A 57,671-nucleotide genomic window follows, 5' to 3' on the forward strand; every position below is an offset into this window, starting at 1 on the left:
ATGGACGTTTTTACAGCGAAGATGGTCAGCATTATATGCATTATCCGATCGATGCCTCTTTAGCCACCGACTTGCTTGCCTATGTCAGTCAAATGAAAGAAGGGCAGAATCAATATGTCCCACTCGCATTGAAGGCATTTACACAAGTGGTCGATGCCGGGGTGACGCATTTGGTGCGAGAACCAAAAAAAATGCTGAAATTTAATATGGTGGTGGATAAAACTTTAACCGGTGTCATCAATCTCACCACGCAACTCGGTTATAAACGTTTTGATAAACTCGGCAAAATTTATGATGCACAATCGATGAGTCAGTACTTTGACCATTTTATGGTGTTTTTGAGCAATGAGCCTGTACTACATAAAGCATAAAATACATATAAATGAATAAATTAGTTATTTAAAAGGATGTCAAAATGGCAAAACGAGATGATTTGAATGGAAAAGTGGTGTGGATTACTGGGGCATCTTCAGGTTTGGGTGAAGCTTTAGCAAAAGAATGTGCTTTGCAAGGGGCGCAGGTCATTTTGACCGCACGTCGTTTTGAAGAGTTGGAAAAAGTCCGTGTTTCATTATTACATCCAGATCAGCATCTTTCAGTGTGTGCAGACATTACCAATGAAGAACAAGTTCGCCATGCTTATGAACAAGTCCTTGCGCATAAAGGTCGAATTGACTGGCTAATCAATAATGCGGGATTGAGTCAGCGTGCATTGATCACGGATACGACCATGCAGACTGAACGAGCCATCATGGAAGTAGATTATTTTTCTCAAGTATTTTTGACTAAAACCGTTCTACCGACTTTTTTAGCGCAAAAGTCTGGTCGAATTGCTTTTGTTTCAAGTGTTGCAGGCTTATTAGGGACACAATACCGCGCGACCTATTCTGCTGCAAAAGCTGCTATTCATATGTGGGCAAACAGTCTACGTGCGGAAGTTGCGGATCAAGGGGTGGGCGTATCAGTGATATTCCCCGGATTTGTCAAAACCAATGTTTCATTTAATGCACTCAATGGTGCAGGCAAGCCACAAGGGCATCAGGATGAAGCCATTGAAAATGGTCTAGAAGCCAATGAGTTTGCCGAAACGGTGGTGCAATCTTTGCAACGTGGGGAAGAATACATCGTGGTGGGTGGTTCTAAAGAAAAGCTCGGTGTTTGGGTATCTCGATTATCACCAACAACGTTGTATAAAATGATTCGTAAAACCAAAGTGAAGTAAATTTTATCAAGTTTAAATAGTTTAAAAGTCACTCTTAACAGTGACTTTTTTAATGAGTATCGAGATTATAAGAAATGAAAAAGAATAATTTTAACAAATGGGGAATAGCCATCATTTTGTGCGCAATCATTGGTGTAATTGGTACGGTGGCTTATTTTTATTTTAAACAGAAAACTCAAAAAATTGAGCAGAAGTCAACGCTCGAAAAGCCTGAAAAAGAAATAGGAACTGTATCAGAACCAGTTACTGAATCTGTTGAGATTGAACCTAATGTTGAAGCGGCGAGTGCAGAAGTTGTAATACGAGGACCAAATGAGGGGTGGTTACCGATCGAAGCACTATTTGATGAAAAAGGATTATTGAAGTCTGAGTATTACAGTCAAAATCCTCAAGATTCAGATGTTGATAAATTACCTTATAGCTCGAATAAAATTGGTGATTTTAAATGGCGAGCTGAATTTCATCCTGTTGATGATTTTAAAGGCGATCAGGCTAGATTCAAAGATCAATGTTTTGGATATTGTATTTTAGTGAAAGGTAAGTTGCTGACCAGTGTTGAATCGACTGTATTTACAGGAGCATTTATTGCGAAAGATCATTTGATCGAAGTGATTGCACATAAGGGGAGTGGTGCATATATGCCTGTCAACTATAACTTTATCAAAATCGACAAAGCTGGTAATGCAGAGTTAATCTCAGATGATCATAATTCTTACAAAGATCAATTGGCTCGTATCAATCATTCGGGACTCGAGATTGACTTAAAACCATTTAGAAAACTTCAATATTTTCTTCTAATGAATGAAAATGGTTTAAATGTGTCGATGCAAAAACCCAATAAGGTGGATGTCGAACCGACTCAGTGTAAAGAGTATTACGAAGGAACATTAGAGGCATGTCCAACTTTATATGGATGTAAAGCTGACATTGTGGTGCAAGATCTGGCACGTGCTTATGCTGGAGATGTTGCATTTAGTTATCATGATCCAAATATTGATGAAAAGAAATTTAATGAGGTTTGCTTTAAAATTTGTCGCAATGAAAATGTGAGTTATGAAGAGTTTGAAAACACATTGTGTAAAGTAAATTAAATAGTAAAAATGAATTGGGGAGAAGTAGAGAGATCAGATGTCTCTCTTTTGAATTGCTGTTCCATACGCAAAGACTTCGACCATGCCGCCTTGCATACCCAACTCAGTGGTGCTTAGACGCAGGCCCATAATTTGCGTTGCGCCCATCTTTTCAGCTTCTTGCTTTAAACGCACCACGGCTTCACGACGTGCCCTATCGACGATGCTTTCATAACTGGTCAAACGTCCGCCAAAGAAGTTCTGAATATTGGCAATCACATATTTAAAATAATCATGCGAAATTACCACATTACTTGAAATCAGTTGTCCAAAATGTTCAGTAGTTTTAAAGCGGTTGTTGTCTATTCGTATATGTGCCAAACGCTTTTCTTGAGCTTCGAGTTCTTTGAGATGCTTTTGTTCGATATGGCGACCGAAGCCCCAACCAATACAAAAGAGCACCACAAAGATCAGGACTTTAAAAATAAAGGCATCCATGACTTAGTCCTGAGTTGGAAATGGGTCTGGTAGTTTTGCTGAGTTGGCTTCTACGCGAACTGCCGTGCCATACACAAATAATTCAGAGGCGCCTTGAGCAATATTTGAGGTTGAAAAACGGATACCGACGACCGCATTCGCGCCTAAGGCACGTGCTTTGTCAATCATACGGCTCATAGCTTCTTGACGGGATTCTTCGAGTAGTTCTGTATAACCTTTGAGTTCACCACCCACGATATTTTTTAGGCCAGCCATAAAGTCACGACCAACATGTTTACTGCGGACAGTACTGCCATAAACGACATCAAGTTGTTGTGTAATGGTATGACCCGGAACAGATTCAAGATTACTTAAAAGCATTTTTAGTTATCAATATAAAAAGGTGAATTGAAGATAGGAAACTCTTCAGCAAAAAGCAATATGTTCATTTTTATTTTGTAGCTCCGATCTAAAGAAAAAGCCCACCGAAGTGAGCTTTTCAAATATTACGGGCTAGGCTAACTCAAATTATTGTTTTGATGCAGCTTTACGCTCAGCAGTAGAAGGTTGGTATTGCACAGCATCAGAAGTGTTGGCTTTGATACCACCACCAAGTGTTTTATACAATTCAACTTGGTTGTTGAGATTTGCTTGTTCAAGCAACAACAAACCTTGTTCAGCTGCATAAGAAGCACGCTGTGCATCCAGTACAGTTAAGTAGCTATCAATACCAGCACGGAAGCGGGCATTTGATAGTTTGTAAGTTGTATTGGTTGCATCAACTAAACGGCGCTGTGCCGCAATACGGTCACCAATGTTTTGGCGAACTGCAAGCGCATCATTCACTTCACGGAAAGCTGACTGAACTGATTTTTCATAATCAGACAATGCAATTTTCTGGTCAGTTTCAGAAACTTTAATATTGGCCTGACGTGTACCCCAGTCGAAGATTGGAATATCTAGGCTAGGACCAGCAGACCATACAAAGTTGCCTGATTTAAATAGATCACCTAAGTCCGTTGAAGCATAACCCGCAGAACCTGTTAGACTAATCGTAGGGAACAGACGTGCTTTAGCTGCACCAATGTTCGCACCAGCAGCAGACAGTTTGTATTCAGCTGCACGGACATCTGGACGGTTGTTTAACAAGTCACTTGGAATACCTGAACCAATGGTATTGGTCGAAGTAATTCGATTGACACGTTGGTTCGGCAGCAAGTTCGCAGGCACTTGTTGACCCACTAATAGGTTCAATAAGTTTTGTGCTTGAGCAATTTGAGTCTTGTAGTTCGCAACATCATTACGTGCAGTTTCTACAGAAATTTGAGCCTGACGAACAGGAACTTCACTGTCGATACCGACATCAAAACGCTTTTTGTTGAGATTATAAGATTCAAGCTGAGCCTTTAAGGTTTGATCCGCAAGCTTCAAGTTTGAGTTGGCATACGCATAGTTTAACCATGCTTGAGCCACTTGACCCACGAGCGCAATTTGCGTTGCATCACGGGCACTTGCAGTTGCAAGGTAACTATCTAAGGCGTTGTCTTTTAAACTACGTACACGACCCCAAAAATCAAGTTCATAGGCAGTGACACCTAAACCGACATTGTAAGAAGTTACAGGCTTTTGCGTATTCAACGTGTCTTGACGAAGTACGCTACCACTTGCACCAATGGTTGGTAATTGACCATTGGCAGTGATTTGATACTGTTGTTGTGCACGTTCAATATTTAAAGCAGCCGTACGTAGGTCACGGTTATTGGCTAAAGCTAAGTCAAGAACTTGTACCAGACGTTGGTCAGCAAAGAAATCTTTATATCCTTGCTCAGCCACAGAAGTGCCAGAAGCACTTGCTGTGTAGCTTTCGGGGATATTGGTCTGAACAACCGGCTCTGGACCACGCATGCTTTGGCAGGCAGCCAAAGCAAGCGCAAGTGAAGAAACCGCAATGCTACGACCTGCAATAGACCATACATTTTGCATCACGATAAATGCTCCTGATTATTTTGTTGTTTTGGTTTGTACTTAAAGATACTTCGGATCCATACGTAGAACACAGGAATAAAGAAGATACCAAGTAGGGTAGAACTGATTACGCCACCCAATACACCATAACCTACAGAGTGCTGACTACCTGCACCTGCACCCGAAGAAAGGGCAAGCGGAAGTACACCAAAACCAAAGGCTAAAGTGGTCATGATAATTGGACGTAGACGCATTTTAGCGGCATGCAAAGTTGCGTCAAACAGATCTTCACCTTTTTCTTGAAGTTCTTTGGCGAATTCTACGATCAAGATCGCATTCTTCGCGGACAAACCAATGACGGCAATAATAGCCACCTGGAAGTAAATGTTATTCGCCAAGTTTGGATTTTTGAAGAACACCATTCCAAGGAAAGTCAGTAATAACGCACCCAATACACCTAATGGTACAACCAGTAATACTGAGAACGGAATAGACCAGCTTTCATACAAGGCAGCAAGACATAGGAAGACGATTAACAATGAAAGTGCGTATAGGAATGGTGCTTGTGCGCCAGACTCACGTTCTTCTAGAGATAAACCAGTCCATTCATAGTCAAAGCCTTGAACGCCCATCGAAGGAAGTTTTTGTACAATTTCTTCCATCGCTTTCATCGCGTCGCCCGAACTTACACCCACACCCGGTGAACCTTGAATGTTCACAGATGCGATACCGTTATAACGTTCAAGACGTGGTGAGCCATAAGTCCATTCGCCAGTAGCGAAGGTCGAGAATGGAACCATTGTGCCTTGGTTGTTACGAACATACCACTGGCTCAGGTCTTCAGGCATCATACGTGCCGCAGCTTCACCCTGTACATAGACTTTCTTCACACGACCACGGTCAACGAAGTCGTTGATGTAAGAACCACCCCATGCCATACCCATTGTGGTATTGATTTCAGAGATGCTGACACCCATAGCACCGGCTTGAGCTTGGTCAATCGTGATTTTGTACTGTGGCGTATCTTCTTGACCGTTAGGACGAACACCCATGAGGCGTTTATCTTGAGCAGCCATACCGAGCACCATATTACGGGCATCGATAAGTTGTTGATGGGTTTGACCTGCAGAAGCTTTTAACTGCAAGTTGAAGCCAGCAGTTACACCCAATTCTGGCATTGCTGGTAATTGGATTGGCATGATGTATGAAGCATCCTTCACGATCATGTTCAATGCCATACCACGTTGAATAATCGCACCTACTTGAGATTCAGGTGATGTACGGTCTTCCCAATCTTTTAACTTGACGAAAGCAAGACCTGCGTTTTGACCCACACCTGTGAACGAGAAGCCGGCAACACTGAATACAGACTCGACATATTTTTCTTCGTTTTTCAGGAAGTAATCGGTCATTGCAGTGACAGTTTTATCCGTACGCTCAAGTGAGGCATTCGGTGGTAACTGTACCAGTGTCATTACAACACCTTGGTCTTCTTCAGGTAAGAATGATGATGGTAACTTTTGGAATAAAAGCACTAATAAGCCGATTACAACTGCATAAATCACACCAGAGAAAATCTTGTGGTGTGTCATGAAGTTCACGCCGCCTTGGTATTTATGCGCAACTTTATCAAAAGAGCTGTTAAACCAACGGAAGAAACGGGCAAAGATATTGTTGCTTTCAGGTTTGTTTGGATCATGTTGTTTCAACATGGTCGCACATAGGGCAGGGGTAAAGGTCAATGCCACAATCAATGACAGAATCATTGCTGTTACCAGCGTGATTGAGAACTGACGATAAATTACACCTGTCGTACCACCGAAGAATGCCATCGGCACGAATACAGCGGTTAACACAGAGGTAATACCGATGAGGGCACCCGAGATCTGTTTCATTGAGATTTCAGTTGCAGTCACTGGGTCAAGATGATCTTCAACCATGACACGTTCAACGTTCTCTACGACAACAATTGCATCATCCACGAGGAGACCAATCGCCAGTACCATCGCGAACATGGTGAGAGTGTTGATAGAGAAACCAAACATGTTAATGACAGCAAAAGTACCCAATACCACTACAGGTACAGCCAATGTCGGAATAATCGTTGCGCGCCAGTTCTGTAAGAACAAGAACATCACAAAGAATACGAGAATCACGGCTTCTACAAGGGTATGTACAACACTTTCAATCGATAACTTAATGAATGGAGTCGTATCAAATGCAAGCGTGTCTTCTAAACCTTCAGGGTAGTTTGGACGTAGTTCTTTTAAACGTGCTTCAACAGCTTCGGCTGTGTCTAATGCGTTTGCACCAGTTGCTAGTTTGATCGCTACACCACCAGCAGGTTTGTTGTTGAACTTAGAGTCAAACTGATAGTTGTCTGCACCTAATTCAACACGTGCAACATCACCTAAACGTACTTGAGCACCATTGATACTATTACGCAGGAAAATATTTTTGAATTGATCAGGCGTTTGCAACAAACTTTGTGCTGTAACTGTCGCGTTCAGCACTTGACCTTCAGTTGCAGGCGCACCACCTAACTGACCAACAGCAACCTGAGCATTCTGTGTACGGATAGCCGCAGCCACATCACTCGGTGTAACTTGTAGGTTTGCCATTTTGGCTGGATCTAGCCAAATACGCATCGCATAAGAGCCACCAAATACTTGGACTTCACCTACACCTGCCACACGGCTGAGAGGTTCAGAAATATTCGAGTTTACATAGTCCTTAATGTCGTCCGCAGTCAACTTACCCGATGGTGAGTGGAATGCTACAACTTGTAGGAAGCTTGCGCCAGATTTGGTGACTTTTACACCTTGACGCTGTACATCTTCAGGTAATAACGCTGTCGCAGACTGGAGTTTGTTTTGGACTTGAACTTGGGCGATATCTGGATCGATCCCTTGTTCAAAGTTCAATGTAATAGATGCCTGACCGTTACCCGCACTGTTTGACGAAATATAACGTAAGCCATCCAAACCATTCATTTGTTGTTCAATGATTTGGGTTACGGTGTTTTCAACTGTTTCTGCAGACGCACCTGGGTAAGTCGCAGAGATTGAAACCGTTGGCGGCGCAATGGTCGGATACTGTGCAATTGGCATATTAGATAGCGTGAGTACACCCGCTAGCATAATTACCAATGCAATCACCCACGCAAAAATGGGGCGATGAATAAAGAATTGAGCCATTCAGTCTACTCCTTATGCGTTTGAAGTAGCTTTTTGTTCAGTTTTAGGCGCTGCTTGTTCTGTTGCTTTACCTTGTTCTTTTGCTGCAGCAGGTTGTTGAGCACCTTGAGGTGCAGCAGCCTGAGGTTGATACGGTTTGGCTACAACTTGTTGCTCTGGCTTAACTTTCGCAATACCGTCAACAATCACTTTATCGCCAGTATTCAAGCCTTGAGTCACGATCCAATTCGAACCTTGTGTACCAACAGTGGTTACAGGGCGAGATTCAACAGCACCTTTTGCATTCACAATCATTGCCATTGCTTGACCTGTAGGGGTACGTGTAATAGCAGCTTGTGGAATGAGGTAAGCGTTTGGAATCACACCCTGAACGATGCGAGCATTGGCAAACATACCCGGAAGCAATAAATGGTTCGGGTTAGAGAACACAGCACGAAGGGTAACCGTACCTGTATCAGGGTTCACACTTGCATCAGAGAATGCAAGACGACCTTCAATTGGGTATTCGCTACCATCTTCAAGACGTAATTTCACTTTGGTGTTATTACTGCTGTCTAAGTTGCCTTTGCTTAACTGTTGGCGTAGACGAAGAAGTTCAGCACTTGATTGGTTAATGTCAACGTACATTGGATCAAGACGTTGAATTGTTACCAATGGATCAGCCTGAGATGCAGTAACTAAAGCACCCGCTGTCACTGTTGAACGGTTGGTTTGACCTGAAATTGGCGCACGTACAGTTGAGTAACCTAAGTTAATTTCTGCATTTTTAAGTTCTGCCTGAGATGCAGCAACATCTGCTTCAGCCAGTTTAACTTGAGCAACAATATCGTCGTATTCTTGTTTAGAAATCGCATTTGAGCCAACAAGCTGACGGTAACGACCTTCTTTAACACGTAACACGTTTAGGTTTGCTTGTTGACGTGTTAAAGCAGCACGAGCACTGTCAGCTGAAGCACGGTTTGTACGCGAGTCGATCTCGTACAAGGCTTGTCCTTCGCGAACATAACTGCCTTCTGCAAATAGACGTTTCAGTACTACACCACTGGTTTGTGGACGTACTTCTGAAATTTCATAGGCAGATGTACGGCCGGAAAGTTCAACAGATTGTTCAACGCTTTGCGGTTGGGCAACAATGACACCGACTTCAGTTGGTGGCATTTGCTGTGCAGCAGCAGCTTGCTGTGCATCTTTAGGATCTTTGCTACAACCAACAAGTGCAATACTTGTTGCCAATGCGCAAGCAGTCAGGGCGGGAGCCCAAAGCTTTGCAGACATCATTGTTCCACCTCAATTAGATATTTATCTAAATTATTCATTTGTTTACGCTTTACTGATTTTGATGTAACTCAAATAAAGTAGCGCGATCCAAATAAAACTTATGCTCCAACCGGATAAGACATCTGTCGGAAAATGAACCCCAACATATACTCGCGAAACACCCATACACAGCATCCATAACAATGCCAAAATGGTGATCAAGCGATGTTGAGCATGTTGTCGGTAAATCAAGATCATCAGACACGCAAGCGATGCAGCATAACAACTGTGTGCGCTTGGGAATGAACTCCCGTAAGACGCTACAAGATGGTACATTTCTGGGGGACGCGGTCTGGTAAACGTAAATTTAAGCAACCATGCAAGGCCGATACTTCCAAAGATCCCTATACTGATAAAAACAATTTCTGTATATTTTTTATACCACGCAAAGTGTAAACACCATAGCGTGGTGAAAAATAATACAAAAGGCATGCCGCCTAGCGCCGAAAGTCCGATGGTAATTTGATTAAAAACAGCAATACGGTGCTGACTCATCCATTCCACGATATTTAAATCTAATAGATTTAAATAGCTAGAATAAAGCGACAACACACTGATAATTAATGCAAAAAAACCAACAAACAGTAGCGTTCGTGGCATATTTTATTCCTTGTCATTTTAACCGGTTTGAGCTCGGTTAATTAATGGACTAAAGTGTACTCATCAGTACACTTTATTTCAAGTATGTGTAAATCATACTGATTTTATTTTTTGTGTTCATTTACATCTTACTAAAATAAAACACAAATCTGCTAATGATTGTTCTTACTGGCTTGTGTGCCATCTTCAACTTCAAGTGGGGTTTTCGGTGGCCAGAAAAAGTCACTTGGTCGCGTTAGAAAATGAGTCATCACCAATTTAGCCAGTGGTTTCCATTGTTCAAATCTTACGCGACGTGCCCGTAGTGCCACAATAATGGTTAACGTGAAACTGACGAATAAGTTAGTCAGACCGATCAGAATAACTCCTAAGAATGACACAATGATTAAGCCAATGTCTGGTGAACCATTAATATTGATGAGGCCTTGAATGAAGTTGGCCGAGGCGAAGGCGATATGGCGAATATCTAAAGGTAAACCAAAAATAAATCCAATCGTTCCCATACTGCCCAGCATGATCCCGAATAAGAAGTTACCTGCTAAAGCACCTAAGTTTCGCTCAATGTAAGCGGCAAGCTTATCCAGTCTCTCTTGACCCATGATGCGTTTTAACTTTGGATGTGCTTGAATCCGTGGTCCAACTTTGCGATAGATCGCCATGTTGTCAAAGTACCCAGCAAGCAAACCTGATAAAAACAAACATACTCCAGCTATCGCAGCATGTGGCACAGCCAGTGAGGTAAATGGATTGAGGTCGTGTAAGGTTTTAGCTGCTTTTGCATGATTCATTAATGGCTCATGTAAAGCCATGTCCCAACTTAATGCGATCAATGCTGCAACAGGAATCGCAATACTGATGTTGCCTAAGATTGCAATAAACTGGGTTCGAATGATGTTAATAATTAGCGCGGCAAGTTCGGCAATCTGCGCCATTTTCGAGCCTTTACGATGCTGAACCGTCGAGGCAAGGGCGGCAGCTGTCATCGCAGGCTGTTTAGTGGCAACAGTAAAATGTAAGACATGAATCAGCATAAAGCCGAAAGAGTAGTTCAGACTATATGAAATGGCTTGCATGAGCGGTGCCATGCTGACACGGGCCATCAGCACTTTTAAAGTTGCCATACATGCAATGATCACACCGGCACCTGCCGCAGATCGGTACATGCTCATAAAGCCTTGTTTGTCCGTACTTACATAGTGTTCGCCAGTTTTACTTGCGTTTTCGGTGACTTGTAGGGCAACCAATTCACTATTGGTGGCGAGCAAATCGCGCACACTGCGCTCGCTATAAATCGCTGACGTCACATCACTGAGTAAACTACCCATAGACACATAGCGGACATCATCTTCTTCAACAATCAGGTTGAGTAAGATTTCTAAGCGATCTAAACACTGTTCTAAAAGCGACAATAAGTAAGTCAGGCTGACACTTACGCCAATTCGTTTGGTCGCACGCCGAATCTTCAGCACCACATCACGACATTGTTCCAGCATTACCAACGCTTGAGAAGCATCTGGCGGTAGCACAGCACTCATTTCTTCAGCACTTTGATGGAGCTTTTTATACTGCTGAATAAAATCATTTATTTCACGGTTTTGCACCAAAAAAGGTGATTCATATTCGGTCAGTTCAGGCTGTGCATTAATAAATTCAGGATATAAGCCAATACCACTTACCCGATAGGACAAAACGGTAATGGCTTTAATTAACTCACGGCGAATTTTCTTTTTTTCTTCCTGATTGCTATGGCCTTGGTTAAACAATCGAAAGAGCTGCATCCATTGCTGATCATCAATATTGTCCAGCCAATATTTGTCGCTATGACGATAAAAAACTCGACGGACTAAATCTTGTAATTGAGTTTCGTCATTGATCAGAGGAAGAAAATGTGCGCCAAGCCGTTGGAACAGTTGTCCCCAAAAACCATCGAGAGACAAAATACCTGTGTCCGCATATAAACTGGTTTGTTTATATCGGCTAATGAGTTTCAGGACAAAACTTTGCAAGGTAGAGGCTGCATCTGGCGTGATGAGTAAAGCTTGGATGAAAGCCTGAAATTTTTTCTTAATTTCGTCAGTATTTTTTGTATCTTCTGGTCGAATTCGGTTGACCAATTCGATCAGCAAGTTTTCATCCAGCACAGCCCGAGGGGTATCGAGCTGTTGCTGCATGGTCAAAAAGATATCATTGAGTTTTATATGCATAGGCAAGGGGAATTACGATGAATATTGTTAATTATTGAATTCGGTGTAATGCCAAGTTTGCGAGGTTGATTAAAGCTTGACGATATTCAGTATCTGGTAGTGCTGCTAAAGCGGCAAGTGCTGCCTCAGTTTCTTCAGTCGCTCGTTGGCTACAATAATCAAGTGCCCCAGAGCTTTGTACAATCTGAATAACACGCTCTAAATCTGCCGTACCACCTGTGGCAATACTGCGGCGAATAATGTCATGTTCTTCGCCAGTTGTATTCTTTAAGGCAGAGATTAAAGGTAAAGTTGGTTTACCTTCCATCAAATCATCACCAATATTTTTACCTAATGTTTCAGCATCTGAGGTGTAATCTAAAATATCGTCAATAATTTGAAAGGCATTTCCAAAGTGTCCGGCAAATTTTCTAAGCGGTTCACGGTACTCTGGTGTACCAGTCAGAATCGCTGCACCTTCGGTAGCGAGCTCAAATAAACGTGATGTTTTGCCGTGAATAATATCTAAGTAGGTCTGTTCCGTGGTTTCTGGTTGATGCTGTGATTGAAGTTGTAAAACTTCACCTTCAGCAATTTCACAGGTACCCGTTGAAAAGTCTTTGAGTAATACTTTGCTGTCTAGATCCACCAATAAATCAAAAGCGCGAGAAATCAAAAAATCACCCACAAGTACGGCAGTTTGATTATTCCATGTCGCATTTGCTGTTGGGCGGCCACGGCGTAAACCCGATTCATCGACTACGTCGTCATGTACCAAGGTCGCGGTATGCAGCATTTCAATAATTGCTGCAAGTTTACGGTGTTTTTCTAAATCTTCTGCGCCACAAGCCTTTGCTGCAAGTAAGCACATAATGGGACGCATGCGTTTACCGCCTGCTTCAACCACATGTTTACTGACTGCCATGACCAAGGCAACTTTAGACGTGATCCCTTCATTAATAAATTTGTCCATCGCAGCAAAGTCAGTAGCAACAGGCGCGAGAATATCTTGCTTAAAGTCGATGGTCATATGAAGAGAAACCTCAATAATTTTTGAATTACAGACGTAGTGTAGCAATTTGTTATATGAATAACAGATAAGAACTTACTCAATTGACTTAATCTTAAGTGATTTTTTTCATCAAGCGGAAGTATTGTACTTATTTTTTAACAGACTTTTATCTTTAGCATGTTGTTTGAACAGCATGTTGTTGATGTCAGTCCAGTGTATATTAGCGAATTGTTGCTAAAAATCTATGTCAAACCTTGTCAAAAGCATGATAAGTGAAATAGAGCACTCATTTTAATACTTTTAATGACACTGTTTATATAATAAACGCATACTCATCTAATATTTTACGGAAATGACTTGTTGTTTTTCGGGTTATCCCTTAAAATCTTTGCCTTTGCGAAACCCCAGTGACGATCGTTTTAAGATCGGTATATCCCTTTACCGGCACGACAACACGGGCATGTTTGGAGTACTTAAATGTACGCAGTAATCCAAAGCGGTGGTAAACAACACCGTGTAGTTGAGGGTGAAACCCTTAAAGTAGAATTATTGAAAGCTGAAACTGGCTCAACTGTTACTTTTGATGACGTGTTGATGCTTGTTAACGGTGACAGCATTCAAATTGGTGCACCAGTAGTAGCTGGCGCTAAAGTAACTGCTGAAGTAGTTAGCCATGGTCGTCACGACAAAATCCGCATCATCAAAATGCGTCGTCGTAAACACTATCGTAAACAACAAGGTCACCGTCAATGGTTCACTGAGTTGAAAATTACAGCTATTTCAGGCTAATTACGAGGAGTAAGTAGACATGGCAACTAAAAAAGCCGGTGGTTCGACTAAAAACGGTCGTGACTCGAACCCAAAAATGTTGGGTGTTAAAATCTACGGCGGTCAATCTGTGACTGCTGGTAACATCATCGTTCGTCAACGTGGTACTGAATTCCACGCTGGTGTAAATGTAGGTATGGGCCGTGACCATACTTTATTTGCAACTGCTGACGGCGTTGTAAAATTCGAAGTGAAAGGCCAATTCGGTCGTCGCTACGTATCTGTTGAAGCGTAAGCTTGAATAGAAAAAAACCCGCATTTTTTGCGGGTTTTTTTTTCGTCTGAAGAAAATGTGATGTATTTTTTTAGATTGTTAAAAACGTTGTATATATCAATAAATCACCATAAATAGTGATTTAAATCACAAAAAATTAAAGAGCGTAATAGAGGAGTACAAATACAAAAAAAGGATAGTGACATGAATAAAATATTGAATACAGTTTTTATCAATGCTGACTATCAGAAAAGGAATTGTCCTGATAAAAGCCAACAAATTGCATTTGAAAAGACACTAGGACTTGGTGAAATAACTTCAATCGCTATTAAAGCTGTACCAAAATTACTAGCTGTGAGTATTTTATTTTCTTAGGTTCAATTGCATGGGCTGGTGGGAGTGGCTCGTCATATCCTGAGCATACTTGTAATCGTTGCAATAGTGGAATTCCTGGCCCAGAAGGGCCAATGGGACCTCAAGGTCCTGCTGGTGAAAAAGGCGATACAGGAGCAACAGGTGCAACCGGAGCTAAAGGTGACAAAGGCGATACAGGAGCAACAGGCGCTACTGGTAAAGATGGACTCAATGGCCGAGACGGCATCGATGGTAAGGATGGGTTGAACGGTCTGAATGGCAGCAATGGTCTAGATGGTGCAAGTGCTTATCAAGTTGCGGTGAGCAATGGTTATGAAGGCAATGAAGACCAATGGTTAGAAAGTCTACGTGGTGCAGTTGGCGCACAAGGACTAACTGGTGAAAATGGTTTCAGTGCGTATGAACTTGCGATAAAAAATGGATTTGTCGGTACTGAAGTTGAATGGTTGTTGAGCTTAAAAGAAACAGATCCGTACATTAAAATTCAATCAAACGTTGCCAATACAGCACCTAAACCAACTGCGAATGGACAAGATGCGATTGCAGTCGGTGCAGGTAATAAAGCTGATGGTAATCAGTCTATTGCCCTCGGTGTAAACAATACAGTCAGTGGTGATGGATCTGGTGCTGTAGGTTCAAACAGTCACAGGTAATAATACCTATGTGGTTGGTAACAATATCAACACCTCTGCAAATAATGCTGTTGTACTTGGCAATGGTTCAAGCTCTGACCGCAATAATACGGTTTCCGTTGGCTCGGCTGGTGCAGAGCGGCAAATTATCCATGTGGCAGCTGGTACGGCAGACACCGATGCGGTAAACGTGAAACAAATACGTCAAGCAGATCTAGTAGTGTTAAATAGTTCAAAAGCATATACAGATCAGCATGGGGCAAATGTACTTAATCAAGCCAATAGTTATACCAATCAACGTGTGAATGAATTGAACCATAATTTCAATAAATTTAAAGATAATGTTTACGGTGCTGTTGCTTCAAGTATTGCAATCGCCTCCTTACCTCAACCCACAGATGCTGGATATAACATGTTCAGTGTAGGTATGGGGACTTGGGAAGGTTCACAAGGCTATGCAGTAGGTTTTAGTGGAGTAACTGAGAGCAATAAATATGTGTATAAATTGGCTGCAACAGGGAACTCTGAAGGTGACTTTGGCGCTGGTGCATCGATCGGTTGGCAATGGAAGTAACTTAATATTGGATTATTAAAATTGCTAAATCGTTGTTTAACTATTTGAAAGGCATTTGAATCAAATCAAGTGCCTTTTTATTTTATATTTCTCCATCATGATGAATAAAAAACAGCAATTTGCATTAATAACCATACAAAACTTCTTATTTTCTCTAAATTTAGTCAATGAAAGTGGTTTAAGATGGAGCCATCTAACAAATTGCGTTGATGCAAATATAAAAGGTGAATCTATGAAAATGCTTCGTAAAACCATCTGTGCTATGGCATTAGGTGCAGCGACACTGGCACCGGTTATGAGTACGACAGTATTCGCGGCACCAGTTGCAGCGTCGGAGCAGCAGGCAACTGCAAATTTGGTGAAACAATTATCGGGTATTAAAAGTTTTACAGCTAACTTTCAGCAAACTACAAAAGTGACTAACCCCAAAGCAACTCAAAAGAAAGGTTTAAGTGCGCAGCATATGAACCAGACTTTTACTGGGGTCATGAAAGTTCAGCGCCCGGGTAAATTCTATTGGGAAACAACCAGCCCATCTAAGCAAACCATTGCGACTACAGGTAAAACAGTTTGGATCTATGATCCAGACCTACAACAAGCGGTACGCCAAAGCTTAGATGACCAAGTTGCGAATACGCCTGCATTATTATTGTCGGGTAATACGGCTCAAATTATGAAGTCTTATCGTATTACACAGCCGAATAAGACGAAAACTTATTACACTTTATATCCAAAAAGTGATGATGGTGTGTTTCAAAGCTTAACCATTAGTTTTGGTGCGAAAAATGCGCCGACTTTAATGATTCTCCAAGACTCATTAGGTCAAACAACCCATGTACGTTTCAATAATGTGAAGGTGAATGCGTCTATTCCAGCGTCAACCTTTAATTTTGTACCTCCAAAAGGTACGGACATTATTGATCAATAATTCTCATAATCGAAAAAAAGCAGACATCCGTCTGCTTTTTTTATGGAGAAATGTAAAGCCAGCAAGCTGAATATAAGAGAAATTTAGTAGTATGCTGATATTCACAGTTTGCTTAAATGAAGTGACTTGTGGTTTTGACTGTTGCTATAGGGAATTTTGGGATGAAAAAAAATCATATGAATAATATAGCTTGGGCTGTTTCAGCTGTGGTTTTAGTCGGGTCATTAACGGCCTGCCATCCTCGAAATGAACCTGTTGAAGGTGAAACAACGGAACAGAAGCCAGCGGTCGTCGCTGATGCGATTCCACTTATTCAATCTAAATCTGTTGAGATGCAATTACCAAAAGCTCAAGCTTGCGATGCGGAAGGTTGTACCCAATATAGGATTCAAACAGTTGAAACCAATGTTGATTGGATTAATCAATATTTTACTGATCGGATTAAAAAAGCAGACCCGATTGCATTTTCAACTGAGCCGAATCAAAAAATCGATTTATCAGACAAGACGGATGCAGGCCTAAGTCAAAGTACCACTTCTGTTCGATATATTAGTCAGTGGGGACATATCGCAACTTTTGCAATCGAAAGCTATACCTACGCAGCGCATGCGGCTCATGGCATGTCGCATGTTGAATATGTCAATTTTGATTTAAAAGCCAAAAAACGTTTGGCTTTACAAGATGTCTTGGTCAAAGGTGCAGACGCGAAAGTGATTAGCGCACTTTTTGATGCCAACTATATGTGGTTGGATAGTCACGATATTGAACGTTCAAAACTACAGTTAAGCGATAATTTTTATTATGGCGCGAACGGGATCGTATTTGCTTATCCATTGTATGAATTGGCGAGCTACGCAGAGGGCATGCCTGAGCTAAAACTTCCATATTTTATGGCTAAAGAGCTATTTAAACCTGAATATTTACCAAGTTTGCCAAATTACGAAACCAAATAAGACAATTTGAAGCAAGATTATTGGTCTAATAAGGGGCACCTGTAAGCTCGGTCACTGTATTTTTAAGTGTTAAGAGCTTACACTATAGCCAGTTTTTTTCTTTACTTAAGATTGGCTATGATCGACCCGAAATTACTCAGAAATAATATTGAGGCTGTAAACTTAGCCTTAGCAAAACGTGGTGTTCAACTTAACGTAGCAGAGTGGGCAGACCTTGAAGCTCGCCGTAAGGAAATTCAGTCTAAAACTGAGTCGTTACAAGCTGAACGTAATGCTGGTGCAAAACAAGTTGGTCAAATTAAAAAAGCTGGCGGTGATGCATCTGAAATCATGGCACGTATGTCTGCTATTGGTGATGAAATTAAAGCCGCAGAAGTTGCACTTTCTGAGCTTCAGGCTGAACTTGAAGCCAAATCTTTATCGATTCCAAATTTACCTCATGAGTCTGTGCCAGAAGGCAAAGACGAAAATGACAATGTTGAAGTTCTAAAGTGGGGTACACCACGTCAGTTTGATTTTGAGATCAAAGACCATACTGACTTGGGTGAAATGATGGGCGGTTTAGAATTTGAAACCGCAACCAAATTGACAGGTACTCGTTTTAGCGTACTCAAAGGCCCATTGGCGCGTTTACAGCGTGCAATTACCCAATTTATGTTAAATACACATACCTTGGAAAATGGCTATACAGAAGCGTATGTACCTTATTTAGTTAATGCAGATTCTTTACGTGGTACAGGCCAATTGCCTAAATTTGAAGAGGATTTATTCAAACTTCAAGGCGAAAAAGAATACTACCTGATCCCGACTGCAGAAGTGCCTGTAACCAACTTCGTGCGTGATGAAATCATTGACCCAGAACGTCTACCTTTAAAATATGCAGCACATACGCCATGTTTCCGTAGCGAAGCGGGTTCGTATGGCCGTGATACACGTGGTTTGATCCGTCAACACCAATTTGACAAAGTAGAAATGGTTCAGATTGTAAAACCTGAAACTTCGATGGATGCTTTGGAAGAATTAACGGGTCATGCCGAAGGTATTCTTCAAGCATTAGGCTTACCATACCGTAAAGTCGTTCTGTGTGGCGGAGACATGGGCTTTGGTGCAATCAAAACTTATGATTTAGAAGTTTGGGTGCCAAGTCAAAATACCTACCGTGAAATTTCATCTTGCTCATGCATGGGTGACTTCCAAGCACGCCGTATGAAAGCGCGTTACCGTGCTGACCAAAAGAAAACTGAGTTTGTACACACGCTGAATGGTTCAGGTTTGGCAGTTGGTCGTACTTTACTTGCCGTGATGGAAAACTATCAACGTGCAGACGGTTCAATTGAAATTCCAGCAGTACTTCGTCCATATATGGGCGGTGCTGAATTTATCGATTAATAGTCGATAAAGTGCATACATTTGTGCACAAAAATTGCTTAAGACAATCAGATTTAAACTATTGAGGTCGTGTGTGGATATCTTTCCAATCTCTTTGAAGTTGCAGCAGCAACCTTGTCTGATTGTTGGTGGTGGTCGAATTGCATATAGAAAGGCTGTGCTGCTTGCAAAAGCGGGCGCTCAGCTGACAGTTTGCTCACCCGAAATTGAAGATGATTTATTGACCTTGGTTAATAAAACCCAAGGTCAATATCTCAACTCGATTTATCACGAATCGGTTTATCAAGAAAATGCCATTGCGCTGCGTCAGTTTCGTTTAGTGATTGCAGCAACCAATGACAAAGCGGTCAATCAGGCGGTTTTTGAAGCCTGCGAAGCTGAAAATGTCTTGGTCAATAGTGTTGATGATCCGCCGCATTGCCGTTTTATGGTTCCTGCGATTATTAACCGTTCTCCGCTGGTCATCTCCGTAGCATCCAATGGCACATCGCCAGTACTCTCGCGTCAAATACGCACCCAGTTAGAAAGCTCAATACCGCATGGCATGGGCAAACTGGCTGAGTTCTCAGGTAAGTGGCGCGCAGCCGTTAAATCCAAAATCGTCAATCCAGATGAACGCCGTATTTTTTGGGAAGACTTGTATGCAAGTCCGCTCAAAGAGCAGGTATTTAATGACAATTTGACCGAAGCCAATCGTTTGATTGAACAGGCCATATTGGAATGGAAACAGCCGAAAGGCGAGGTGTATTTGGTGGGTGCAGGGCCGGGTGATCCTGAACTGCTGACCTTAAAAGCCCTGCGTTTAATGCAGCAAGCGGATGTGGTGATCTATGACCGTTTGGTTTCTCAGCCGATTATGGACCTCTGCCGCCGTGACGCTGAAAAAATTTACGTAGGTAAAGCACGATCTAATCATGCTGTTCCGCAAGAAGGCATCAATGCCTTACTGGTGAAATATGCAAGTGAAGGCAAACGTGTCTGCCGTTTAAAAGGCGGAGATCCATTCATCTTTGGCCGCGGCGGTGAAGAAATTCAGGAACTTTTTGCGGCAGGCGTTGCCTTCCAAGTCGTTCCAGGGATTACTGCTGCATCTGGTTGTTCGGCTTATGCAGGGATTCCTTTAACGCATCGTGATTATGCGCAAAGTGTACGCTTCCTGACAGGCCATCTGAAAGAAGGTTCGCCTGAGCTGCCTTGGAATGAGTTGGTTTATCAAAATCAAACGCTTGTGCTGTATATGGGCTTGGTCGGTCTAGAAAAAATTTGTGAGAAACTCATCGCGCATGGGCAGCGTTCAGACATGCCTGTCGCATTGGTTTCTAAAGGGACGACACCTGAACAAACAGTCGTGGTCGGGACATTGGCAGATATTGCATCTAAAGTCAGTGAATACCAAATTCAGGCGCCTACATTGACGATTATTGGTGATGTGGTGAGTCTGCGTGAACAGCTTCAATGGCTGGATTGATGGATGGCCTATTATTTTGCTGGCTATTATTTGTTGCGGCTTAAACAGCATGCATTATTGAACAGGGCTAATCAATTTATTCGTACTTGCAGTTCTTGCATTAATGATCATTTGATTAGCGATTGGTCTTATTCATGCGTTAAAAATGCACATTTTAAAATAGAAGATGTACAAAGCCAGTTTAATTTGTCTAATTTGCAATTGAGTAACTTGCGGAAGTGGGCTGATCAACATAGTTTGCAAGATCAGGTTGGTTGGATCAGCCTCTTTTACGATATTGAAACTGCTTTAGAATATAAGCATAAATTCTTTGAGCATTGTCAAAATGTTCACTTATTATCAATGTATATTGATGAAGAATATAGACAGGATATTCTTGAAATTTATAAACCTGCTTTTCCTAATATAGGAGAGGTCGGCCTTTATGCATGTTTGAAGAAGGTAATTGTTGAACCTGAAGATACAAATGAATTACTTTTAGGCTATGACTATATTGGCATAGAACCTTGTGGAGATTTTCACAGTTTTCATTGTCACCATCTTGCAGATAGGCTTTGTGAGAAATTCAATTTAGAACTTAATTACAATAATTTATTTGATGATTCTTCAAGACAGTCTGAAATTGAAGATTTTCTAAATGATGAATCGTCAGGACTTGAAGCAGTCCCATGGGGGATTGCAAAAGTGAAGTTGGTCAAATCTTGGTAAATATGTATTTATCAAACAATTTAATATAGAGAAAATACGTGATACATGTTGTTTTATACGAGCCAGAAATTCCTGCAAATACAGGGAATATCATTCGTTTATGTGCCAATACTGGAGCGCAGTTGCATTTGGTCAAGCCATTAGGCTTTGAGCTGGATGATAAAAAACTTCGCCGCGCCGGTTTGGATTATCATGAATGGGCGCACATGAAAGTGTGGGAAAACTTTGAAGAATGCCTTGCGGGCTTAAAAGCGCAAGGTATTGAGATGGATGCCATTTATCCATTAACCACCAAAGGATTTGAAACACCGCATACCTCTAATCTAAATCGCCCTGTAGCATTGTTGATGGGGCCAGAAACACGTGGTTTGCCAGAAGATGTCCGTATGATGTTCCCGAAAGAACATTGGATTCGCCTGCCGATGGCACCAAATTCACGCAGTTTAAACTTGTCCAATGCTACTGCTGTGATTTTATATGAAGCTTGGCGTCAGCAAGACTTTAAAGAATTGGTCTAAGTGTGATCTGTTCAAAAAGCCGCTCTATCGAGCGGTTTTTTATTGGGAGTGAACACAGTGAACCGTTTACAGCAATGAAGTTTTGTAAAATAAGGGCTTAAAAACTTCAGCATCAATATAAAAATGTGTATAAGAACACTGTGAAGAAATAAAACGGGTACTTAAAACTTGAAATCTATAAATTTAAAAGCTTTTGGTGTCGTGATTGCGACCGGATTCATTTCATCAATGAGTTGGGCTAATCCAACCGTATCGAACACAACAGAACAGACACCAGTGACCGTCACTGCAACTACAGAAAATGTTCCAGTTGTACCGAAGGTTGAGGTGATCAAGCCTTTTACTAAGGCTGAAATCCAGCAGGGCATGCTGGAAATGCAGCAAAGGCAAAATCAGCGTATTGAGGAATGGGGAAAAACACTAAAAGCCGACGATTTTGAGCGTTCTTGGTATGGTGGTCGCCAATTGAAAAAAGCAAAGCGTCAGGAAGTATGTGGGCTATATCAAGACTTAGTCAATGAAACATACAGCTTGGCTCAAAAAAATAAAGCGCGTCTTAGCCCTGCCGATCAGCAGTTAGTAGCAGATCGAAATCAATTTATTCAAAGTTTAGGTTATGAAAAAAATATAGTAGATACCAAGATGGGTTTTAACTGCCGCTTAAAATAATCGGTGTGTATTATTGCTTTGATCCATTTCAATAATTAATGTCCTTGATGTCGAAACAACAAGGACATAGAAAAGCTTAAGTACTTTTAAAAGCTCAAATTACCTCGTGAATTAATCAATTAGATTAAAGTCACTCAGCTCTGTTTGCAGATGTTTTGGATTATTTGCAAACAGCAGTTGACCGCTGGTGTATAACCAACCCAATTGACCTTGCTGCTGAAGACGTTTCAGTAAGACGTCGTTAAATGTCGACGTTGCAAAGACAGTTTCGCTAAAGACTTTAAACTCACCGACATTGGTGTTTTCACTGTCTTTCATAAACAGCATACCGTTTTTGGTGGTTGAACTCATATCTAAAGCACGGCTGACTAAGCGGTAACCGTCTTTAGCTTGCTCATCGATCATCTCCTGTAATTTTATGCTGCGTTCTACACTATTGCTGCCGGTTGGGTAAGTTTTATAGCGATAGCTGTAAGTGCCATGGTGTGCGCTGCTATTTATACAGGTTGCAACTTTAGGACTATTTTGTTTGCCGTTCAGAACTTCAGGTCGTAAACCTGTGAAATAGTTTTTGAACTGAATAATACGGCAGCCTTGGGCACCCAGTGTATTAAGTATGGTTTCCAGTTGCACTGGGTCGACGAGTGGGGAAACATAGCCGCTGTCATAGGTGTATGTTGCGGTATCATTTTCCTTCTTAATAAAATAATCTTTGAAATTCAGGGCATTGGTTGGTCTGACGCTATGCAGGTATTGATAGCCTGATTTGCCTTTTTCGTTTAACTGATTACGCCATGTAAAATAAATGTCAGCGGTAGAGGGTGCTGTACGATCTGCCACAATATGATTGAAACGCGTATTTTTATTGGCAAGTTTCATGTAGCTATTAACATTGCCATTGTCCAAAGTTTTAGAATCATAGCCAATTAACTTATAACCACTTTGTCCCATTGTATTGAGCTGAGCCAAGAAGTTCACAGTGTCGGTGGTATTAATAAAGCTCTCAGTCTTGAAGTCTGCAGTTGTGATTTTGGTTTTCGGTTTTAAATTGGTGAAGAATTCATTGGAATTTTTTGTATAGCAGCGGCTGTCCTTGAGTGGGTCAGTAATTAGACCACGTTGCATGATGATATAGCTTGGATTTGAAATCGTCGCATTAATTACGCAGAAAGAATGATTATTTAAAAAAGTTAAGACACGGTTGGTAGTCGCGCCACCCCTGACTGGTTGAAACTTAATCGCATGATATTCAAAGTTATTTAGTGTTGCAGCCGGCTGTATTTCACTTATAACCATGTCATGAAGTAATTGATAGCGTTTGGAAATAAATTCGCCGCTGCAGGTTTTGCTTGAACTATTGTGTACCGCATATTTAAGTTCTTCGTTCAGTGCACTGACTGAATTTTCACTGGTTTTATGAATTGAAATTTGTGGTAAATCGCAATTACTGTTACCGAGAGCAGAGTTCCCTTGAATCCATTCACCTGTGAATTTATCCGCTACAGTTGTTGGCGTTGGCGTTGGCGTAGGTGTAGGTGTAGGTGTAGGTGTAGGTGTAGGTGTAGGTGTAGGTGTAGGTGTAGGTGTAGGTGTCGCGCCACCATCATTGGAGCTTGATCCACCACAGCCCACCAATGTCGTAAATACAGCAGCGATAATGCTGATTTTGTGATTATTATTCATGACTAGTGCTCAATAGAGTAAAGTTGTTATGTACGGCTGATGCGGTTGTATAAACATTTAAAATCAAGATTTATTGAACAAGGTGTGATTCAATCCAGCCATTGCCATGTTCTGTAGTGACTTCTATCAAACCTGTTTTAGTCATGTTTCCCGCAAAAATAATATCTGCATTTTTTGACAGTTTATTAATGACTTGGCTCGATTTATCGGCAGTTTTATAAAGCGGTAGATTATTAATTTTAGGTCTAAGTTGCTGTCCCATACTGAAACCATTTGCAGCATAATTTGAATTAGTCGTGGCCTGACTGCCTGTCCATTCTTTTGCGGTATTCGATACTTCTTTGGATGTTTCATTAAATTGATTCAGCGTATTTCTTAAATCACGCATGGTATCGGCAAAACCTGCATATACCGGTATTGAAGCTAAAGACAGACTGCTAACGATGACTAAATGACGAATTTTCATGAACTTTCTCCTTTACTTTGTTATGTCATTCCGCGTGATATTTGACGGATTCATAACATTCGCGGTGTTTAAATAATTATAAAATGCGAAAATTTAGCATTTTAAAAATAGATCATTTATACTTCACTTGTAAAGAGGGTGGAGTGGTGAAAATGAATGTAGAAAGCCAGAGTGAACATCTAAAGCAAAGTAAAAATTGGTATCAGTCCTTACCGACGGAATGGCAAAATTGGTTGAATGAAAATATTGAAAATGGTTGCGATGTACAGAAAATAAGTCTAATTTTACAATCACATGGATTAAGCCCAAGGGTGGATCAATACTTATTTTCTGAAGATGAACAACTTTCAGAACAGCTGCAAAATGAACTTTTGGACTACAGTCTTGAGAGCTTAGAGACAGTTGAAATTTTAGAAAAAATTAAGCAAAAAAATATTTCAAATCATTTGATCATTCAGTTTTTAAAGCATGTAAACAATAACGTAATTTTAAAAAAACTGAAGCAACTACAGCAACAGCAGAATAAACAGCGCTGGTTATTACAGGTGATGGGTCAATTGAATCAATTGAACGACCACAGTCCATCCACAATCGATTGCATAGAAACACCTGATTTTGCAACATTTCTAGAGCAGTATTATAGCCAGATGCGGCCGGTCATTTTAAAAGGTGGGATACAACATTGGCCTGCATTGCATAAATGGAGTCCTAAATATTTTGCACAGCATTTTGAAAATGAGTTGGTTGAAGTCCAGATGCATCGTGAGCAGTATCAAGATTTTGAAAAAAAATCGGTACAGTTGAAACGCATTATTTTGATGCAAGATTTTGTCGCACAAATCAAAGCCACTAAGCGTAGCAATGACATTTATTTAACTGCGAATAACGCCGCTCAAAATAAGCAGTTCATGCAAAAGATAAGTGAGGATCTAGGTGACTTCGCCAAAGGTTATTGTCAAAACGAGATCAAAGATCGACATTTTTTATGGTTTGGCCCTGCAGGCACATTTACACCACTGCATTATGACTTAACCAATAATATGTTGGCACAAATCTATGGACGTAAAAAAGTGACTTTGATTCCTGCATGGCAAATGCCGTATATGTATAACGATCATTGGGTATTCAGTCAGGTTTCAGACGTCGCAAAGGCTGATCTAGTAGCCTATCCACTGTTAGAAAATGTGACACCGTTCGAGTGCATTTTGCAACCAGGGGAAACCTTATTTATCCCAATTGGTTGGTGGCATAGTGTTGAAAGTTTAGATATCTCGATCAGTGTTTCTTTTACGCATTTTAATGTAAATAATCATTTTTTTACTGAATATCCTCAAGATCTCATCAGATAAAAATTGTGAAGTAGATTAAACAATGCGAAAATTTCACTTATGCAGTCTAATTTTCATGGCAATTCAATGAGCAAACTTCTCACTAATGAGGCAGATCAAAATTTACAGCAAGTATTGGTGCTGATGAATGAGCTGAGCCAATGGCTGATTCGCTCAGGTGTGGGATATACCGAGTTTACTGCTGCATTGAAACCGGTTTTTTTCCAACAAGCTGTACAAGAGTTAGAGCGTATCGATCAAAAACCGACGATTTCCGCGATCAGTTTACTTTCTGGCCTGCACCGTAAAGACGTGACTGCTTATAAAGAAGTGATTTCTGAGGGTAAGGATCTGACTGAAGCAACTGTTTCGGAGCCAATTAGTGTGCCATCACGTGTGATTGGTTTGTGGCTTGCAGAAGGCTGGGGGGATTCATTGCCCTTTAGTAGTGAGTCGGAAAATAGTTTTGAAATGTTAGTGAAACGTATCTCCACCGAGCGCCATCCACGTTCGGTACTCAATGAGCTTGTTCGTTTGGAAATTGCCACTGAAAAAGATGGACAGGTGTATTTACAACAACGTCGTTTTATTCCAGATCCTTCGCAGTTAGAAGCACGTAAAATTTTAACACGAAATGTTCAAGCGCATTTAGAAGCGGGTTTGCATAATTTATTGAATCCTGATGAAATACCTTACTTAGAACAAGCCATTTGTGCTGACGAATTAACAGAAGAATCGATTAATAAATTACATGAAATGAGCTTAGAGCTTTGGCAGAAATACTCACTACAACTTTTAAAACTTGCCGCGGAGCGTTGCGCAATGGATGACGGGAATCCTGAAGCAAATCGTGCATTTCGCTTTGGAGTTTATCAACATGATGCGAAAATTAAATTTTAAGACTTTAACCCTTTGTGGCTTGATCAGCGTTTTAGCGGGTTGTGACATAGAGTTTTTTCGAAGTGGTGGGGTTACAATTGAAGGTACAGGTGATCCAATCATTGATATCGGTCATGCAGGGGATGGCCGCGGAACAATTATCTTGGGGACACGATATTTAGAGTTTTCAGCTTCCGTGCAGGATTCTTGTTATGGCGTGGAACGTAAATTAGCCTTCCTCAATCCATTTGATCGTCAGTCGATTGACACAAAAACGTATGTAGAAATACCTGCTGCCCAAGCGGATCTTAATTCGCAAAATGTTCAATTGATCTTAAAAAATACCAATAGCGTACCAGTCACCATTCATTTGCAATGTGATATGCCATTAACCATGCAATTATTCGAGCAGGTTAGACCATATTTTCCAAAACAAGTATGTGATACACCTATAGATATCAAACTCTATCCACAACAACAGCATATATTTGAAGCAGCTGTAAATTTAGAGACTGTTGAAGATGGTATATGGTCACACGGTGATGGAGCATCGGTTGAATTAAAAGGCAATACACCAGACAAGTGTGAAGAAATTTCAATTCAATTTCAGCAATCTAGAAAATTCATACAACCTTAATTGGTATATTTAAAACAAAAAAGGCGCTTTAAGCGCCTTTTTTGTTTAGAGATAAACTTGATTAGAATTTATCATCAAATTCGTTATGTTGTGGTGCTGGGTGTTTAAAACCTTTAGTTTTATAACCAAGGTATAAAATACCGAACATTGCCCACCATAAACCATATTTCAAAGCAGTTTCTTCAATTTCTAACCACATCGCAAAGATACTGATAAAGCCAAGCATTGGAATAACGACAAAGCTAAAAATATCTTTGGCTGTTTTTGTGCGGCCATCACGAAGTGCATAACGTGAAATCACAGATAAGTTCACGAAAGTAAAGGCTGTCAATGCACCAAAACTAATCATCGAAATGACAATATCAAGATCCATAAAGCCCGCAGTTAATGCAACCGCACCTACAATCATGATGTTGTACGATGGTGTGAAGTTTTTCGGACTAATATGACCAAAGATCTTCTTGTTAATGACGCCATCACGCCCCATTACGTACATCAGACGTGATACACCGGCATGTGCAGAAATACCTGATGCCATTACTGTCACAATCGCAAAAGTTAAAACATAGGATTGGAACAGTGAGCCGCCGACGAGCAAGAGTATCTCTGGCTGTGTTTCAGCAATATTCTTGAAATAGTTACCCGGCTCAGCAGGGAAGAACAGCTGCATGAAGTAGGTACTAATAATGAAGATAATCCCTGCGATTAAAGCAGTTAAGAAAATCGCTTTCGGCAGTGTTTTCTCAGTATCTTTTGTTTCTTCTGCCAATGAACTTAATGAGTCAAAACCAGTGAACGAGAAGCACAGTAATGTTGCACCTGTAATCAGCGCACCCACAGACGTCAGCTCATTCCAGAATGGCTCAAGGCTCCATAATTGGTAGCGTTCTGCCGCAGAAATCGGGCCATCAGCATTGAAGCCCATTTGAAGCTTGCTGTAGACCATCCACGTGAAAATACCAATTACTAATAACTGCACAAGTACAATCAGGCTGTTAAAGTTAGCAACAAAACGTGCGCCGCGTAAGTTAATTCCAGTCATGAATGCCGTTAGCACAATGACCCATACCCAGTGGTTTACTGTTGGAAATAGTGCTTCAAGGTAAATCACTGCAAGAATAATATTCACCATTGGAGACAGCAGGTAATCTAGCCATGATGACCAGCCCACCATGAAACCAACGTTCGGGTGAATGGATTTTTGAGCATAGGTATACGCCGAACCCGATGATGGATAGCGACGGATCATATGTCCATAACTGATAGAGGTAAACAAAATTGCAATCAGGGCAATAATGTAAGATGTCGGCACGTGTCGATGACTTTCTTCAGAAACTAGACCGAAGGTATCGAACAAGGTCATCGGCTGAATATAAGCCAAACCAATAATAATAATGTGCCAGAGTCCAAGCGTTTTTTGCAGTTTAGCTGCCGATTGAGTCCCAGAGATATTTGTCAACGGCGTTATCCTCTTATCGTTGATCAAGGATCAGTCATATTCTAAGGATCGTTTGAGACGAACGATCCCCCCTACGTTTTAAAACAAAAGTGCGCCAATCTACTCCAAATTGGTACATTTTGTCAGTAACTTTGAAATTATTTTTAGCAGAAATTATGCCAGTTTGATTAAAAAATAACTGATATTGTGTTCTGCAAGTGAAAAGCCCGATGTTTAAAAAAACATCAGGCTTAATTTTTCGCTATATTCGCTTATTTTTCAGCAATTACCAAGCTTTTTTTAGAATAGTTTTGAGGTCTTCTAAGCTGGCTTCTTTAGGATTATAAATAATCGATCCATCATTCAGTGCTTTCTCTGCCACTTCATCTAATTGAGCTTCTGTCACCTTGCCAGTTTCACTCAAAGTACGAGGTAATTTGGTCAAACTAAACAAGCGGTCACGCATGGCTAAAAGTGTTGAAATGGCTTTTTCAGCGCGGAGGTTGGCCGGCGTTTGTGCATAAATATCAGGGCCAGCCAGTGGTAATAGCAATTCAGCAATCTTATCGCCATTTACTTCTTTGTTGTATTCCAACACATACGGCAGGAATAAGTTCATGCATAAGCCGTGGGGCAGGTGAGCGACTGCACCCAGTGCATGACCTAATGAATGCACTAATCCAACCATCGAATTCGAAAATGCAATTCCTGCCATCGTAGAAGCTTGTGCAAGTTCTAAGCGACCATGTGCATCGCTGGTATTATCTAATACACCAAATAAGCTATTGCTAATTTTCTTGATTGCGGCAGTTGCATAGGCATCTGAAATCGGGTTCGCCGCCATGCACGTATAGGCTTCAATGGCATGCGTCATCGCATCCATCGCTGTCATCGCCGTAAGATGGGGTGGCAAAGTTTGCGTCATACGTGGGTCAAGAATTGCCGCATGTGGCATCAAATAATTCGATGCAAAGGCCATTTTTACATTCTTTTCAGGGTCAGAAACCACAGCGACCATAGTCACTTCTGAACCTGTACCCGAGGTTGTTGGAATCACAAAAAATGGTTTTAACGGTTTTGGTAAGTTGTGCGCACCTGAGTATTTCAGTAAGTCATCGCCACCTTCAGACACCAAGATATTGGTTGCCTTAGAGGTATCAATGACTGAACCGCCACCGACTGCAATAATGGCATCACATTGGTTGTCGCGGTAAAGTTGAGCCGCTTTACGTACGGTTTCTAAACTTGAGTCTGGCGGTACATCATCAAATATATAGCCAATTACCGTCTCGGTACTTTCAAATGCCGCTTCAATCGGTGCAAGTAATTGGTTACTGCGAACGCCTTTGTCGGTAATGATCATGGGGCGTTTAGCACCCAACGTAGACAGTTCAAATGGGATGTGTTCTAAAGCAGCATGGCCAGCAATCACTTTTACAGGACAGAAAAATTCGTAATATGGTTTAGCCATGTGTTATGCGCTCCGTTTTAAATAAGACTGGGCTACTTTTAAATAAATATTTGCAGCACCACTGAGTTTTTCTTTTAGGCTTAAATGTGTTGGATATTCTTTGACAGCCAATTCAGCCACCAATTTAGGTAAAATTAATGCTTCCATTTTGTTGAGACAACGCACCAGTCGGATCGCATAAGACAAATCACCATCGGCTATCATGCGGTCATTGGCAAAGGCTTGTGCGGTACTTTCTTGAAATGAGAAGACCAAAAAGGCATGACTCAAATGCTTAAACGTAATGGTTAAGTCCGGCTTTTGAGTGCCGGGTGTGAGGAGTTTGAGTTGGTGGTCTTCCGTGACTTGCGCGACAAATGCAGCACCATTAGGAAAAACGTTCATAGATAAAATAAAATTAACTGGAAATTTAGAAACTTCTTGTTTAATTTCTTCATCGACCTGGCTCGCCATGACCAGACCTCTACCAATCACATCCATCATGAGTTTGACATAGGCCTGCTGGAGCGCGGGTTTAACGGATTTAGTTGCAATCACGTGTACATCCCTTATCTATAATTATTAAATTTAGAGCTTTTACTCTAAATTATTTTATTTGAGAAAGCAAAGTCTTTTATAGTTGTTTGACTGTTACGTCTTTAAAGTAACCACTGTTTTTCAAAGTATCAATGATATCGACGCATAAGTTTTCAAATTTAGGGTAATCCTGTACTAAATCTTGTATGCGCACCATTTCCAATCCTGCATAGCCACATGGATTAATGGTATGGAAACCAAATAAATCGCAATCAATATTCAGTGCTAAACCATGATATGAGCGGCCTTTACGAATTTTAAAGCCCAATGAACCAATCTTTCGTTCATTGACATAAACACCCGGCGCATCAGGCTTGGCATAAGCTTGAATATCATATTTGTTCAGCAAATCGATCATGAGGGTTTCGGCATACGAAACCAGTGTACGAACATTCCAGCCCAAACGGTTTAGGTCAAACATGAAATAAGCCACCAATTGACCCGGCCCATGCCAAGTGACTTGTCCACCACGGTCTGTTTGTACCACAGGGATGTTACTTTGCACCAAAATATGTTCAGGCTTACCAGCTTGCCCCTGAGTTAATACGTCGGGATGCTGTAATATCCACAGTTCATCAGGGGTGTTTTCATCGCGCTGTTCAGTGAGTGTTTTCATCTCTAAAAAGCGGTCTGCATAAGGGGTCAGGTGGTTATATTGACGAATAATTAATTCGGGTTTTTGAACAGTTTCAGTCACGTATTTCGTGTCCTTTTCTATCAAAGTTATGTATGGATTATAATGAATTAAGCGTACAAAAGGGGGTTAAATACTGAATACTTGAAGGGATCACTATTGTATTTAGACATAAAAAAACACGCTCTAAAGCGTGCTTTTTTAATTGCATCAACAGAATTACAGCGCAGTACGAATGTGTTTACAAGCTGCTAAATCCGCATAGACCGCATGTACTTGTTCTAACTCTTCGAAACGTAATTGAGCAGTAATTGAATGATATTTACCTGTGCGAGATGGCGTCACCGTCATTTTGCTGCCATCAAAATCAGGAAAATGTTTAACAAAAATTTCATTCACTGCTAGGCGAAGTTCTTCACCTGCATTACCAATCAATTTAATTGGGTAGTCCATAGGGAAGACCCAAAGATGCTCTTGCAATTCACGTGAAGGAGCGCGATTAGTCATATCAGTCATGGGACACCTCATTATTTAAAAATACCTGCAATGAGCAGGTATTTGGAATCATTTGCTACATGCTCATAATATGGGGCAGAAAACCCCATATTCAAGCCTGCATTGTCCTAGTTATAGGTTAGTCATTCTCAAGGAATGAACGCAAATGCTCTGAACGTGATGGATGGCGAAGTTTACGTAAAGCTTTCGCTTCAATCTGACGAATACGTTCACGTGTTACGTCAAACTGCTTACCAACTTCTTCTAGAGTATGGTCTGTTGGCATATCGATACCAAAACGCATTTTCAAGACTTTTGCTTCACGTTCAGTCAAGTTTTCAAGAACTTCACGTGTTGCTTCTTTTAAGCCTTCAGACGTTGCAGCATCAATCGGAGAGGTGATGTTGCCGTCTTCAATGAAGTCACCAAGATGGGAATCTTCATCATCACCAATTGGTGTTTCCATTGAAATTGGTTCTTTCGCGATTTTAAGCACTTTACGAACTTTCACTTCGTCCATTTCTAGACGTTCACCTAATTCTTCAGGTGTCGGTTCACGACCCATTTCTTGAAGAAGTTGGCGAGATACACGGTTGATCTTGTTAATGGTTTCGATCATGTGTACTGGAATACGAATAGTACGTGCTTGGTCGGCAATCGAACGTGTAATCGCCTGACGAATCCACCAAGTTGCATAAGTAGAGAACTTATAACCACGACGATATTCGAATTTATCCACCGCTTTCATCAAGCCGATGTTACCTTCTTGGATCAAGTCGAGGAATTGCAAACCACGGTTGGTGTATTTTTTCGCAATCGAAATTACCAAACGTAAGTTGGCTTCAACCATTTCCTTTTTCGCACGGCGAGCTTTTGCTTCACCAATTGACATACGTTTAGAAATGTCTTTGATGCCTTTAACATCTAAGCCAAGTTCTTTTTCGATGTCAGCGATTTTTTGTTGGAATGCAAGAACGTCAGGGCGGACTTTTTCAAGATAGCCTTTCATTTCTGCAGGTGCTTTAGCAATTTGTTCATCTAACCAAGCAAAGTTAGATTCTTGACCTGGGAAAGACGTACGGAATTGAGTACGGTCCATACGACCACGACGTACTGCATAGCGCATAACTTCACGTTCAGAAGTACGGATTTGGTCATGGGTATTACGAATCAAATCAGAGATGATGTCGAATAAACGTGGCGTGAATTTGAACATCATGAACACAGTTGCAAGTGCTTCAAGTGCAGCAGCAGCTTCTTTACTGTTACGCCCATGTTTTTCAATTGCAGCTTTAGTGACTAACCATGCTTGTTCAAGCTCAGTGAAACGTGCTTTAGCAATTTCAGGATCTGGACCAGATTCGCCTTCAGAATCATCATCACCTTCAGACTCTTCTTCTTCATCGTCATCATCAAGTTTGACATCTTTAGTTGGCTTGTTGGTTGACGCTTCATCTTCATCGATCTCAGAATCATCTTCATCGATCACTTCTGGGATGGCTTCGTCAGATTCTGGATCTAAATAACCAGAAAGAATATCCGCTAGACGGCGTTCACCCGCTTCATAATCTTTGTATTCTTGCAGTACAACTTCGACTGCATTTGGCCAATAAGCAATAGAATGTAAAACGTCACGAATACCTTCTTCGATGCGTTTTGCAATGCTAATTTCGCCTTCACGTGTCAAAAGCTCAACTGTACCCATTTCGCGCATATACATACGCACAGGGTCAGTGGTACGACCGGGTTCATTTTCAACAGATGCAAGTACAGCAGCGGCTTCTTCTTCAGCAACTTCGTCAGTCGCTTCGCTGCCACCTTCAAACATTGTATCGTCAGTTTCTGGTGCACGATCATGTACCGGAATACCCACGTCATTCAACATCTGAATGATGTCTTCAATCTGTTCACTTTCAGTGATTGAGTCCGGGAGATGATCGTTAACCTCGGCGAAAGTTAGGTAACCTTGCTCTTTGCCTCGGCTAATCAGAGCCGCTACTTGAGAAGTAGGGGAAGTCATATCGCTCATCTTTGCTTACTCTTCGTTGAATCTGTGGCAGTAAAAAACCGTGCATTTTAGCACGATCGTCTCATTAAATCTTGTTAATAGCTGGCTTATCCCATTAGGACGGTACAGCATCAAGCTGTCCAATGAGATATTAAAAATTTAAATTCAGTAATTTAGGTGGGGCTGAAATTGTTGTTTTCAAGTTCATCCCATGCATCGATTATTTTACGAGTCATCTTTGACTGTCATAAAAATGAAGGACGCAGGGTGGATTATATCATGCCACAGGTTTTGGTAAGAAAAAAAGACCTATTTTTAAAGTTTAGTTGTTAAAAAAACAAATAAAACTTGACAATATTTTATATCCCATATAAATAGCGGCTAGACCCCTTCAATTTTTTTCATTATGAGGTAGTTTTGGTGTCTTCTACAGATTTTGAACTAGATGATAACTACGGTGATGATGATGTGAATTTCGATGAGGCCAGTGCAAAAACTAGCGCGAAAGAATCGTTAGAAAAGCGCCGACTTATTGATGACCTTCTGGCTCAGCGCCGTCTTGAACGTGAGCTTAAAGATTTTGATTACGACATCGACGATGACGATGATTTTGATGACGAAGAAGACTAAATAGCGATTTAGCATAGCGCTTGAAAATGCTATGCTTACGCATTAAGTTTCTAACTCTGGATTTGAAATGAGTGCTTTAGATTTAGACCTTTTGAGTGACTATCTAGACGGCGATGACAACGAGCATGGTCTAGATTTTGCAGCGACTCATGGTTTTTTATGTGCAATTGCAGTAGGCCCAGCTTTTGATAAATGGCTAGACGAACTTTTTGATAACAATCAGAAAAAAGTACCTGCTGAAATTATTGCACAAGTAAAAGCATGGCTCGAATCGATTCGTCAGAATCTTGCCAATGAAGATGGTATTGAATTTCCATTTGAAATTGAAGAAGCCGATGTTGAATCAAGTCTTGGTGACTGGAGTGTTGGCTTCGTTGATGCCATGTTCCTAAACGAAGATGCATGGTTCACCGACGAGTTTGAAGAACAATTGGTAGATTTAACTTTGCCAATCATGGTGTTCAGCGGCATTGATGAAGAAGATCCACAAATGGAATCTTTCCGTCGCAATGGTCAGTTGATGGATGAACTTGCAGAAGAAATCCCAACCAATTTGAACGAATTATATTTGATGTATCACACACCAAATTAATTTCGATGAAATTTAAAAAAAGCACCTTGGGGTGCTTTTTTTAGCGCTGAACTTTTTCAGTTCAAAATTAATCTTAATGCTTAACTACGTTTGGCTTTTAAAAAGCTTTTCGCCATCCATCCAAAAGATAAAGCCAACACGAGATAATGGATAAGTAGCGTAAAGCTGATAGCAAGCAGCCAGACCCAAGCGGGTAATTGCGTTAGCACCATTTGAATAAAGGCTTGGGTTTCTGGGAAGATCAAGAGACAAATGACTGTAGCAACGACACTGATGAGAACCGACGCTAAAATACAGCTCCAAATCAAAGTTCGCTTTTCTAACTTATCTGGCACTCGCTGATGGTCTTTAACAAAGCTGGATGCCGCAGCAAAACCGCCCACGATGAGACAGGTAATGGATGAACCACCGGGTAAATCAAAGAAAGACTCTATGGCTGCGACAGCGACCATGGCGAGGGCATAAGCAATGCTAAATGTGATGATGTATTTTTTCATTATTTAATGTTCATGTTTTCGTTTTATAAAGAGCGAGTATAGCTTGCCCGAAGTTTCTTCACTGAATTTTAAGTTTCAGTGAAGGGTATTGATTCAAATTCTAACGGAATAAATTAAAAAAATTTATAATTTTTTAGCGCAGTAGTCTGCATACCAACCGTAGGCAATATGAAATATCGTGCCATGAATGGCGACCATGCAGAGCATAACTACAGCAGTTAGCCCAATGCCTGCATTATCTACAGACTTCATAATGCTTTCGGCATTGGGATTCATTAGCACCAAGAACAGCACAAAAAAGCTACCAATGATGATTGCAACGGCACTGGAGCCCCAAACCAGTTGAATCTTTTCATGGTTGCTAGGCACGCGTTGTTCTTTCTTTACAAAATGCCCAACGCTGATTAATGCACATGCCACCAATGTAGGAATTAATGTAATAACACCTAGATTTAATCCAAAAATTAATACGGTAATCAAAAGCACCAAGGCGATGCTATAAACAGCAGCAAAGTGTAGGAGATAGTGTTTCATTTAAGCCCCAAAACAAAAAATTAACGAGGTCGACGTTTATGTCGACGGTACAAAATCCAACTAATAATGATGACTGTGATCAGAATAATCACATGGCCAACTTTACTAAATATTTGCTGCATTAACTGTTGATTTTCACCTAAATAAAAACCCATACAAGCTAAAAAAGTGGTCCAAATAATCGTGCCTAAACCACTATAAAACATGAACTTCCAAAATGGCATGCGGCTCATTCCCGCAGGAATACTAATGAGAGAACGCACAGCTGGAATCATCCGGCCAAAAAATACAATGCGGTGACCGTATTGCTCAAACCATGCTAGAGATTTTTTTACATCTGCCGATTTGATAAATAAATACTTTCCATAGCGATCGACGAAGTGAAAGATGGATTCATGCTTAAATTTATAACCAATCCAATATAGCAATGCAGCCGCCAGTAAAGAGCCGACACAACCTGAAATAATGACACCAATGAGCAGTAGTTGACCTTGGGAGGCAGAATAGCCAGCCGAGGGCATGATGATTTCAGAGGGGATTGGGGGGAAGACATTGTCAAGGAACATGAGTAGGGCAATACCGAGATAACCCAATTGTTCCATGATTGAAATGATCCATTCAGTTAAAGTCATGGTAGCTAAGGCAGAGAAAAGGTGTATTTATCCTATGTTGAAAAGCGCAGTGGGTAAAGTTCCGTTTTAAATATTCCTGAAACCACCTAAGTAAAACAACAAATATTGAGTTCATCTTGTATTAAGTAGCACGTAGGCTGAATTAGAAGGAAAAGTATGAATACGCGATGGCATTAAGCAATGCTGAATGATATAAGACTGAATAATTGAAAGGCTTAGATCATAGTTTTTAAAGTAAAGAGTGTACGCTGTTCAGTTTGGATTTTATTTTGATGTCGGAGCTTTAGCAGCTTTAAAAAATTGTTTTATATACTGAACAGCGTAGGACTAGGTTGCAATAAGTAGCGTTGCAAGGTGCATAAATTAATCATCATGTTCCATATTTAATAGTGTGTGAATATAGACTTGGCGTAAGCTCAGAGATAAAGCAAATGGAATCACACAAAGTCCAAGAATGTTGAGCATAGTGGGTTGTAAGTGCAATGTATAAGCAATAAATAAGGCAAAAATTGCACCAATGCATGTAGCAATACTGACTATCAAAATATGCGACTGTTGGTTAAGGAGGTGTTTTAATTCTCCTACACTTTCTTTTACACGGGGAGCGGGTAAAGCAAGGCGCCTTGAGGTTGCAATTGGAGAGTTGATTAATTTTGGCATAATGCTTTCCTTTTCAATTATCTATAATGATTTTCTCGGATCAATTGATCAGAATAAGCATAAATGCGCGAACTGATTCTCGTAAATAACCAGATATAGTTATTTTGTCAAAAAAATTAAGTCATTGTTTAGAATGCGTAAAAAAAGCCCTAAAAATAGGGCTTTTATTTATATATCGTTACAACAAATTTTCCTTAGAGGCGCTTACGTTTTGCTGCCACAATTTGTGATTGACGCATACGGAAGCCAGCTTTTTGTTGTTCCGTGGTTTTGTCGATACAGTATTTGCATGATACGCCATGTTCGTAGCTCGGAAGTTCAACTTCAGCAGGAGCCAGTGGCCAACCGCATGCGTGACATTTGATATTTTCGCCTTCTTCCATACCGTGAGTGACAGCAGTACGACCGTCAAATACGAAACATTCACCTTCCCACATGCTTTCTTCAACAGGGGTTTCTTCTAAATATTTTAAGATACCGCCTTTAAGGTGATAAACCTCATTAAAGCCTTCTTGAAGTAAAAGTGAGGTTGATTTTTCACAGCGAATACCGCCTGTACAGAACATGGCAATTTTCTTATCTTTATGCTGCTCAAGCTCTTTTTTCACGTATTCAGGGAATTCACGGAAAGTCTCAGTTTTCGGGTCAATCGCACCCTTAAATGTACCTGCTTTGTATTCATAGTCATTACGTGTATCAATTAGGATTACGTCATCACGTGCAATTAGTTCATTCCATTCTTTAGGATCAAGATAGTGACCGACTAAATCACGTGGTTTCACTTCCACACCTAAAGTCACGATTTCTTTTTTCAGTTTGATCTTCATTTTACGGAATGGTTTATCCGTACTATGCGATTCTTTGTATTCCATCGCATTGAAGCCTTCATTGAGAAGGAATTGATGGATGATATCTACAGATTTACGGTCACCGGCAACAGTACCGTTAATACCTTCACCTGCCACAATTAGAGTACCGCAAAGGTTGATGGTTTTTACCAAGTCTAAAAGACGTTGTTGAAGATCGGCAGGATCTTGAATTTCTTTGAATTGATAAAGTGCGGCAACAACCCAACCAGAGGTCGCTTGCTGTTCTACAGGTGCAAGCTGTTCTACAGTAGCGTTCATGGAGTACTCCAAATGAATAAACAGGATAAAAATTAAGGCGCACATTCTACCGTGATTTGGATGAATAAGCGAGTAAAGCGAGGGCTTTTAACCACACATTTGATCATAGCTTCATTTCAGTAGTTTTAGCGTGTATAGTCATGCCGAGTTGTTTTTATCCCATAAATATTGATTGAATGGAGCCGGTTTTGAGTACTGATCGTCGAATTGCCTCGTTAACCCCATGTGCAGGGCGTTGTTCTACGGTATTTGGTGATTCAGTCTGTCGTGGTTGCCGCCGCTTTAACCATGAAGTCATAAAATGGAATACCTATACAGCAGAGCAACACACGGCCATTTGGTGTCGTTTAGATGCACAATTAGATCAAATTTTAATACCGATGTTGCCGCAAGCAGATATCATCCATGTCGAAGGCTTTGTCTTGTCTAAGCGAGTTCGCTTACGTCCAGATGCAAGTAAAGGCCGTAAACTGTATCACGCACTCAAGCTCTGCGAAAAAAACCGTCATTTCACAGATGAAAGTGGACTCGGGATACATTACAAACAGGTGCGACCGTTGTGGGATGAATTTGAGCGTCGTGTTTTAGCACTCGCCACAGCCAGCTATGATTTGGCATTTTTAAGAGCAGATGCCATTCGCTTGCATTTATTGCAAAACATGGATGAAGAGGACTAAGTCCTCTTTTTTTATTTATGAAATTTATCGTGATGTAAAAAAATAAGTGAAGGAATCTCAGCGTGAATTATTCGGAGTACTTTTTATATTGTGTTGCAGTCATCGTGATGATTGCAACACCTGGACCTGTGATGCTGTTGGTCGCAAGTTCAGGTTTACAAGGCGGATATAAAAAGGCATTTCAAACCATTGTGGGGACGAATTTTGCGTCATTGATTTTGATCGTACTGTCTGTGTGTATTTTAAAAGGCATTTTAAATGTGAATGCGCACTGGCTCGATGGCATCAAAATATTGGGTTGTTTATATATTGCTTATATTGGGTTTGATATTTTAAAAGAAGTAACTATACAGCCCACTGCACAATCTCTGCAGTTAAAAGCAGCACAAGGGGGCTTTAAGAAAGGATTGATCGTGGGAATTTCAAATCCTAAGGATATTATTTTTTTCGCATCATTTTTTCCGCAGTTTGTAGGAATTACTCCTCATCTTAATCTGAGTTTAATTGTGTTGACCCTGAGTTGGATTGTTTTAGATTTCGCGACCTTGTCTTTGGTGTATTTGTCTTTTCATCGATTGTCGAAATCTCGCTGGTATAAAAAATTGTTGGCCCTGTGTGGGGTGATTTTAATGGTAGTTGCCATCTATGGCATCTATAGCATATTCACGGTTTAATTCTTAATTTGAAATATGCAGTAAAAAATAAAAAGGCTGATTCAGTCAGCCTTTTTATGAACGTGTAGAGCTTTAATTAATTCGCACTAGAGATTGTGCTGTAAACGATATTGCACAATTTCTTCAATGGTGAGTACAGTCAAATGATGGGTTTGTGCATACGCTAAAACTTGTACGCCATTCGCCATTGTGCCGTCTGGGTTGGTTAATTCACACAAAACACCTGCGGGTTTTAAACCGGCCAGACGTGCCAAATCAATAGTCCCTTCAGTATGTCCACGACGGGTCAATACGCCGCCTTCACGCGCACGTAAAGGAAAAACATGACCCGGACGGTTTAAGTCACTAGCCACAGCACCATCTTTAATTGCGGCTTTGACTGTAGTTGTTCGGTCTTTTGCTGAAACGCCAGTAGTAACACCTTCCGCAGCTTCAATGGTTACGGTAAAGGCAGTTTTAAAATGGCTAGAGTTATCAGATACCATGGGTGGAAGTTCTAAATGATTAGCCTGAGCATCGGTTAAACACAAACAAACAATCCCTGAACCGTCACGAATCATACGTGCCATGGTTTCTACAGTCAGTGTTTCTGCTGCAACAATCAGGTCGGCTTCATTTTCACGGTCAAAATCGTCCATGACTAAAACAGGCTTGCCTTGACGAATGTCTTCTAAGGCTTGCAGCATGCGCTGTTCTGCAGGTGGAAGGGCAGAAAAGAAAATTTCGGGTTGAATTAAACTAGACATTGAAACGCTCGCGTAAATTTTAGATACGGTTGAACATTTCAGGACATGTGAAATAGTGGCGTTACGATATATATTGAAAATGATCAATGATATAGAGATGTGACGTCGTCTTCTTTCATCCGGACTATACCGTCGGCTCAGGTATTGCACCTGATCTGCGAATCGCGTTTAAACGATTGGCTCGTGGGCTTTTTGCAGGGCTTTCAACCCAGCAAATTTACCACCGGTGGGGAATTTCACCCCGCCCTGAAGCGATGTGTCTTGAGTATAGACCTGTTTGAGTGCTGATGGGGGATTATTGCTTAGAATCCTTTGCAAAATTTTAGATAAGTAATGTTATAAGATTGGATTTGTAAGCATTTTTATAAAGTGTGCCAAAGCATGCTATCGTGCCGATAAATCAACCATGATTGCATAATGATAAAAAATGACGCTTCCTCAGCATTCTCAGCAGCAGAATATAAAGCTGCATCGTTCACAGTTAGATCAAGAGTTTTCAACAGATTTGTTCCAAGCTGTACAGGTTATTCGGTATCTGCAAGTAATCGGTGTTGCACTGATAGCTGCCAGTTTCGTGTATTTGATCGCGGCAAACTGGTTGATGTTGCCAAAATTCATTCAATTGGCAATTCCAATGTTGCTGTTGCTACTTAGTGCTGTGACGAGTGTATATGTTGCAAGTCGTGTTTGGATTCAGCAAAGTTTAGATACTTTAAGCGGTTTGTTGCTTGGATTGAGTTTGGCTGTGATTGGGCAGGTCTATCAAACAGGTGCAGACAGTTATCTGTTATTTTTGGTCTGGGCTTTGCTGCTTTTACCTTGGTTATCTCGACCGAATATTGGAGTCTTTGCGTTACTGTGTTTGATCAGTCAATTGGCATTATTTTTATATTTTAAACAAAGCTATTTAATCGTTGATCATTCATGGTGGTATTTACTCTGCATGAATGTATTGACGGCAATTTGTGTGACCTTGTGTTTGAAATATTATGCTGCACTGCGCTTTGTATTTGTTGCATTTATTACACTAATGTCGATGTATTGCATGTTTTTATACTGCGGAAATGGGGCAGAGCAGTATCAATGGCAATATTTAATTTTTGCCTTGTTGCTTCCAATTTATCTGATTATCTATTTTTATCGACAACATCGTGCATTAGAAACCAGTTTACAAGCTGCAGGTCTCGCCGCGAGTTTCAGTATTTTGATTTTCCAATGGGCAGAACATATTTTATCTGACTCGAGTGCAGGATTGTTGGTTTTTGCCTTGCTGATATTTGCTTGGTTTGCGGTGATCAGTTGGGCACTGATGAAATTTCTGCCACAGACTAAATTTGCGGTTATTCCTTTAGCGATTGGGGCATGGTTCGCAGGCATTATTTTATCGAGCTTATTGCTGACCTATTGGAAGGCGTTTTCAATCGTCATGGGCTTAGTTTTTGTGGCTGTGGCTTGGTGGTTGATTCGACGAGCTAAAAGTATCTTTAGTCGCCAATTTGCTTACTGCTTATGGGTATGTGGCCAATCTGCGGTCTTCATACATACAGAGAGCTTGACCGATAGCATTGGGTTTATTTTAGTATTACAAATTGGCGTTATCTTGCTCTGTTTGTTTAGTCGAATGCATTGGTTTATTGTTTTTATTCAACTCATTGCAGGATATGGCCTTGCAGTGGCCACACTATTTGATGCCGATCTTTTTATGAGCGATGAACATGTCATCTTAGCTGTGATTGGATTGAATTATATTCTACTGATTTTCTTGCTCGGGAGTGCAACAGCTTGGTTGCACTCGATGTATCGAAAAAGTGTTGTGTTGTGGATGTTATGCATCGTATTGGCGGGTGTGGTGTTGCAGACCTTGTCAAATAACGTTCTACATTTTGAACAGACCCAACATGGTGTTCTTGACCTGTTTATCGTTTATCTACTGCCTGTGGTTTGGCTTGGCCTTTACATCGCAAATCAGCAAAAACAGACGGGGCGCGAAAAATGGCTGTTACTGCTATTGGGTCTTGTGCTGATTGCGATGGGCTATTTTGAAATTTTCTTGTTATTGGTTTTATTGGCATGGGCGCAGGTCTATCAGCAATCTTTGGTTAAAGCCCTTTGCATCGTGTTGATCATTTTTAGCTTATGGATGCTGTATTACAATTTAGGGTTGAGCTTTTTACTGAAAAGTTTAACGATTTTGATCTCTGGTCTTTTGCTGCTTGGCATCACCAAAATGTTAACTGCGATACAGCATAAACAAGGGGAAGGAGCATGATGAACATACTCAATAAAAAAATGCTTCCTATTGGTTTGGCTGTACTCAGTATTCTTTTATTTGTACTGATGATTGCACGGCATGAATGGCATCTGGCAAACAGTCAGAGTATTTATGTAAAGCTGCAACCGGTCGATCCTCGCTCTTTGATTCAAGGAGATTATATGGCCTTGAATTATCAGCTCTATTTTGGTGGTCAGCCTTCTGAAGAGCAATCTGCTAATGGGCAGGCTGCCAAAGCGAACAAAGAAGAAAATGTACACCGTGACTATTTTGTAGATCAAAAAAGTATTGTGAGTTATGTGCAGCTTGATGCACAGCGTAGGGTGATTCGAACCAGTTTCAACCCAGAGTTGTTAGCGCAGTATCCAAGCTCATCCACAAAACTGGTGCTCAAAAATCCTGACAATAGATTTGAGGGTTTATATCCCGCTGCGAGCAGCTTTTTATTTGCTGAAGGCTTGGAGTCGTGCTATCGCGATGCGCAATATGCAGAGCTAAAGGTACAAGAAAATGGTCAGCCTTTGTTGGTGGGTTTGGTCGGAGAGCATTTACAGCCCTTTGATTGTAAACAAAACCAAGCATGGTGGAAGGGCCCGAGAGCAGGGGAGATAAGTTGAGCTGTTGAGTTGTATGTAGTGATATGCGTCTAATACTGAATTTTTGCAGTCAATAATGCATAGTTCAGCCATAAAAAAGCCCGCAAATTTTGCGGGCTTTTTAGAATCTTTAAATGCTTGAATTAAGCGACTTGAACCGGAATACAGTTCGCTGTGTGGTTCACCGTGTTGTTTGGGTTCGCATAGACTAAGCGTGGCTTATGTGCATTTGCTTCAGCTTCTGTGAAATCACCAAAAGTTGCGATAATCAACAAGTCGCCAATATCTGCTTGGTGAGCAGCACCGCCATTTACAGAGATAATGCCAGAACCTTCTTCACCACGAATGGCATAAGTGGTAAAACGCTTACCATTAGTCACGTTCCACATATGAATTTCTTCATATTCACGGATACCGGCTAAATCTAGAAGAATACCGTCAATTGCACAAGAACCTTCATAATGTAATTCTGCTTGTGTAACGACGCAACGGTGGATTTTAGCTTTTAATAAACGAGATAGCATGGCTAGCGTCTCCTTGGTAGACCTAAGATCGTATCTTATGGTGGAACAATCTCTTGAATGCTGGGTGAGCAGTCAAATGCAAGCGCATTTTGCTCTGAAATCATTCAGATGGCAATAAGTATTGTTCAACAATTTGTGGAATTGTCAGTTCTATTTGTAAGCGTTGATCTGGTTCATGGCTTGCTGAATCTCACCACTTACCAACAATTTAGTACGTGATAAGGCATGTGCAATAGCATCATCCATTAAGCCTTGTTCACTACTTGGTGCTTTACCTAAGACATGGCCTGAGACACGTTCTTTAGAACCAGGATGACCAATACCAATACGTAAACGATGGAAATTTGGACCAATATGCGGGACGATATCGCGTAAACCATTATGACCACCATGACCACCGCCCGTTTTCAGGCGAATGACACCCGGGTTCATATCGAGTTCATCGTGTGCGATAAGCATTGCTTCAGGAGCAATTTGATAGAATTTAGCGAAGGGAACAACACTTTGACCAGAGAGATTCATAAAGGTTGTAGGTAACAGCAGACGAACGTCTTGACCTTCGATATTACCACGACCACTGATGCCTTTATATTTAGGATCAGCTTTGAGTTGGATGCCATATTGTTCTGCAAGGCGTTCTACAAACCAGAAGCCTGCATTATGGCGGGTTTGGGCATACTCAGAACCTGGGTTACCCAAACCAACAATCAGTGAAAGTTTACTCACTCATTTACACCATTTAACACTTATGCGCGTTTGAAGTCAGCGTGCATAGGAGTGTTTTTAGCTGGGTGACGTTGTAAAGCTTGGATTTTAACGCTTTCAGTTTTACCGTCAATGTTGATTTCAACAACTTCTTCAAAGAATGCGTTGTTTTCTAAAGCTTTAACAAGTTCGCGAAGTTCCAAAGTAACTGCTACAGGTTCAGCTGCACCACCGTAGATGATTGCTGGTACTTTATTTTGAAGACGAAGGCGGCGGCTCGAACCTTTCCCTTGTACTGCTTCTTCACGTGCTACTGCATTTAATACGAAGTTTGCCATGATAGACATTCCTATTTAAGTTTAATTGACTAGACCTTCGACCAGTCTAGTGATAGAAAGCCCCACCAAAAGGCAGGGCTTTTAAATTTAGCGCTATATTATAGATAAGAATCGAACATTGCGCTAATAGATTCTTCGTTGTTAATACGACGAATTGTTTCAGCAACCATACTTGCAACTGAAACTTGGCGAATCTTACCAAGAGCTTGAGCTTCTTCTGAAAGCGGAATGGTGTCTGTTACAACCAATTCGTCAATCACAGAGTTTTTCAAGTTTTCTAAAGCTTTACCAGAAAGTACTGGGTGAGTTGCGTAAGCAACAACTTTTCGAGCACCAAAAGTTTTTAGTGCGTCAGCAGCTTTACACAATGTACCTGCTGTATCCACCATATCATCAACGATGACACAGTCACGGCCTTTAACGTCACCGATCAAGTGCATTACTTGAGATTCATTCGCTTTTTGACGGCGTTTGTCGATGATCGCAAGATCGATATCACCCATTTGCTTAGCTACAGCACGCGCACGTACTACACCACCAACGTCAGGAGAAACAACCATTAAGTTGTCGTGTGACTGTTGACGAAGATCTGCTAAAAGTGCAGGAGTACCGTAGATGTTGTCTACAGGAATATCGAAGAAACCTTGGATTTGGTCAGCATGAAGGTCGATCATGACAACGCGGTCAATACCAACAGTTGTGAGCATATCTGCAACAACTTTTGCTGTAATTGGCACACGGCTTGAACGTGGACGACGGTCTTGACGAGCATAACCAAAATAAGGAATGACAGCAGTGATACGACCAGCACTTGCTCGACGCAAAGCATCAGCCATAACTAAGATTTCCATAAGGTTATCGTTAGTTGGAGCACAAGTTGGTTGTACGATGAATACGTCTTTACCACGAACATTTTCAGTAATTTCGACAGCGATTTCACCGTCAGAAAATTGACCTACAGATGCAGCACCTAGAGGGATGTGAAGGTGGCTAACGACTTTTTGGGCGAATTGTGGATGTGCAGATCCACTAAAAACGACAAGATTGGGCATGAAGCACCCTTGGCGGTTGGCAAATTGGAGAATTAGATGGCAGGGGCGGCTGGATTCGAACCAACGGATGCCGAGATCAAAACCCGGTGCCTTACCACTTGGCGACGCCCCTAATGCGGCAGAACTTTAATATTTTTACAGTATTTTGTCAAGTTGAAACAACAAAGATACTGCAAATTATGCTCTGTCTTTTTTGAAGTAAATGGCAGGGGCGGCTGGATTCGAACCAACGGATGCCGAGATCAAAACCCGGTGCCTTACCACTTGGCGACGCCCCTAAATTGATGAAATAGCGAATAAAGTAAATGGCAGGGGCGGCTGGATTCGAACCAACGGATGCCGAGATCAAAACCCGGTGCCTTACCACTTGGCGACGCCCCTAATACTTTACAGCAATTACATCTACAGGTGAAAAATGATGGCAGGGGCGGCTGGATTCGAACCAACGGATGCCGAGATCAAAACCCGGTGCCTTACCACTTGGCGACGCCCCTATATCAAACTTCAAAATGACGTAATGGTGATTCTTGCAAACTGCGAACCAAGTAAGATTTACATGGTGCATTTTTCAATATGTCATCAATATTCATATTTTCAGTCACTTCAGTAAATACACAAGCACCTGTACCTGTAAGCTTTGCTGTACCGAACTGATCTAAGTACCGCATTGCTTCATCGACTTCGGGATATAAGCTTCGTGCCACAGGCTCAAAGTTATTTCCAAAATCAGATGGCGTTTCCTGATAGCCGCAAAATTTAGTGGGCTTTGAGTCTCTTGTCAACGTTTTTTGTGAAAAAAGCAGTTGAGTGCTGATAAAACAGTCAGGTTTTAATACAATGTACTGTTTTTGAGCTAAATCTATGAATGTTAAGTGTTCACCGATACCTTCTGCCCATGCATTTAGACCATGTACAAACACGGGAACATCTGCCCCAAGTTGTAAGCCGAGTTCTGCAAGTTGTTCGGTATTTAGACCACATTTCCACAGTTGATTGAGCACAATAAGGGTTGTTGCTGCATTGGATGAACCACCACCGAGCCCTGCACCCATCGGAATATTTTTTTCGATGTGGATTTTTTGTGCAGTCAGTGCTTTAGCAAACGGTTTGAGTATTTGAGCAGCACGATAAATTAAATTTTGCTCTAGATTGACGCTGTTTAAGCCCTCAATTTGAATAAAATTTTCATCAGCAGAATTTGCAAGTGGGTGAAATTCCATCCAATCAGATAAATCGATGAGCTGAAAAATCGTCTGCAATTCGTGATATCCATTAGGACGTCGGCCAGTAATGTGCAAAAACAAATTGAGTTTTGCAGGAGAAGGTACACGAATCATGGAAGTCATAGCTCAGCTTTTAGGCAAATTAACGATTTTGAATCACCATTGTAATACGGTTTTCCTGACCGGATTCAAGTGCTTGTTTTAAAATTAACTTGTTCGGTACCGTCGCAGTCTCGTTATAGCTTAGGTCAACCGTCCAACCATCTTCAATAATCTGTTGTGGGCGCTGTGCAGTATCGCGTTGAATTTTTGCTTGTGTGGTTGCAGGGCGCGCCTGTACCCAGTCGACGAGGTGGGTAATGGGAGCTTGCCAACCAGTAGCACGTTCCAGTAATTCTTCAGGTGTTTCTGCTTCAATTAAACCGGTTTTTGCACTGTTTAACTGAACTTGACCGGGTTTACCGCTGATTTGAGTTTTTCCAACACCTAATATGCCACTCAGTTCGATATCATATTCATTGCGGTCTTGAACCCAAGTAAAAAAAGCACTTCCTGACTGTTGTGGCGTGCGCACACCAATCTTACCTTGTAAGTTGAATTGATTTGCAGCGACTTCTTCAGGGCTGGGTTGATCGGGTGTTTTAATATATTGCTGACAACCGGTAAAAAATAAAGCGCAGCAGGTCAGGGCAGATACCCCAAATTTTGAAGATACTTGCATAAAGTCTTTTTAACTCTTTTTCATGGGTTGGGGTAACAATAACGAATGTAGTTGCTCTAATTGCGGATCATTCGGATGTTTTTGTTGGAGTTGTTGTAACAACGCGTCAAATTTATTCATATCACCTTGCATGAAGACTGATCGTGCGTAGCGAATGCCAATTTTTAAACTATTACTCAGTTCATACGCTTTGGCCAAAACAGATGCAGATGTACTAAAATCATTTTGCAAATAACAAATATAACCGAATGTATCTAAAATTGAGGCTTGCTCAGGAGCATATTCTAAGGCATGTTCGACGTATTTTCGGGCTTCATCTAAGCGTCTATTTTGTACCGCCAAGGTATAGGCATATGCATTTAAATAGGTCGGGCTATTGGGTTCAATTTCAAGTAATTGTTTTAGTAATTGGTCGAGTCTATCTTTATCTTGATGGGCGTCGAGCAGTAGAACTTCGGCATAAATGAGCTCAGGATCTTCGGGTAAGTTTTTTACCGCTTCATCAAGCAAACGGACTGCTGCTTTTTTATTGTTCATGCGTTTTAAAATATCTGCCTGAGCAAGATATAAGAAACTGGCATGTTGAGGATAATTAACCCGCTCTTGGGTTAAAAAGCGCAGTGCATCATGCAGCTTATTTTGCTGGCTAAAAATGCTGATCATATTGCGCCGTGAAACTGTATAAAGACTGCCATCAACAAGGCGATAATAGGCTTTTGCCGTTTCATAATGCTGTTTGCGTTCAGCATTTACTGCGAGATAGTAATACGCTTCATTTTGGTATTTGCTCGAATAACGTAACTCCACCAAATACTTTTCGGCTTTTTCATAAAGCTCTAAGTCAATACTGGTTAAACCTGCCATAAATAGCGGTTCTTCAGCAGATGGCCATTTCTTTAGTATATCTTCGAGTTTTTCTAGACCTAATTCTGACTGATTGATTTTAATTAAATATTTTGCTTCTGCTAAGCGAACTTCCATATTGTTGCGGTGTTTACGGCTGGATTTTTCGAACCATTTTAAGGTTTCGTCTTCATCACCTAACGACATAAGTAAATTGGCTTTCATTAAAATATAGCCAGTCACTTTCGGGCGTTTTTTCAGTGCTAAATTAATGGTGTCTAAGGCATCAGCAAAGGCACCATTTTGAGCTTGTAAACCTGCGACTAAGACCAAAATAGAAGGGTTGGTTTTTTCCTTGCTAGCGGTCAGTGCTTGAATCAGATAAGCGCGATCTTCCTCTGATTCAGGGGAAATACCCGCCAAAATTTGTTCTAAATCTGCATTTGGGTCAATGGTTAAAATTTTATCAAGTGTTTCGGCGGAAAGCTCATATTCATGGGCTTTCAAAGCAATATGTGATAAATAAAATAATGCTGGTACATCTTCAGGTTCTTGCACAACCCAATGTGTAGCAATATCTAAGGCTGCTTGTAAATCATTTTGCTCGATAGCAACGTTTAAAGCACGCTGTTTGACCATGGTGGATTTACTTTTGATTGCAAGCACGGTGTAATTATGAAGCGCGGTTGGAATGTCGTTATAAGCTAAGGCAAATTCTGCAATCATACTTTGTTTAATTGCATCATATCCTGAATTTGCATGGTAAACTTCTCCCACGGCCCGAATTGGGACAGTAGAAGCCATGCTACCAACAAGTAAGAATGTGGTAGAATACTGCTTTATTGTCTGGCCGTTCAGTCGGCTATTTGTTAGACGCAATTTTTCTTGATCCAAGTAATGCTTTTTATGACGCCGATAATGCACAATAGCATAAATTTAGCGAAATGATGATCTGATATGTCTTTCTTTGCATTGGGTGTCAACCATCAAACCGCTTCTGTAGAGCTGCGTGAACAGGTTGCATTTAACCCTGAAAAGTTAACTGCACTGCTTGAACAGCAAAGCCATACGCCTGAACTCAATGACATGGTGGTGGTGTCTACATGTAATCGTACCGAAGTCTATGCGATGTCTGAAAATGCAGACGTGGTATTGAATTGGCTCGCCCAATCAAATGGTATCGATGTAAAGCAATTGTCAAATCATGTGTATCGTTATGAAAATGCACAAGCGGTGACACACCTCATGCGTGTGGCTAGCGGCTTGGATTCGCTCATGCTTGGTGAGCCTCAAATTTTAGGTCAAGTCAAAACGGCTTTGTCCTTAGCCAAAGATGCCGAAACCGTTTCCCCAAATTTAAACCGTATTTTTGAATATGCCTTTTATGCGGCAAAACGTGTGCGTTCTGAAACAGCCGTTGGAAGTCATGCGGTGTCGATGGGCTATGCTGTTGCTCAGCTCGCTTTACAGGTCTTTAGTCAGCCTGAAAAATTGACGGTGATGATTGTTGCTGCTGGTGAAATGAATAGCTTGGTTGCAAAGCATTTGGCCGAAATGGGTGTGGGCAGAATTATTATCTGTAACCGTACACGTGCCCGTGCCGAAGCTTTATCGCAAGAGATTGCTCATCGTGTAGAAGTTGAAATTATTGATTTTGCAGATTTGGCAGACAATTTACATCGTGCAGATGTAATTTCAAGTTGTACCGGAAGCTTGCATCAAGTGATTTATTTTGCGGATGTCAAAGCAGCACTGAAAAAACGTCGTTATAAACAAATGCTATTGGTTGATTTGGCTGTACCACGAGATATTGAAGCCAAAGTTGAAAGTCTAGATGGCGTTTATTTATATGGTGTCGATGACCTGCAAACTGTCATTGAAGAAAATTTGGCTCAGCGTCGTCAGGCGGCAGTTGAAGCCGAAGTCATGGTCAATCAGCTTGCGACAGATTTAATCACGCAGCAAAAAGTGAATTTGGCTGGCTCGACGATTCATGCATACCGTGAACATGGTGAGTCATTGCGTCAAGAAGAACTGGCTTTGGCGCTGAATCGTCTACAAAAGGGCGAAGATGCTGCGAAGATTATGCAAGAAATGTCACATCGTTTAACCCAAAAGTTGCTGCATCCAACTTCTATCGTGCTGCGAAATGCAGCAATGGCGGAAGACCCTGCTTATTTTGAAATGTTAGAACAAAATTTAGTTAATGTGGCTGAAAATCGCCGTAAACCAAAAAAATAAATAAGCTGATTCATTGAATAGCATGTCGTTCACAGCTTGAACTTGAAGTTAAAACTTAATCTTCAAGGAGGGTGAGCGATCTTTTTTTATCAATATCATAAATACGTTGTTTTAAATTACGCATTTCAGCAAGGCTAGAAAACTTATTCGACTTGATCTTGAGTTGTAAGAATTGATATTGCAATTTTGTCGATAAATCTGCTGCAAGTTTATCTGCCTGTTCAGGTGATGACGTATAGTCACTGATATTGGCATGCTCTAAAATATGTTGTAATTCATGATGATGCGCTGCACATGCACCGAGTACATAATAGGTCGATAACTCTGGGTCATCAGGCAATTCATCAAAAATCACATTGAAAATATTTAAAACGTGATAAAGCAAGAGATCTTGTGAAACTAAGGCGCGTAAAGGCTCAAAATGAATGTAGAGATAAGGATGATTGATTAAAATCGCAATCACATATTCTTCGGCATCAATTTTTGTACTAAAGCTCAATGATGCATCATTATTGACTTGAGGCTGCCACTTTCGGCTGAACCCTAATTTTTCACGGAAATATTGTTGTAGCAAATAACGATATGAACCACCTTTCGGCAACAGTTCAGTGAGCTGTCTGAGTTCACCCATCACCTGACTTTTACCTTCAGGTGAACTGACATCATGATTTTGCGTTAAATGTGCAAAAACAAATTCAGAAAGAAGCGGTGAGGTGTGCAGTAACCGTCGAAAATTTTCAATACCTTCACGACGGATCAATGAATCTGGGTCATGGTCATTCGGCAAAACAAAGAATTTAAGTTCACGTCCATCATTCAGTAATGGAAGGGCAATTTCGAGCGTACGTCGAGCTGCTTTTTGACCTGCGGAATCTCCATCAAATGCAATGGTAATACGGCTATTTTGCTTAAATAAAATGTTTAAATGTTCAGTATTACTGGCAGTCCCTAAAGTCGCTACAGCGCCATGAATGCCATATTGCTGTAGGGCAATCACATCCATATAACCTTCGACCATTAACCAATCTTGGGCTTTTTGTTTACGGCCTTCATATAAACCATAAAGTAACTGGTTTTTATGGAAAACTTCAGAGTCTGGGGAATTGATGTACTTCGGTTTGATTTCATCATTTAGGGCACGACCACCAAAACCGACCACACGACCTTTCGCATCTCGAATCGGGAAAATCACCCGCTCACGCAGTAGGTCAAAGTCACGACCACTATCACTAGTTCGAATCAAACCGAGAAGTTTGAGTCCTTCGATATCCTGTGGAAAGGCTTTTTCCAGATGTTGCCAATCTTCAGGGGCATAGCCTAAGCGCCAATAGGCGATGGTGTCTGCACTGAGACCCCGTTGTTTAAAATAAGCTTGCCCAATTGGACTGAGCGGAAGTTGTTGCTCATAAAACTGTGCGACATTTTCCAGCAAGTCATATAAGTTTCCGTCTTGCGGCACATCTTCAAATCCATTGGTAACTTGGTCAAAGTGAGCAAACGGATCGTTCCCATAAAAGGCATCTTCGTTATTTTGAAACTCAGCAAATGGGTCGTGTTCGAAATTTACTGCAGCAGGATTTGTGTCGGTTTCGCCTGTTTTGGGTGGCAGAGCTTTTGCTTGGATTGGAGGTTTTTGTACAGGTTTGGGTTTAGATTCGCGTTTATATTTGAGTTTATTGGAATCGTTATTGTCTTTCGGTAGTTCAATACCCGTTTGGCTAGATAAATCCTTCATTACTTCGATGAAGTTACGGCTACCAATATCCATTAAAAAACGGATGGCATTACCATTGGCCTGACAACCAAAGCAGTGAAAATATTGTTTATCACGATAGACATGGAAAGATGGCGATTTTTCCTGATGGAATGGGCAGCATCCTGAGTAGGTGCGTCCAGTCTTTTTCAATTTCACAAATTGACCAATCACATCGACAATATCGGTGCGATCTAAAATTTGATCAATTGTATGTTGAGGAATGGCCATGCTGTTTTATCTGTCTATCTATTGAATTTGGGCAGTTCGTGAAATATGTTGAAATCAGCAATGCTGTAAGTTCAGGTGGAGATGCAGTACAGCATCGTCCATCGAACTATTGTATACCTTTTAATCTAACCGAATCTGTAGATCCTGAAAAGATAAAAGGGCAAGTATTCTAACTTGCCCTTTGTGAAAAATCGACCTTCGTTGCGACTATATTATTCAGCTGCTTCGGTCGATTGTGTTTTTTCATCTTTTGGACGATCGAGTAAGCCAAAGCTTAAACGATTAGTTAAACTACGTTTTTCTTCATCATTTTTAACTACATCTGTAGAGGTTTGCTCAGACATCGTCTGTGCTTCTTTACCGAAAATACCCAAAGTTGCACGGTTAAGGAAGCTGCCTTCACTACGTGCAGCACGCATATTGACCGTACCGTCTGACTTCACAAGTTTTGGATAGTTCAGTTTAAGTACTTCAATGTATTGCTGAGACGTGGTTTTATCACCAAGTTTGTCATAACCATAGGCTACAGTCGCTAGAGCTTCTGGAACTTGTGGCGCTTGCGGATAATGTTCGATCACCCAAAGTGAACGTTCAACAGCAGCTAACCATGCTTTACGCTTCACATTAAAACGTGCCGCATTCATTTCGCTTTCAGCCAATTCTTGACTGATGAACTTCATACGTTGTGCGGCATCGACTGCATATTCGCTCGATGGGTAGCGACGGATAAAGTCGACAAAGTTTTGATAAGCCACTTTGAGATAGCTCACATCACGATGCGATTGCTTTAAAGAAGTATAGCGAAGCAAACCATTGTAGTTTTGCTCCATGTTTGAAACACCACGCACGTAGTACGCATAATCAACTTGCGGATGTTGTGGGTTCATACGAATAAAACGGTCTGCAAGTGCAATCGCACCTTCATAGTCTTTTTGCTGAAACTTTACATACAATAGTTCAAGTTGTGCTTGCTGCGCATAGTTACCTGTAGGGTAGTAGGTCTCTAGAGCTTCAAGGTGTTTTGCTGCATCTGTATATTGGTTACGTTCAAGCGCTTTTTGTGCTTTTTCGATATAAATCTGTTCGCTTGATTGTGGACCTGTGTCGACCACTTCTTTCTTTGGATTACTGCTACAGCCTACCATTGCCGATGCAATGCCTATTGTTAGAGCAAGCATTGTCATTTTATATTTTGGTAGCGACATAAAAATTCCTCTGTTAATACGGGCAATGAGCTACAATTGAACTATTAAACCACTTTTGTCTGAATGAGCAAATGAGTCAAGCACAATCTTCCAATTCTAATTTCCCTGAAACTGATTTCAATTTACTTGAAGATTCTGAGGATGCAGATAACCATACTTCAGACTCAACTGCAACACGTTTATCGTTGCAATTTCAATTGGATGAAAGCTATTTAGGACAACGTATTGATCAGGTTTCAGCACTGGTTTGGACTGATTTTTCTCGTGAAAAGCTAAAACAGTGGCTCAAAGAGGGCCATTTGTTGGTCAATGGTAACACTGTGAAACCAAAGTACAAATGCGAAGGAACAGAGTTACTGACTTTAGACGTCGAGTTAGAAGCACAAACCCGCAGCTTACCTGAAGATATTCCACTTAATATTGTCTATGAAGATGACGATATTATGGTGATTAACAAACCTGTGGGTATGGTAGTACATCCGGGCGCTGGAAACAGTACAGGCACATTGGTGAATGCAATTTTGCACCATTACCCAAAATCTTCAGAGTTGACCCGTGCAGGTTTGGTGCATCGTATTGATAAAGACACCTCAGGTCTGTTGGTTGTTGCGAAAAACCTCGAATCCCAATTTTCTTTAAGTAAGCAATTGGCGAAGAAATCGGTTTACCGTATTTACGATTTGATCGTATATGGCAACATTATTGCAGGCGGTACAGTGGATGAACCAATTAAACGTCATCCTGTTGATCGCATTAAAATGGCTGTCTTGCCGGGCGGTAAAGATGCGGTAACTCACTATAATGTGAAAGAACGTTTCCAAAACTTTACCCGTGTTCAAGCACGTCTAGAAACGGGTCGTACCCATCAAATTCGTGTGCATTTTACTTATATCGGTCATGGTCTCGTTGGCGATCAAGTGTATGTACCACGTGTACGTATGCCTGCAGGCGCGTCGATGTTATTAGATGACACTTTACGTGGCTTTAAACGTCAAGCGTTACATGCAGTTAAATTGGGTCTCGTTCATCCACGTACAGGTGAAGACATGATGTTTGAAGCACCATGGCCTGAAGACTTTAACCAATTGGTTGAAGTTTTACGTAGCGAAAACAAAGCTTATTAAGTTTTAAACTGATTTACACGCCATAGATAGAAAAGGACGGCAACATGCAATTTGTTCAGGGACTTCCACAGGGTGTTTTTGTGGGACAAACTCGAGTTCATCATGATCAGACGCAACCCGCTGAACAACCTGAACTGGCAGGATTTAATCTGGCATTGCATGTGGGAGATGATGCAGCGCGTGTGCAAAAGCACCGGATGCAATTGCTCAAAGACTTTGCTAAATATGGCGTGAATAAAATCAGCTGGATGAACCAAACGCACAGTACGCTATGCCATCGCATTGATGAACAGATCAACTTTGTTGCACCCGAAGGCGATGGTATGGTCACGCAGTCTAAACATCATGCCCTGATGATGATGACCGCAGACTGCTTACCCGTGGTTTTGGGTAATGCTGATGGGACTGAAGTTGCCAATCTGCATGCAGGTTGGAAGGGCCTGGCTAATGGTATTGTGGAAAATACCATTGCAGCTATGCATACTCAGCCAACATGGGCGTGGTTGGGGGCAGCCATTTGTCAAGAGAGTTTTGAAATTGGCGCAGAAGTCAAAGCTGCCTTTTGTTCAAAATACCCAGAACTTGAAAGTGCATTTAAAGCTGGTGTAAGGGAAGGCAAATATTATGCTGATCTTTATGCGATAGCGCGTTATATTCTTGCATTACATGGGGTTAAAGCCGTAACAGGTGGCGACCAATGTACCTTTTTGCAAGCTGAAGAATATTTTTCTTATCGCCGCGAAGCGAAAACAGGACGTATGGCAACATTCGTCTTTATGCTTTGAAAATGCTAAACTTGACTGAATCTATCGACTTTTAAATGTTATGTCTTTGACTGCTAAATCTCTTGCTGTTGTTTACCACAGTCCCTATGGGCACACTGCCAAAGTGGCGAATTTCATTGTACAAGGTGCAGAAAAAGCCGGTGTAAAAGTCCATCTCATGAATGTAGAGCATGTGGATTGGGATGAATTGGACAGTGCAGATGCCATCGTTTTTGGATGCCCAACCTATATGGGCAGTATGAGTGCGGCAATGAAATTATTCATGGAGCAATCATCTAAACGCTGGTTAGCACGGACATGGCAAGGCAAGTTAGCCGCTGGTTTTACCAATGGTGGCGGCTTAAGTGGAGATAAATTGGCAGTATTGCAGCAAATCAATTTATTCGCCATGCAGCACGGCATGTTGTGGAGCGGTCTTCCATTGATGCCAACTGGACGAAGCACAACAGATTTAAATCGGATGTCGAGCTTTTTAGGTTTAATGACACAATCGGATAATGCGCCTGTTGAAGTCACGCCACCTGCGGGTGATTTAGAAACCGCTATTTGGTTTGGTGAATATATTGGATTGTTGCTCAATAAAATTCATTAACTAATGTTACGCAGTAACATCAGAAGCGTCATTTGATTCAAATAAAGCGATACGCGGCAACGTCATCCGCAAGTGTTTGAGACAGGACTACATCTATTTAAAAATGTTTTTGCGATACTTTGAATAAGTAGACGCTAGTGAACGAGTTTTGCGGTGAGGAGCATTGCTCCGCAAGATGGTTTTCTTGCGAAGCTTCGCTTCTCATTTTGCCGAATGAGAAACATCGTTTCGTAAGAGTATCTCCAGCCGAAGGCTAATCCCTTTATTTAAACCCTAGATGTAAGACTCCGTCGAATAGACTTAAAAAGCATTTTAAAAATGCGTAATTACTTTTATATGCGTAACATCAGTCATTAATTTATAAGTGTATTGATTGATTTTTTTGATCGCAATGTATTAAAAAATTAAGGTTTTTTTATTTTAAATTTGACTTACTCTTCACCCTAAAAAAATCAGCTACTAGACAATCAGGAAGTCCGTGCCAACTGTTTGTGTGGGTTGAATTTTTGCTAAATTTATTTTGTGGGACATCATTTGTCCTACAAAGTTGATATGCTTTTTCATAACGTCAAATGTATGAAAGATCAAAATGAAAAAAGCACAATCAAAATTATTAAAAAGATTATTAACCTTATATAAGGTTTTACCTCGATATCCTCAAGAATTTATTTCAATTGTGTCCTTAAAAAATAAGGTTCGGAAGAATTATTCAGATTGCATCGATGAGGCATCTATCATTAAAGCAATACGTAGAGATCTTGATTTATTACCAGAATTTTTAAT

60 protein-coding genes, 4 tRNA genes and 1 riboswitch (2 of these 65 running past the window's edge) are annotated in these 57,671 nt (G+C 41.0%); of the genes, 29 read left to right on the top strand and 35 right to left on the bottom strand.

All coding sequences use genetic code 11. The features are described from left to right. From FTT76_RS01110 to FTT76_RS01120, 3 genes are all read left to right on the top strand, one after another. On the top strand, nt 1-371 hold the 3' portion of the coding sequence (locus tag FTT76_RS01110; protein ID WP_180007564.1) for a hypothetical protein. 301 nt of this gene lie to the left of the window's left edge; the window shows 371 of its 672 coding nt (coding positions 302-672); the start codon falls outside the window, past its left edge; it ends in the stop codon at nt 369-371. A gap of 44 nt (nt 372-415) precedes the next feature. Further along, on the top strand, nt 416-1,222 hold the full coding sequence (locus FTT76_RS01115; protein WP_180007565.1) for an SDR family oxidoreductase: 807 nt from the start codon (nt 416-418) through the stop codon (nt 1,220-1,222). Between the two features lie 74 nt (nt 1,223-1,296). Next, on the top strand, nt 1,297-2,313 hold the full coding sequence (locus FTT76_RS01120; protein WP_180007566.1) for a hypothetical protein: 1,017 nt from the start codon (nt 1,297-1,299) through the stop codon (nt 2,311-2,313). Nucleotides 2,314-2,346: 33 nt separating this feature from the next. Here FTT76_RS01120 and FTT76_RS01125 read toward each other — a convergent pair whose 3' ends face one another. The 8 genes from FTT76_RS01125 to sdsA all read right to left on the bottom strand — a co-directional run bounded on the left by FTT76_RS01125 (nt 2,347) and on the right by sdsA (nt 13,061). Next, complete coding sequence (locus FTT76_RS01125; protein WP_111885285.1) at nt 2,347-2,790, bottom strand: YbjQ family protein; 444 nt, start codon at nt 2,788-2,790, stop codon at nt 2,347-2,349. Nucleotides 2,791-2,793: 3 nt separating this feature from the next. Further along, nucleotides 2,794-3,150, bottom strand: coding sequence for a YbjQ family protein (locus FTT76_RS01130; protein ID WP_078192212.1), 357 nt, complete (start codon nt 3,148-3,150; stop codon nt 2,794-2,796). Nucleotides 3,151-3,297: 147 nt separating this feature from the next. Next, a complete protein-coding gene (gene adeK / locus FTT76_RS01135; protein WP_078191396.1) occupies nt 3,298-4,752 on the bottom strand; it encodes a multidrug efflux RND transporter AdeIJK outer membrane channel subunit AdeK in 1,455 nt (484 codons plus the stop codon). Beyond that, nucleotides 4,752-7,931: an efflux RND transporter permease subunit gene (locus FTT76_RS01140; protein ID WP_180007567.1), complete on the bottom strand. Its 3,180-nt coding sequence runs from the start codon at nt 7,929-7,931 to the stop codon at nt 4,752-4,754. The genes adeK and FTT76_RS01140 overlap by 1 nt, the downstream gene beginning before the upstream one ends. Before the next feature lie 12 nt (nt 7,932-7,943). Beyond that, nucleotides 7,944-9,209 (bottom strand): efflux RND transporter periplasmic adaptor subunit, encoded by a 1,266-nt coding sequence (locus FTT76_RS01145; RefSeq protein WP_168378125.1) that lies wholly within the window; start codon nt 9,207-9,209, stop codon nt 7,944-7,946. Nucleotides 9,210-9,251: 42 nt separating this feature from the next. Then, a complete protein-coding gene (locus tag FTT76_RS01150; protein ID WP_180007568.1) occupies nt 9,252-9,848 on the bottom strand; it encodes a phosphatase PAP2 family protein in 597 nt (198 codons plus the stop codon). A gap of 152 nt (nt 9,849-10,000) precedes the next feature. Beyond that, nucleotides 10,001-12,052, bottom strand: a complete 2,052-nt coding sequence (locus tag FTT76_RS01155; RefSeq protein WP_180007603.1) for a site-specific recombinase — start codon at nt 12,050-12,052, stop codon at nt 10,001-10,003. Between the two features lie 31 nt (nt 12,053-12,083). Then, complete coding sequence (gene sdsA, locus FTT76_RS01160; protein ID WP_078191391.1) at nt 12,084-13,061, bottom strand: All-trans-nonaprenyl-diphosphate synthase; 978 nt, start codon at nt 13,059-13,061, stop codon at nt 12,084-12,086. Between the two features lie 459 nt (nt 13,062-13,520). Between sdsA and rplU the strand changes: the two genes are divergently transcribed. From rplU to FTT76_RS01220, 12 genes are all read left to right on the top strand, one after another. Then, nucleotides 13,521-13,832, top strand: a complete 312-nt coding sequence (gene rplU, locus FTT76_RS01165) for a 50S ribosomal protein L21 (RefSeq protein ID WP_078191390.1) — start codon at nt 13,521-13,523, stop codon at nt 13,830-13,832. 19 nt (nt 13,833-13,851) lie between these two features. Further along, nucleotides 13,852-14,106, top strand: a complete 255-nt coding sequence (gene rpmA / locus FTT76_RS01170) for a 50S ribosomal protein L27 (RefSeq protein WP_067764378.1) — start codon at nt 13,852-13,854, stop codon at nt 14,104-14,106. A gap of 183 nt (nt 14,107-14,289) precedes the next feature. After that, a complete protein-coding gene (locus tag FTT76_RS01175) occupies nt 14,290-14,460 on the top strand; it encodes a hypothetical protein (RefSeq protein WP_180007569.1) in 171 nt (56 codons plus the stop codon). Between the two features lie 92 nt (nt 14,461-14,552). After that, complete coding sequence (locus FTT76_RS17745; protein WP_180007570.1) at nt 14,553-15,113, top strand: hypothetical protein; 561 nt, start codon at nt 14,553-14,555, stop codon at nt 15,111-15,113. A gap of 10 nt (nt 15,114-15,123) precedes the next feature. Continuing rightward, complete coding sequence (locus FTT76_RS17780) at nt 15,124-15,666, top strand: YadA-like family protein (RefSeq protein WP_180007571.1); 543 nt, start codon at nt 15,124-15,126, stop codon at nt 15,664-15,666. 232 nt (nt 15,667-15,898) lie between these two features. After that, the gene (gene lolA, locus FTT76_RS01190) at nt 15,899-16,594 is read left to right on the top strand and encodes an outer membrane lipoprotein chaperone LolA (protein ID WP_111885313.1); all 696 of its coding nucleotides are present in this window, start codon (nt 15,899-15,901) and stop codon (nt 16,592-16,594) included. Nucleotides 16,595-16,755: 161 nt separating this feature from the next. Next, complete coding sequence (locus FTT76_RS01195) at nt 16,756-17,547, top strand: RsiV family protein (protein WP_180007572.1); 792 nt, start codon at nt 16,756-16,758, stop codon at nt 17,545-17,547. A gap of 117 nt (nt 17,548-17,664) precedes the next feature. Continuing rightward, nucleotides 17,665-18,936 (top strand): serine--tRNA ligase, encoded by a 1,272-nt coding sequence (gene serS / locus FTT76_RS01200; RefSeq protein WP_180007573.1) that lies wholly within the window; start codon nt 17,665-17,667, stop codon nt 18,934-18,936. 73 nt (nt 18,937-19,009) lie between these two features. Beyond that, nucleotides 19,010-20,404, top strand: coding sequence for a siroheme synthase CysG (gene cysG, locus FTT76_RS01205; RefSeq protein WP_180007574.1), 1,395 nt, complete (start codon nt 19,010-19,012; stop codon nt 20,402-20,404). A gap of 3 nt (nt 20,405-20,407) precedes the next feature. Then, nucleotides 20,408-21,112, top strand: a complete 705-nt coding sequence (locus tag FTT76_RS01210; RefSeq protein ID WP_180007575.1) for a hypothetical protein — start codon at nt 20,408-20,410, stop codon at nt 21,110-21,112. Nucleotides 21,113-21,150: 38 nt separating this feature from the next. After that, nucleotides 21,151-21,630 carry a tRNA (cytidine(34)-2'-O)-methyltransferase gene (locus tag FTT76_RS01215; RefSeq protein ID WP_111885295.1) on the top strand — a complete coding sequence of 160 codons (480 nt, stop codon included), beginning with the start codon at nt 21,151-21,153 and terminating at the stop codon, nt 21,628-21,630. A 168-nt stretch (nt 21,631-21,798) separates the two neighbouring features. Next, entirely contained in the window at nt 21,799-22,299 is a 501-nt protein-coding gene (locus tag FTT76_RS01220) for a hypothetical protein (protein WP_218946185.1), read from the top strand. A 111-nt stretch (nt 22,300-22,410) separates the two neighbouring features. Here FTT76_RS01220 and FTT76_RS01225 read toward each other — a convergent pair whose 3' ends face one another. After that, nucleotides 22,411-23,982 (bottom strand): PT dipeptide repeat lipoprotein, encoded by a 1,572-nt coding sequence (locus tag FTT76_RS01225; protein ID WP_180007576.1) that lies wholly within the window; start codon nt 23,980-23,982, stop codon nt 22,411-22,413. A gap of 70 nt (nt 23,983-24,052) precedes the next feature. Beyond that, nucleotides 24,053-24,448, bottom strand: a complete 396-nt coding sequence (locus tag FTT76_RS01230; RefSeq protein ID WP_180007577.1) for a hypothetical protein — start codon at nt 24,446-24,448, stop codon at nt 24,053-24,055. Between the two features lie 152 nt (nt 24,449-24,600). Between FTT76_RS01230 and FTT76_RS01235 the strand changes: the two genes are divergently transcribed. The 3 genes from FTT76_RS01235 to FTT76_RS01245 all read left to right on the top strand — a co-directional run bounded on the left by FTT76_RS01235 (nt 24,601) and on the right by FTT76_RS01245 (nt 27,292). Next, nucleotides 24,601-25,797, top strand: coding sequence for a cupin-like domain-containing protein (locus FTT76_RS01235; RefSeq protein WP_180007578.1), 1,197 nt, complete (start codon nt 24,601-24,603; stop codon nt 25,795-25,797). Between the two features lie 66 nt (nt 25,798-25,863). Further along, nucleotides 25,864-26,676 (top strand): DUF6502 family protein, encoded by an 813-nt coding sequence (locus FTT76_RS01240; protein ID WP_180007579.1) that lies wholly within the window; start codon nt 25,864-25,866, stop codon nt 26,674-26,676. After that, on the top strand, nt 26,654-27,292 hold the full coding sequence (locus FTT76_RS01245; protein ID WP_180007580.1) for a hypothetical protein: 639 nt from the start codon (nt 26,654-26,656) through the stop codon (nt 27,290-27,292). Before FTT76_RS01240 ends, FTT76_RS01245 begins: the two co-directional genes overlap by 23 nt. 61 nt (nt 27,293-27,353) lie before the next feature. Here the strand turns inward: FTT76_RS01245 and FTT76_RS01250 are convergent, their stop codons facing one another. The 6 genes from FTT76_RS01250 to rpoD form a co-directional block, all read right to left on the bottom strand. After that, nucleotides 27,354-28,751: an APC family permease gene (locus FTT76_RS01250; protein ID WP_180007581.1), complete on the bottom strand. Its 1,398-nt coding sequence runs from the start codon at nt 28,749-28,751 to the stop codon at nt 27,354-27,356. 265 nt (nt 28,752-29,016) lie between these two features. Further along, nucleotides 29,017-30,201 (bottom strand): iron-containing alcohol dehydrogenase, encoded by a 1,185-nt coding sequence (locus tag FTT76_RS01255; RefSeq protein WP_111885299.1) that lies wholly within the window; start codon nt 30,199-30,201, stop codon nt 29,017-29,019. A gap of 3 nt (nt 30,202-30,204) precedes the next feature. Then, nucleotides 30,205-30,738: a hypothetical protein gene (locus FTT76_RS01260; RefSeq protein WP_180007582.1), complete on the bottom strand. Its 534-nt coding sequence runs from the start codon at nt 30,736-30,738 to the stop codon at nt 30,205-30,207. A 76-nt stretch (nt 30,739-30,814) separates the two neighbouring features. Then, entirely contained in the window at nt 30,815-31,474 is a 660-nt protein-coding gene (gene lipB, locus FTT76_RS01265) for a lipoyl(octanoyl) transferase LipB (protein WP_180007583.1), read from the bottom strand. A gap of 156 nt (nt 31,475-31,630) precedes the next feature. After that, entirely contained in the window at nt 31,631-31,918 is a 288-nt protein-coding gene (locus tag FTT76_RS01270; protein WP_078191448.1) for a YbeD family protein, read from the bottom strand. Nucleotides 31,919-32,045: 127 nt separating this feature from the next. Further along, nucleotides 32,046-33,935, bottom strand: a complete 1,890-nt coding sequence (gene rpoD, locus FTT76_RS01275; RefSeq protein ID WP_078192191.1) for an RNA polymerase sigma factor RpoD — start codon at nt 33,933-33,935, stop codon at nt 32,046-32,048. 399 nt (nt 33,936-34,334) lie between these two features. On the opposite strand from rpoD, the gene FTT76_RS01280 reads away from it, so the two are divergent. Both FTT76_RS01280 and FTT76_RS01285 read left to right on the top strand, forming a co-directional pair. Further along, complete coding sequence (locus FTT76_RS01280; protein ID WP_078191373.1) at nt 34,335-34,544, top strand: PA3496 family putative envelope integrity protein; 210 nt, start codon at nt 34,335-34,337, stop codon at nt 34,542-34,544. Between the two features lie 67 nt (nt 34,545-34,611). Next, nucleotides 34,612-35,136 (top strand): YecA family protein, encoded by a 525-nt coding sequence (locus tag FTT76_RS01285; protein ID WP_078191372.1) that lies wholly within the window; start codon nt 34,612-34,614, stop codon nt 35,134-35,136. Between the two features lie 80 nt (nt 35,137-35,216). Here the strand turns inward: FTT76_RS01285 and FTT76_RS01290 are convergent, their stop codons facing one another. The 5 genes from FTT76_RS01290 to FTT76_RS01310 all read right to left on the bottom strand — a co-directional run bounded on the left by FTT76_RS01290 (nt 35,217) and on the right by FTT76_RS01310 (nt 38,586). Further along, the gene (locus FTT76_RS01290; protein ID WP_180007584.1) at nt 35,217-35,633 is read right to left on the bottom strand and encodes an ABZJ_00895 family protein; all 417 of its coding nucleotides are present in this window, start codon (nt 35,631-35,633) and stop codon (nt 35,217-35,219) included. A gap of 123 nt (nt 35,634-35,756) precedes the next feature. After that, nucleotides 35,757-36,167 (bottom strand): ABZJ_00895 family protein, encoded by a 411-nt coding sequence (locus FTT76_RS01295; RefSeq protein WP_180007585.1) that lies wholly within the window; start codon nt 36,165-36,167, stop codon nt 35,757-35,759. A 20-nt stretch (nt 36,168-36,187) separates the two neighbouring features. Next, nucleotides 36,188-36,799 (bottom strand): DedA family protein, encoded by a 612-nt coding sequence (locus tag FTT76_RS01300; protein WP_168378111.1) that lies wholly within the window; start codon nt 36,797-36,799, stop codon nt 36,188-36,190. Nucleotides 36,800-37,162: 363 nt separating this feature from the next. Beyond that, on the bottom strand, nt 37,163-37,459 hold the full coding sequence (locus tag FTT76_RS01305; RefSeq protein WP_078192186.1) for a hypothetical protein: 297 nt from the start codon (nt 37,457-37,459) through the stop codon (nt 37,163-37,165). A gap of 194 nt (nt 37,460-37,653) precedes the next feature. Then, nucleotides 37,654-38,586 (bottom strand): rhodanese-related sulfurtransferase, encoded by a 933-nt coding sequence (locus FTT76_RS01310; RefSeq protein ID WP_180007586.1) that lies wholly within the window; start codon nt 38,584-38,586, stop codon nt 37,654-37,656. Between the two features lie 188 nt (nt 38,587-38,774). On the opposite strand from FTT76_RS01310, the gene FTT76_RS01315 reads away from it, so the two are divergent. Together FTT76_RS01315 and FTT76_RS01320 are read left to right on the top strand one after the other, a co-directional pair. Next, complete coding sequence (locus FTT76_RS01315; protein WP_168378110.1) at nt 38,775-39,263, top strand: DUF1289 domain-containing protein; 489 nt, start codon at nt 38,775-38,777, stop codon at nt 39,261-39,263. 62 nt (nt 39,264-39,325) lie between these two features. Continuing rightward, on the top strand, nt 39,326-39,937 hold the full coding sequence (locus tag FTT76_RS01320; protein ID WP_180007587.1) for a LysE family translocator: 612 nt from the start codon (nt 39,326-39,328) through the stop codon (nt 39,935-39,937). A gap of 86 nt (nt 39,938-40,023) precedes the next feature. Here the strand turns inward: FTT76_RS01320 and ribB are convergent, their stop codons facing one another. After that, complete coding sequence (gene ribB, locus FTT76_RS01325; protein ID WP_078191365.1) at nt 40,024-40,683, bottom strand: 3,4-dihydroxy-2-butanone-4-phosphate synthase; 660 nt, start codon at nt 40,681-40,683, stop codon at nt 40,024-40,026. 103 nt (nt 40,684-40,786) lie between these two features. Continuing rightward, nucleotides 40,787-40,940, bottom strand: a riboswitch (FMN riboswitch). Between the two features lie 170 nt (nt 40,941-41,110). Here ribB and FTT76_RS01330 point away from each other — a divergent pair. Together FTT76_RS01330 and FTT76_RS01335 are read left to right on the top strand one after the other, a co-directional pair. Continuing rightward, complete coding sequence (locus FTT76_RS01330; protein WP_180007588.1) at nt 41,111-42,952, top strand: DUF2157 domain-containing protein; 1,842 nt, start codon at nt 41,111-41,113, stop codon at nt 42,950-42,952. Beyond that, the gene (locus FTT76_RS01335) at nt 42,949-43,572 is read left to right on the top strand and encodes a GDYXXLXY domain-containing protein (protein WP_257223195.1); all 624 of its coding nucleotides are present in this window, start codon (nt 42,949-42,951) and stop codon (nt 43,570-43,572) included. The genes FTT76_RS01330 and FTT76_RS01335 overlap by 4 nt, the downstream gene beginning before the upstream one ends. A gap of 122 nt (nt 43,573-43,694) precedes the next feature. Here the strand turns inward: FTT76_RS01335 and panD are convergent, their stop codons facing one another. The 11 genes from panD to FTT76_RS01390 all read right to left on the bottom strand — a co-directional run bounded on the left by panD (nt 43,695) and on the right by FTT76_RS01390 (nt 49,836). Then, on the bottom strand, nt 43,695-44,075 hold the full coding sequence (gene panD / locus FTT76_RS01340) for an aspartate 1-decarboxylase (RefSeq protein WP_078191363.1): 381 nt from the start codon (nt 44,073-44,075) through the stop codon (nt 43,695-43,697). Nucleotides 44,076-44,225: 150 nt separating this feature from the next. After that, the gene (gene pth / locus FTT76_RS01345; RefSeq protein WP_168378106.1) at nt 44,226-44,801 is read right to left on the bottom strand and encodes an aminoacyl-tRNA hydrolase; all 576 of its coding nucleotides are present in this window, start codon (nt 44,799-44,801) and stop codon (nt 44,226-44,228) included. Between the two features lie 20 nt (nt 44,802-44,821). Continuing rightward, nucleotides 44,822-45,118, bottom strand: a complete 297-nt coding sequence (rplY, locus tag FTT76_RS01350; RefSeq protein ID WP_180007589.1) for a 50S ribosomal protein L25 — start codon at nt 45,116-45,118, stop codon at nt 44,822-44,824. Between the two features lie 98 nt (nt 45,119-45,216). Next, nucleotides 45,217-46,170 carry a ribose-phosphate pyrophosphokinase gene (locus tag FTT76_RS01355; protein ID WP_078191360.1) on the bottom strand — a complete coding sequence of 318 codons (954 nt, stop codon included), beginning with the start codon at nt 46,168-46,170 and terminating at the stop codon, nt 45,217-45,219. 37 nt (nt 46,171-46,207) lie between these two features. Continuing rightward, nucleotides 46,208-46,282, bottom strand: a tRNA-Gln gene (locus FTT76_RS01360). Between the two features lie 91 nt (nt 46,283-46,373). After that, a tRNA-Gln gene (locus FTT76_RS01365) sits at nt 46,374-46,448 on the bottom strand. A gap of 28 nt (nt 46,449-46,476) precedes the next feature. Further along, nucleotides 46,477-46,551: transfer RNA gene (locus tag FTT76_RS01370), tRNA-Gln, on the bottom strand. Between the two features lie 38 nt (nt 46,552-46,589). Continuing rightward, a tRNA-Gln gene (locus tag FTT76_RS01375) sits at nt 46,590-46,664 on the bottom strand. A gap of 3 nt (nt 46,665-46,667) precedes the next feature. Continuing rightward, nucleotides 46,668-47,507, bottom strand: coding sequence for a 4-(cytidine 5'-diphospho)-2-C-methyl-D-erythritol kinase (gene ispE / locus FTT76_RS01380; protein ID WP_180007606.1), 840 nt, complete (start codon nt 47,505-47,507; stop codon nt 46,668-46,670). A gap of 28 nt (nt 47,508-47,535) precedes the next feature. After that, a complete protein-coding gene (gene lolB, locus FTT76_RS01385) occupies nt 47,536-48,114 on the bottom strand; it encodes a lipoprotein insertase outer membrane protein LolB (RefSeq protein ID WP_180007590.1) in 579 nt (192 codons plus the stop codon). Nucleotides 48,115-48,123: 9 nt separating this feature from the next. Next, nucleotides 48,124-49,836, bottom strand: coding sequence for a hypothetical protein (locus FTT76_RS01390; protein ID WP_180189959.1), 1,713 nt, complete (start codon nt 49,834-49,836; stop codon nt 48,124-48,126). A 78-nt stretch (nt 49,837-49,914) separates the two neighbouring features. On the opposite strand from FTT76_RS01390, the gene hemA reads away from it, so the two are divergent. After that, a complete protein-coding gene (hemA, locus tag FTT76_RS01395; RefSeq protein WP_180007592.1) occupies nt 49,915-51,198 on the top strand; it encodes a glutamyl-tRNA reductase in 1,284 nt (427 codons plus the stop codon). Nucleotides 51,199-51,253: 55 nt separating this feature from the next. Here the strand turns inward: hemA and FTT76_RS01400 are convergent, their stop codons facing one another. Continuing rightward, on the bottom strand, nt 51,254-53,182 hold the full coding sequence (locus tag FTT76_RS01400) for a DNA primase (RefSeq protein ID WP_180007593.1): 1,929 nt from the start codon (nt 53,180-53,182) through the stop codon (nt 51,254-51,256). 212 nt (nt 53,183-53,394) lie between these two features. Continuing rightward, the gene (locus FTT76_RS01405) at nt 53,395-54,387 is read right to left on the bottom strand and encodes an outer membrane protein assembly factor BamD (protein WP_180005454.1); all 993 of its coding nucleotides are present in this window, start codon (nt 54,385-54,387) and stop codon (nt 53,395-53,397) included. A 71-nt stretch (nt 54,388-54,458) separates the two neighbouring features. Between FTT76_RS01405 and rluD the strand changes: the two genes are divergently transcribed. The 4 genes from rluD to FTT76_RS01425 form a co-directional block, all read left to right on the top strand. After that, entirely contained in the window at nt 54,459-55,511 is a 1,053-nt protein-coding gene (rluD, locus tag FTT76_RS01410; protein WP_078191355.1) for a 23S rRNA pseudouridine(1911/1915/1917) synthase RluD, read from the top strand. Nucleotides 55,512-55,555: 44 nt separating this feature from the next. Next, nucleotides 55,556-56,296, top strand: coding sequence for a peptidoglycan editing factor PgeF (gene pgeF, locus FTT76_RS01415; RefSeq protein ID WP_180007594.1), 741 nt, complete (start codon nt 55,556-55,558; stop codon nt 56,294-56,296). 40 nt (nt 56,297-56,336) lie between these two features. Next, on the top strand, nt 56,337-56,888 hold the full coding sequence (locus FTT76_RS01420; protein WP_180007595.1) for a flavodoxin family protein: 552 nt from the start codon (nt 56,337-56,339) through the stop codon (nt 56,886-56,888). Between the two features lie 589 nt (nt 56,889-57,477). Continuing rightward, on the top strand, nt 57,478-57,671 hold the 5' portion of the coding sequence (locus tag FTT76_RS01425; RefSeq protein ID WP_180073597.1) for a YafY family protein. Its footprint extends 883 nt past the window's final position; only the first 194 of its 1,077 coding nucleotides appear in the window; its start codon is at nt 57,478-57,480; its stop codon lies beyond the right edge, outside the window.

The sequence above is a fragment of the Acinetobacter sp. YH01009 genome (genome assembly GCF_013420765.1).
Lineage (GTDB): Bacteria > Pseudomonadota > Gammaproteobacteria > Pseudomonadales > Moraxellaceae > Acinetobacter > Acinetobacter amyesii.

Bases quoted from the DNA above. Each gene is read 5' to 3' on its own strand.
- FTT76_RS01115 (WP_180007565.1), top strand. From the start codon at position 416: ATGGCAAAACGAGATGATTTGAATGGAAAAGTGGTGTGGATTACTGGG.
- FTT76_RS01120 (WP_180007566.1), top strand. From the start codon at position 1,297: ATGAAAAAGAATAATTTTAACAAATGGGGAATAGCCATCATTTTGTGC.
- FTT76_RS01125 (WP_111885285.1), bottom strand. From the start codon at position 2,790: ATGGATGCCTTTATTTTTAAAGTCCTGATCTTTGTGGTGCTCTTTTGT.
- FTT76_RS01130 (WP_078192212.1), bottom strand. From the start codon at position 3,150: ATGCTTTTAAGTAATCTTGAATCTGTTCCGGGTCATACCATTACACAA.
- adeK (WP_078191396.1), bottom strand. From the start codon at position 4,752: ATGCAAAATGTATGGTCTATTGCAGGTCGTAGCATTGCGGTTTCTTCA.
- FTT76_RS01140 (WP_180007567.1), bottom strand. From the start codon at position 7,931: ATGGCTCAATTCTTTATTCATCGCCCCATTTTTGCGTGGGTGATTGCA.
- FTT76_RS01145 (WP_168378125.1), bottom strand. From the start codon at position 9,209: ATGATGTCTGCAAAGCTTTGGGCTCCCGCCCTGACTGCTTGCGCATTG.
- FTT76_RS01150 (WP_180007568.1), bottom strand. From the start codon at position 9,848: ATGCCACGAACGCTACTGTTTGTTGGTTTTTTTGCATTAATTATCAGT.
- FTT76_RS01155 (WP_180007603.1), bottom strand. From the start codon at position 12,052: ATGCATATAAAACTCAATGATATCTTTTTGACCATGCAGCAACAGCTC.
- sdsA (WP_078191391.1), bottom strand. From the start codon at position 13,061: ATGACCATCGACTTTAAGCAAGATATTCTCGCGCCTGTTGCTACTGAC.
- rplU (WP_078191390.1), top strand. From the start codon at position 13,521: ATGTACGCAGTAATCCAAAGCGGTGGTAAACAACACCGTGTAGTTGAG.
- rpmA (WP_067764378.1), top strand. From the start codon at position 13,852: ATGGCAACTAAAAAAGCCGGTGGTTCGACTAAAAACGGTCGTGACTCG.
- FTT76_RS01175 (WP_180007569.1), top strand. From the start codon at position 14,290: ATGAATAAAATATTGAATACAGTTTTTATCAATGCTGACTATCAGAAA.
- FTT76_RS17745 (WP_180007570.1), top strand. From the start codon at position 14,553: ATGGGACCTCAAGGTCCTGCTGGTGAAAAAGGCGATACAGGAGCAACA.
- lolA (WP_111885313.1), top strand. From the start codon at position 15,899: ATGAAAATGCTTCGTAAAACCATCTGTGCTATGGCATTAGGTGCAGCG.
- FTT76_RS01195 (WP_180007572.1), top strand. From the start codon at position 16,756: ATGAAAAAAAATCATATGAATAATATAGCTTGGGCTGTTTCAGCTGTG.
- serS (WP_180007573.1), top strand. From the start codon at position 17,665: ATGATCGACCCGAAATTACTCAGAAATAATATTGAGGCTGTAAACTTA.
- FTT76_RS01210 (WP_180007575.1), top strand. From the start codon at position 20,408: ATGGCCTATTATTTTGCTGGCTATTATTTGTTGCGGCTTAAACAGCAT.
- FTT76_RS01225 (WP_180007576.1), bottom strand. From the start codon at position 23,982: ATGAATAATAATCACAAAATCAGCATTATCGCTGCTGTATTTACGACA.
- FTT76_RS01230 (WP_180007577.1), bottom strand. From the start codon at position 24,448: ATGAAAATTCGTCATTTAGTCATCGTTAGCAGTCTGTCTTTAGCTTCA.
- FTT76_RS01235 (WP_180007578.1), top strand. From the start codon at position 24,601: ATGAATGTAGAAAGCCAGAGTGAACATCTAAAGCAAAGTAAAAATTGG.
- FTT76_RS01240 (WP_180007579.1), top strand. From the start codon at position 25,864: ATGAGCAAACTTCTCACTAATGAGGCAGATCAAAATTTACAGCAAGTA.
- FTT76_RS01245 (WP_180007580.1), top strand. From the start codon at position 26,654: ATGATGCGAAAATTAAATTTTAAGACTTTAACCCTTTGTGGCTTGATC.
- FTT76_RS01255 (WP_111885299.1), bottom strand. From the start codon at position 30,201: ATGGCTAAACCATATTACGAATTTTTCTGTCCTGTAAAAGTGATTGCT.
- FTT76_RS01270 (WP_078191448.1), bottom strand. From the start codon at position 31,918: ATGACTAATCGCGCTCCTTCACGTGAATTGCAAGAGCATCTTTGGGTC.
- rpoD (WP_078192191.1), bottom strand. From the start codon at position 33,935: ATGAGCGATATGACTTCCCCTACTTCTCAAGTAGCGGCTCTGATTAGC.
- FTT76_RS01285 (WP_078191372.1), top strand. From the start codon at position 34,612: ATGAGTGCTTTAGATTTAGACCTTTTGAGTGACTATCTAGACGGCGAT.
- FTT76_RS01290 (WP_180007584.1), bottom strand. From the start codon at position 35,633: ATGAAAAAATACATCATCACATTTAGCATTGCTTATGCCCTCGCCATG.
- FTT76_RS01295 (WP_180007585.1), bottom strand. From the start codon at position 36,167: ATGAAACACTATCTCCTACACTTTGCTGCTGTTTATAGCATCGCCTTG.
- FTT76_RS01300 (WP_168378111.1), bottom strand. From the start codon at position 36,799: ATGACTTTAACTGAATGGATCATTTCAATCATGGAACAATTGGGTTAT.
- FTT76_RS01305 (WP_078192186.1), bottom strand. From the start codon at position 37,459: ATGCCAAAATTAATCAACTCTCCAATTGCAACCTCAAGGCGCCTTGCT.
- FTT76_RS01310 (WP_180007586.1), bottom strand. From the start codon at position 38,586: ATGAACGCTACTGTAGAACAGCTTGCACCTGTAGAACAGCAAGCGACC.
- ribB (WP_078191365.1), bottom strand. From the start codon at position 40,683: ATGTCTAGTTTAATTCAACCCGAAATTTTCTTTTCTGCCCTTCCACCT.
- FTT76_RS01330 (WP_180007588.1), top strand. From the start codon at position 41,111: ATGACGCTTCCTCAGCATTCTCAGCAGCAGAATATAAAGCTGCATCGT.
- FTT76_RS01335 (WP_257223195.1), top strand. From the start codon at position 42,949: ATGATGAACATACTCAATAAAAAAATGCTTCCTATTGGTTTGGCTGTA.
- panD (WP_078191363.1), bottom strand. From the start codon at position 44,075: ATGCTATCTCGTTTATTAAAAGCTAAAATCCACCGTTGCGTCGTTACA.
- rplY (WP_180007589.1), bottom strand. From the start codon at position 45,118: ATGGCAAACTTCGTATTAAATGCAGTAGCACGTGAAGAAGCAGTACAA.
- FTT76_RS01355 (WP_078191360.1), bottom strand. From the start codon at position 46,170: ATGCCCAATCTTGTCGTTTTTAGTGGATCTGCACATCCACAATTCGCC.
- ispE (WP_180007606.1), bottom strand. From the start codon at position 47,507: ATGATTCGTGTACCTTCTCCTGCAAAACTCAATTTGTTTTTGCACATT.
- lolB (WP_180007590.1), bottom strand. From the start codon at position 48,114: ATGCAAGTATCTTCAAAATTTGGGGTATCTGCCCTGACCTGCTGCGCT.
- hemA (WP_180007592.1), top strand. From the start codon at position 49,915: ATGTCTTTCTTTGCATTGGGTGTCAACCATCAAACCGCTTCTGTAGAG.
- FTT76_RS01400 (WP_180007593.1), bottom strand. From the start codon at position 53,182: ATGGCCATTCCTCAACATACAATTGATCAAATTTTAGATCGCACCGAT.
- FTT76_RS01405 (WP_180005454.1), bottom strand. From the start codon at position 54,387: ATGTCGCTACCAAAATATAAAATGACAATGCTTGCTCTAACAATAGGC.
- rluD (WP_078191355.1), top strand. From the start codon at position 54,459: ATGAGTCAAGCACAATCTTCCAATTCTAATTTCCCTGAAACTGATTTC.
- pgeF (WP_180007594.1), top strand. From the start codon at position 55,556: ATGCAATTTGTTCAGGGACTTCCACAGGGTGTTTTTGTGGGACAAACT.
- FTT76_RS01420 (WP_180007595.1), top strand. From the start codon at position 56,337: ATGTCTTTGACTGCTAAATCTCTTGCTGTTGTTTACCACAGTCCCTAT.